Consider the following 57,671-nt stretch of genomic DNA (forward strand, 5'->3'; position numbering starts at 1 on the left):
CTAACCAGTACTAATGAACCGTGAGGCTTAACCTTACAACGCCGAAGATGTTTTGGCGAAGAGAGACGATTTTCAGCTCAGATTCAGAGTCCGAAGGATTTTGCGCTGAGACAAGGCGGCAAATGAAGCGAAGGAAGGAGCATACTGAGGTATGTGACTGACTTTCGCGAATGCAGCCAACGCAGTATCAGCACAAAAGACACAGGACAGAGCACAGAATTTGCCTGGCGGCAGTAGCGCGGTGGTCCCACCTGACCCCATGCCGAACTCAGAAGTGAAACGCCGTAGCGCCGATGGTAGTGTGGGGTCTCCCCATGCGAGAGTAGGGAACTGCCAGGCATCAAATTAAGAAGTATGGCACTGACCTTTGAGGCAGTTCGCTACTCGATAAGAGAGTAGGCCAAAAGCGAAAGCTTTTGAACGTTGCGAAGCAACGGCCCGAAGAGTGAATCACAAAGTGATTCATAAACTGCCAGGCATCAAATTTAGTGTGCTGATATGGCTCAGTTGGTAGAGCGCACCCTTGGTAAGGGTGAGGTCCCCAGTTCGACTCTGGGTATCAGCACCAGTTTTTTCGGTTAAAGTTCGGCAGATTTAGAAAAGAATTTGTCTGGCGGCAGTAGCGCGGTGGTCCCACCTGAACCCATGCCGAACTCAGAAGTGAAACGCCGTAGCGCCGATGGTAGTGTGGGGTCTCCCCATGCGAGAGTAGGGAACTGCCAGACATCAAATAAAGCAAAAGGCCATCCGAAAGGATGGCCTTTTTGCGTTCCTGGGTTGGTATAACACAATTCAGCCGGACAAAGGCTATGCCTTACCCGGCCAAAAAATATCAACTAATGAATTACCTGCGATAAAAATGCCCGTGTGCGTTCCGATTTGGGATGTGCAAAAAACTCATCCGGCGCGGCCTGCTCAACAATCTCTCCACGATCCATAAATATCACACGATCAGCGACGGTACGCGCGAACCCCATCTCATGCGTGACACACAGCATTGTCATACCCGACTGCGCCAGCCCAATCATCGTATCCAGCACCTCTTTAACCATCTCTGGATCGAGCGCCGATGTCGGTTCATCAAACAGCATAATCTTGGGCTTCATGCACAGAGAACGGGCAATCGCGACACGTTGCTGCTGCCCGCCGGAAATTTGCCCGGGAAACTTATGTGCATGCTCGGCAATTCTCACACGTTCAAGGTAATGCATCGCCAGCGCTTCTGCCTCTTTCTTTGGCATTTTATGCACCCAAATGGGGGCCAGCGTACAGTTTTGCAGAACGCTCAGATGTGGGAATAAATTAAAGTGCTGGAACACCATGCCCACTTCCTGGCGTACTTTCTCGATATTACGCAGATCGTCATTCAGCTCGATCCCATCGACAATAATTCGCCCCTGTTGATGTTCCTCCAGGTGGTTGATACAGCGAATGGTGGTGGATTTCCCTGAACCCGAAGGCCCACACAAGACAATACGCTCACCCGGCCTCACTTTCAGGTTAATGTCTTTTAAAACATGAAATTGCCCGTACCATTTATTCACACTTTCCAGCGTAATCATCGCGTCAGCGGGTTGCATTAAAATTTGGCTCATAGTTACCTCAGTGCGGTGTACGCCCGGTGTGGAAGCGCTTTTCCAGATACTGGCTGTAGCGCGACATGCTAAAACAGAAGATCCAGTAGATCAGCGCAGCGAAGACATATCCTTCCGTCGACATCCCCAGCCAGGCAGGATCGACGGTCGCTTGTTGCACGCTGCTGAAGAGATCAAACAGACCGATGATGATCACCAGACTGGTATCCTTGAACAGCGCAATAATGGTGTTTACCAGACCTGGAATCACCAGTTTCAGCGCCTGTGGAAGAATCACCAGTCCCTGCATCCTCCAGTAGCCCAGCGCCAGCGACTCCGCGGCTTCATATTGCCCCTTTGGCAGCGCCTGAAGCCCGCCGCGCACCACTTCCGCGACGTAGGCTGACTGGAACAGGATCACACCGACCAACGCGCGAATCAGCTTATCAATACTGGTGCCTTCCGCCATAAACAGCGGCAGCATGACAGAAGACATAAACAGCACCGTAATGAGCGGTACACCGCGCCAGAACTCGATAAAAATGACCGACAGAATTCGCACCACTGGCATGGTTGAACGTCGTCCTAACGCGAGCAGGATCCCAAGTGGTAGTGCCCCCGCGATACCAACAGCGGCGATAATCAGCGTCAGCGTCAACCCGCCCCACTGGCGCGTCTCGACGCGATCCAGTCCGAAAATCCCACCGTAGAGTAGTCCCCAAACAATCAGCGGGTAGATAACCGCCCAGCCAGCTATGTAGCGTCCACGCTGTGGCAGGTTGCGCCAGAACATCAGCGCAATGGAGAACAGGCCAATCAGCAGCGCCAGATTAATTCGCCAGCGCTGATCGTGTGGGTAGAGGCCATACATAAACTGGCCAAAACGTTGATGGATAAAGACCCAGCACGCTCCGGCTTTCGTACAATCAGCGCGCGTTGTGCCAACCCAGTTGGCCTGCAAAAATGCCCAGTTCAGCAGCGGCGGAATTAACTGCCACATCAACCACAGGCAGAACAAGGTGAGCAGGCTATTCAGCCAGCTGGAAAACAGGTTTTTGCGCATCCAGACAAGCGGTCGCCAGGACGAAGCTGGCGTGGGCGGGATCGGATGCGATAACAGTGCTTTTGTCATCATGGCTCCTTAACGCTCGACCAGGGCGATGCGGCGGTTATAGAGGTTCATCAGCAGGGAAATTGTCAGGCTGATAATCAGGTAAACCGACATGGTTATGGCGATAGTTTCAATCGCTTGTCCGGTCTGGTTGAGTACCGTTCCGGCAAACAGTGACACCATATCGGGATAACCAATCGCTGCCGCTAAAGAGGAGTTCTTCACAATATTCAGATACTGACTGGTAAGCGGTGGAATGATGACCCGAAGCGCCTGAGGAATGATCACCTGGCGCAGCGTGACAGGATTTGGCAGCCCCAGAGAACGCGCCGCTTCATGCTGGCCATATGGCACCGCCTGAATACCTGCACGAATAATTTCCGCGATAAATGCCGACGTATAAACGGAGAGCGCCAGGGTGAGCGCTGCCAGTTCAGGGATAAGCGCCATGCCGCCGCGGAAGTTAAACCCCCGCAGTTCCGGCACATCCCAGTGCAATGCCGCGCCAAAGAGCCCGTGAGCCAGAAGTGGTAAGCCGACAATGAGTGCCAGTGCCGCAGGCCAGGTACGACGAAGTTGCCCCGTTTTTATCTGACGTAGTGTGTTGTAGCGATAAAGCCCGATCGAGACGGCGATGGCGACAATAATGGCCGCCAGAAACGCCAGCAGCCCTTCTCCTAACTGCGGAGCAGGAATATAGAGCCCACGATTGCTGAGAAAAAGCAGGTCAAAGGCATTAACCGCCTGACGTGGGCCTGGCAGATTACGCAGTACAGCAAAGTACCAGAAGAAGATTTGCAGCAGCGGAGGAATATTACGGAACGTCTCAATGTAAATCGTTGAGAGTTTGCGCAGCAACCAGTTATCTGACAAGCGTGCCAGCCCAAGGAAAAAGCCGAGAATCGAAGCGAAAACAATACAGAGGGCCGAAACCAACAGCGTATTCAGCAGCCCGACCAGAAACACCCGGCCATAAGTATCACCCTGTTGATAATCAATCAGGTGCTGGACGATACCGAACCCGGCGCTGCGATCGAGAAAAGCGAAGCCTGAGGTGATACCTCGGTTATTCAGATTGGTAATCGTGTTGTGTATCAAATAGATGGCAATAGCGACAAGCGTCACTACAGCGATAATTTGAAACAGCCAGGCACGAACCGTGGGATTAGAAAAGGAGAGAGCTCCCTTTACGGTTGGGTGACGATGGCGCATAAAAAACCTCAGAACCAGAACGAAAATGTGGGCGCCGCAGTGCAGCGCCCGTTACTGCCGTGCTTAGCGTACTGGCGGAGCGTATTGGATCCCGCCATTGTTCCAGAGGTTGTTTTGCCCGCGTTTGATCTTCAGCGGGCTTTCCGATCCCACATTGCGCTCGAAGATCTCGCCGTAGTTGCCGACCTGCTTCACAATGTTGTAAGCCCATTTGTTATCGAGCTTAAGATCCTTACCGTAATCACCTTCTTTGCCTAACAGGTGAGCCATATCTGGCGTGGCTGGGTTGGCGGCTTTCTCGTCGACGTTTTTCGAGTTGATGCCCATCTCTTCGGCGTTCAGCATGGCGAAAAGCGTCCAGCGAACGACGGAGAACCATTCATCATCGCCACGTCGCACCACCGGCCCGAGCGGCTCTTTGGAGATAACTTCAGGCAGTACAATCCACTCCGCCGGGTTGCCAAGTTTGATGCGCAGGGCATACAGCTGTGACTGGTCAGAGGCCAGCGTATCGCAGCGTCCTGACTCCAGTGCTTTAGCCGATTCGTCAGAGCGGTCGAAAGTTACCGGCGTGTACTTCATGTTATTGGCTTTGAAGTAGTCCGCTACGTTCAGTTCTGTATCCGTGCCCGCCTGAATACAAACCGTTGCACCATCCAGTTCTTTCGCGCTTTTTAGATCGGCTTTGTTATGGGTCAGGAAGCCGATACCATCGTAATAGGTCACGCCAGTGAACGACATCCCCATGCCGGTATCGCGCGAAGAGGTCCAGGTGGTATTACGGGAGAGCAGGTCTACCTCACCCGATTGCAGCGCAGTGAAGCGCTCTTTGGCGGTGAGCGGGGTATATTTTACTTTGCTGGCATCGCCAAAGACGGCAGCGGCGACCCCGCGACAGACATCGACGTCAATCCCGCTAAATTTGCCATCGGCATCGGCGTATGAGAAACCGGGCAGGCCGTCACTTATCCCACACTGGACGAACCCTTTTTTCTTCACGGCATCAAATGTGGTACCTGCATGTGCCTGATTCACAACCGCAAACAGCGCGCCGGCAGCGGCGAGGCTGGCTATCATTATCTTTTTCATAATGCATCCTGTGTGGCGGAAAATTATCTTTATAAGTGACGTTTGGGAAACGCCTGAACCTGTCTTTCGTAGAGGCTCTACGTTTTACTAAGCAAAGGTAGTGCCAGGTTTGCGCAAGGTAATTAAGCGCAATATGTCTGAGTGTAGACAGGAAAAAATAAAATCAGCGCCCTGAAATAGTGCGAAATTACAACGTAAGCCACATTTTGGCGCAAAATATTTTCTTTTTAATGGCAACAGTTCGCTAACAGTTTTGCCCGTGAATATAAGCAAACTGTAGGATGAAATGAAGTTGTGAAAAGCAACACGAATAATTGCAACGCGGCAATATTTAAGAAAGCAGGATGTGATTAAGTTCTATATCTATTTATTTATATAACGTTGGAAGCGTAAAAATTGCACCACCGAAAGGCAAACGCGCGGCAGGGCCGCGCGCGGAGAGTATTATTTGGACAGGGCGATGATCCCCATCGTCAGGCCCGCTACAGCGGCAGTCCCTACAGCGACGGCGCCCGCAGTCTCCCAGTTATCCTGAGTAGTGCCTTTCATACAGGTATTGGTATGAACCAGACGTCCCTGATCATCATAGACCGGTACGCAGGGAGAATCGTGAGCACAACCTGCCAGCAGTGCGGTAAGCAGTGCGACAGAAATTAATCTTTTCATGGTGTTACCTCAATAATCACGCCTTCGTTTAATAAGCTAAGTCTCTTATTAACGAGCTCGGGCCTATTTTATCACTGGCGATAAAAAGACTGTCGTGCGGAATAATGTCAATTCATGTGAATTGTAAAAATAATGAAGAAAAGAGAGTTTTATAGATTAGGTTTAAGAAAGAACGAATCACTATCTTATTCATTTTTATAGCCATCAAACTGCATAAAAAAGGCGCCCGAAGACGCCTTTATGTTTCAGCCTTATTCGCTTTTGCCTTTGAAGCGACGACGAATGACCACAAAGAAGACGGGTACGAAGAAAATGGCTAACAATGTCGCGGAAACCATTCCGCCCATAACGCCAATACCCACCGCATTTTGTGCGCCACTCCCGGCACCGTTGCTGATAGCCAGCGGTAATACACCGAGGATAAAAGCAAGCGATGTCATCAGGATAGGGCGCAAACGCATTCGCACCGACATCAACGTTGCTTCGATGATGCCTTTGCCCTCTTTCTCCATCAGATCTTTGGCAAACTCTACGATCAGAATGGCGTTCTTAGCCGAAAGCCCGATGGTGGTGAGCAGGCCAACCATAAAGTAGACGTCATTTTTCTGACCAAAGAGCGTGGCGGCTAACAGCACGCCGACGATCCCCAGCGGTACGACCAGCATCACGGAGAACGGAATCGACCAACTCTCATAAAGCGCAGCCAGACAGAGGAAGACGATGACGAAGGAAACCCCGATCAGGGCTGGCGCCTGGTTACCTGACAGCCGTTCTTGATAGGACATCCCCGTCCAGTCGTAGCCAATACCCGCAGGCAGCGTCGAGGCCAGATGCTCCATTAGCGCCATCGCTTCACCGGTGCTTTTACCCGGGGCTGACTCGCCCTGAATTTCCATCGACGGCAACCCGTTGTAACGTTCCAGACGTGGGGAGCCGTGAGACCAGTGCGCGGTGCTAAAGGTGGAGAACGGTACCATTTCGCCATTGGCGCTGCGTACGTACAGACTATTGATATCTTCCGGCAGCATGCGGTACTTCGCGTCGGCCTGCACGTAAACTTTTTTCACGCGACCACGGTCGATAAAATCATTAACGTAAGCGCCGCCCAGCGAGGCTGAAATGGTCTCGTTGATGTCCGAAAGCGACACGCCCAGCGCCTGCGCTTTTTCCTGATCGACATCGAGCTTAAACTGCACCGTATCTTCCAGGCCATTAGGTCGTACACCTTCCAGAACATCCGGGTGTTGCATCGCCTTGCCCAACAGTTCGTTACGCGCGGCGGTCAGTGCCCGATGACCCAGCCCGCCCTGGTCGATAAGTTCGAAGTCGAAACCGGTCGCGGTGCCCAGTTCGAGAATCGGTGGCATATTAAAACCGCGCACAAAGCCATCCGTAATCTGAGCAAATGCAGCATTGGCACGGGCTAAAATGGCGGTAACTTTCGATTCTTTCCCTTCTCGCTGATCCCAGGGTTTCAGGCTGACAAACGCCATGCCGGCGTTCTGCGCCTGGCCGCTAAAGCTAAAGCCGTTAACGGTAAAGACACTTTCCACGTCCGCTTTTTCGTTATTCAGGTAATAATGCGTTACCTGATCGAGCACCTTCTGCGTGCGTTCCTGCGTCGCCCCTGCAGGAAGCTGAACGAGGGTCATGAAGACACCCTGATCTTCGTCTGGCAGGAAAGAGGAGGGCAGCCGCAATGCAAGTATCACCATCCCGACCACAATCAGAACAAAGATCAGCAGGTAACGACCCGTTGAACCCAGAATCCGACTCACACTATCGGTGTAATGCCCCACGCTCCGTTCGAATAGATTGTTAAACCAGCCAAAGAAACCGCCTTTATGGGCATGCTGCTCGGACGATATCGGTTTCAAAATGGTGGCGCACAGCGCCGGGGTGAGAATTAACGCAACCAACACTGATAGCGCCATTGCCGACACGATGGTGATAGAGAACTGGCGATAAATCGCCCCGGTCGAACCTCCAAAGAAGGCCATCGGAATAAACACCGCCGACAGTACCATGGCGATACCGACCAGCGCGCCCTGAATTTGCGACATCGATTTTTCTGTCGCTTCCTTTGGTGGCAGATGTTCTTCAGCCATTACGCGCTCGACGTTCTCCACCACTACGATGGCGTCATCGACCAGCAGGCCGATGGCGAGCACCATCCCGAACATCGTCAGGGTGTTAATGGAGTAGCCGAAAGCCGACAGAATGGCGAAAGTCCCCAGTAGCACGACCGGCACCGCAATCGTCGGGATAAGCGTCGCGCGGATGTTCTGTAAGAACAGATACATCACGAGGAAGACCAGCACGATCGCTTCGAACAGGGTTTTTACCACCTCGTTGATGGAGATTTTCACAAACGGCGTGGTGTCGTAGGGATACACCACTTTCATCCCCTGCGGGAAGAAAGGCTGTAGCTCCGCCAGCTTCTCTTTGATGGCTTTTGCGGTATCAAGGGCGTTGGCACCGGTCGCCAGCTTGATGCCCAGGCCCGATGCCGGATTACCGTTAATTCGCGCCACGACGTTATAGTTCTCACCGCCAAGCTCAATGCGTGCGACATCTTTCAGATGCACCACGGAGCCGTCAGTGTTAACACGCAGCGTAACGTTCCCGAACTCAACCGGATCTTTCAGGCGCGTTTGCGCAATGATGGAGGCGTTAAGCTGTTGCCCCGGCAGCGCAGGCGTTCCGCCAAGCTGACCTGCGGCAATCTGGTCATTCTGTACTTTCAGTTGATTAATGACATCAACCGGGGTGAGGCGATATTTGTTCAGCAGGTTAGCATCCAGCCAGATTCGCATTGCGTATTGCGCACCGAACAGCTGCACATCGCCCACGCCGTTAAGGCGGCTGATGGAGTCTTTAATGTTAGACGCCACGTAATCAGAAATATCATCCTGGGTGGTCGACGGGTTATCGGAGACAAAGCCGGCCACCATGAGGAAGCTGCTGCTCGATTTCTCGACGCTGATCCCTTGTTGCTGTACTTCCTGGGGCAGTAGCGGCGTGGCAAGCTGAAGCTTGTTCTGCACCTGTACCTGCGCGATATCCGGATCGGTGCCCGACTGGAAGGTCAGGGTAATTGTCACGCTTCCTGCAGAGTCGCTGGTGGAGGACATGTACATCAGGTTATCGATACCGTTCATGTTCTGCTCGATAACCTGTGTGACGGTGTCCTGCACCGTTTGTGCATCGGCCCCCGGATAATTCGCGGAAACAGAGACTGCCGGTGGCGCGATGGTGGGATACTGTGCAACCGGCAGTTGCATAATCGCCAGCACGCCAGCCATCATCAAAATGATAGCCAGCACCCAGGCGAAAATCGGACGCTTGATAAAAAAGTTAGCCATTTCGTAGGGATACCTTACTGCGCCGTAGTCGGAGTGGATTCATCGCTAACGGCGATAACCTTCGCACCGGGGTGTGCTTTCTGTAAGCCGCTGACAATCACCTTCTCGCCCGTCTTCAGCCCTTCGCTAATCAACCATTGGTCGCCAATGGCCTGCGTAGCGACAACGTTGCGCATTTCGACGGTGCTATCGTTATTCACTACCATTACGGTGGCATCACCGCGCGGCGTACGTGTTACGCCCTGCTGCGGCACCAGAATGGCGCCTGGCTGAACGCCTTCATCGATGCGGGCCCGCACAAACATCCCCGGCAGCAAGGTGTGCTGCGGGTTAGGGAAGACGGCGCGCAGGGTGATGGAGCCGGTGCTTTCATCGACAGTGACGTCGGAAAACTGCAATGTGCCTTTCAGGGGATAAGGCTGACCGTTTTCCATCAGCAGCGCCACATTGCTGGCGGCGGCCTCTTTTTGCAGATTCCCCTGCTCGACGGACTGCTTCAGGCGCATGAAGTCGCTGCTGGACTGCGTTACATCGACATAGATAGGGTCCAATTGCTGTACGGTTGCCAGCTCGGTGGTTTGCCCATTGGTCACCAGCGCGCCTTCCGTCACATTGGATTTCCCAATACGCCCGCTAATGGGTGACGTCACTTTGGTATAAGCCAGATTGATACGCGCACTCTCCACCGAGGCTTTAGCGGCAACGACCATCGCATCTGCCTGACGCGCATCAGCAATAGCCTGGTCATACTCTTGCTGGCTGATGTATTGGGTTCCTACCAGCGGCACATAGCGTTTTACCGTCAGGTGCGCTATCTGCGCGGCGGCTTCACTTTTCCCCAGTTCGGCCTTCGCGCTGTCGTAATCGGCCTGATAGGTTGCCGGATCAATCTGATACAGCGACTGTCCTGCTTCGACGTCGCTGCCCTCAGTAAAGTGGCGCTGTAAAATGATACCGCTAACCTGTGGGCGTACCTGGGCGATGCGGAATGCAGATGTGCGGCCTGGCAGCTCTGTGGTCACAGCCAGCGGCGCTGTTTTCACAATGTGAACCGTCACCTGAGGTTGCAGAGGATGAACTGGCTTCTCATCCTGATCGTTACAACCGGCAAGTAACGTAGCCGAAATGATGATGAAGGTGGGCAGGAGTGAAAACCTGGCGTATTTCGTCATTGCAGTTCCTTATAAACCGAAGCTCGCTATTTACCGTCGCAGGTAATAGAGAAAACAGAAGCCGAGAAAATAAATAGTTTGCTATCCTACAAATAATAAGGTGGCTATGTAAGCAATAGTTATTTATTCACCATTCGAAAGGCACGCAAACATAAAAGGGAGATAAGATAAGTGTGTTTTTTATTGGCGGACTGTTTCTAAATATAACGTTATGCCGTGGGCTGTAATTACATATGGCTGATGAATATAATAATATCAATTTATTTATTGTGATTATATTTGTTGTTTCGACGGTTTTTAATTCTTCGGGATGAATTAAAGATAAAATAGTGTCATTATCGTCGTCTCTATTTTCTCCTCCATGCAGGGTTACGCCATGGTGAAAAAAACCAAAGCAGAGGCGCTTAAAACACGCCAGCTACTGATTGACACGGCGATCGCGCAGTTTGCTGCGCGCGGCGTGACAAATACTACGCTGAACGACATTGCCGATGCCGCTCAGGTCACACGTGGCGCCATCTACTGGCACTTTGAGAACAAAATACAACTGTTCAATGAAATCTGGCGTCAGCAACCAGCACTGAGTGAATTGATCACCATTGACCTTACCGCGGAGTGGCAGAACAATCCGCTCAGGTTGATGCGTGAAAAACTTATACTCGGGCTACAATATATTGCAACCAATCCACGCCAACGCGCATTAATGCAAATTTTGTATCATAAATGTGAATTTCACGAAGAGATGCTTTCGGAACAATATATTCGTGAGAAGATTGGATTTAGTCATCCGCAGATGCGGAGTTTATTGATTCAGGCTATCGCGCGCGGGCAACTCTCGCCCAGTCTGGACTTAGACGTAATATTAATTATTCTGCATGGTTGTTTTAGCGGTATTGTTAAAAACTGGTTGATGAATCAGGCACAGTACGATTTATTCTCACAAGCCCCCGCGCTGGTGGATAATACATTACGTATGCTGGTCAATAATTATAATTTTGATGAATGTGTCATGGCAGAAGGGATTGCAGGATAATACCGATCTAAGCGCTCATCCTGCAGGCTATTTATGCGCAGGTTTATTCCAGTTCGCTACAGTTTACCAGTTTTAACGGATTGACCGAGTCCATGTTTCTGCACTTGTCCGTTTCTGTCGCCAGCAGCTCTATCCACTGCATCAACACCGCATCAAAGAAGAACATAAACAGCGCGAAAACGACAAGCCAACCGTATTTGCGAATCATGAGCCAACCCTGGTATTGATAACATGAATGGCAGCAATATACACGAAAATGAAGGGCGGGAAAGTGGAGAAAGCGCGGTTTTACAGACAATAAAAAAGGCGCGTCCCCATGCCGAGTAGCGCCTTTTTATCCGTCATGAACGAAACTTAGTTCATGCCGTATTTTTTCAGTTTTTTACGCAGCGTACCGCGGTTGATCCCCATCATGAGAGCAGCACGGGTTTGGTTACCGCGGGTGTATTGCATCACCATGTCCAACAGGGGCTGTTCTACTTCAGCCAGTACCAGCTCATACAGATCATTAACATCCTGACCATTCAGTTGAGCAAAATAGTTCTTCAGTGCCTGTTTAACCGAGTCACGCAGGGGCTTTTGAGTTACCTGGTCCTGAGAGTTAACGGTTGAAACGGTCAGTACGTCAGAATTTACGCGTTGTTCGAACATAGTTCTGTCAGCTCTTTATTTCTATTACGCAAAATTTTCGAAGTATGCCTCCAACGCCTCCAGCTGTTCGCTGGCATCCTCAATGGCGTTGAATGTGCGCCGAAACTGGTCATCTGGAGCGTGCTCCTGGAGATACCAGGAGACGTGCTTACGTGCAATTCGGTACCCTTTTGCCTGACCATAAAAGTCGTGCAACTCCCGAACATGCGCGCAAAGTAAGCGCTTAACCTCTGCCAGAGGCAGAGGGGGCAGCAGCTCCCCAGTGTCCAGATAATGCTGGATTTCCCGAAAGATCCAGGGTCTTCCCTGAGCTGCGCGGCCTATCATCAGGGCATCAGCCCCCGTATAGTCCAGTACAGCTCTGGCTTTAAGCGGGTCAGTAATGTCGCCATTCGCGATAATCGGAATGGAAACTTTCTGCTTAACTGCCCGAATACTGTCGTACTCAGCTTCACCATTAAACAAACAGGCGCGTGTGCGTCCGTGAATCGTCAGGGCCTGAATGCCACAGTCTTCAGCCAGTTGGGCAATTTCTTCACAGTTACGGTGCTCAGGAGCCCAGCCAGTGCGAATTTTGAGTGTTACGGGAACGTCCACTGCCTTCACGACCGCGGTCAGGATAGACTGCACCTGGTCCGGATACTGCAGTAGGGCTGAGCCCGCGAGCTTGCGATTCACTTTCTTTGCTGGACAGCCCATATTGATATCAATAATTTGGGCGCCGCTTTCCACATTAATGCGTGCGGCCCATGCCATCTCTTCAGGATCGCTACCGGCGATTTGCACGGTTCGAATACCTGGTTCATCAACGTGCACCATCCGTAAGCGAGACTTATCACTCTCCCATACCTGCGGGTTAGAGGACATCATCTCGGAAACGGTTAAACCTGCCCCCATCTCATAGCACAGCGTCCGGAATGGTCTGTCAGTGATGCCAGCCATTGGCGCTGCGATCAGGCGATTTCTGAGCTGATAGTGTCCGATGCGCATGAGTTAAGAAATGACCATACTGTGACTGCAAGGCGGCGTATATTACGCATTTTTTGGACGAGATGAAAGGCCAAACTTTGAGCAATCAGATGTTGTAGATCAATGAATCGCAGCTCAAAGGATAGTCAAAAAATAAATATCTTTAATAATCATGAGATTAATTCGATATGGATATTTTGTGTGCAGCGATAAAAAGGTAAAACTTCTCGTTTTTTCTTACTTCTCATCGCGTAATCACGACATAAAACGCTGTTTTTATGAACAAAAAGAGGGCGCTATAGTGCGATCTGGATCGCATTTATTGCCATTGCCAGCAGGAACGAGAGGAAGCAGGCGGCCCGGACAGGCCGCCTGAAGGCTTACTTCTTACGACCCGTGATGCGACACCACTCTTCTTTCTCAACAACCGCGTCGAGTTCGAAAAGCTCAGCGTAAGCTTCACATACACTTTCTGCCTGGCTGGCCAGTATACCGGAAAGCCCCAGCAGACCGCCTGAAACGGGCAGCACGCTGATTAATGGAGCCAGCTCGCGTAATGGGCCTGCGAGGATGTTGGCGACCACCACGTCGGCGCTCATGGCGTCTGGCTGCTCCTGCGGCAGATAGAGTTCCAGACGCTCGGAGACGCCGTTACGTTCGGCGTTATCGCGGCTGGCCTGAATCGCCTGCGGGTCGATATCAATACCGATGGCTTTAGCCGCGCCGAGCTTCAACGCCGCGATGGCCAGAATACCGGAGCCACAGCCGAAATCGATAACGGTTTTACCCGCCAGATCGAGCCCGTCAAGCCACTGCAGGCACAGGGAGGTCGTCGGGTGTGTCCCGGTGCCAAACGCCAGTCCCGGGTCAAGCATCACGTTAACCGCGTTGGCATCCGGCACATCGCGCCAGCTTGGGCAAATCCACAGACGCTCACCGAAACGCATCGGGTGGAAGTTATCCATCCACTCGCGTTCCCAGTCTTTATCTTCCAGCTGCTCGATTTTATGGGCAAAACCAGCACCCAGTAGCGGATGCAGTTCCAGGGCGGCAACGACCGCTTTCATGTCGGTCTCTGCATCGAACAGGCCGATAACGTCCGTATCGCCCCACAGGCGGGTTTCACCTGGCAGCGGCTCAAACACCGGCGTATCGTGCGTATCCTGGAAGGTGATGGAGACGGCGCCCGTTTCCATTAGCGCATCGCTTAAGTCCTCAGCGTTCGCGCCGCTGGTATTCAGTTTCAGTTGGATCCATGGCATGGCAAAAACTCTTTATTTATCAGTAGACAGTACGACAGTTTGTGGTGCGGAAGAACCGAAACGGTTCCCGACCAGAAACGCCAGTAAACTCAGCAGTAACGAAGGCACAATCGGATGGAAGCCCAGGTACTGAATATTAAACGTCGCGAGTACGGCATAGAGCACGCCACCCACGATCATCGCGCTCAGCGCACCTGCGGCGTTCGCGCGTTCCCAGTAAAGCCCCAGCACCAGCGGCCACAGGAACACCGCTTCCAGGCCACCAAAGGCCAGCAGATTCAGCCAGATGATCATCTCTGGCGGACGCCATGCCGCCAGTAGCAGCAGCGCACCCAGAATCAGGGTAATGGCCGCTGACATTCGCTTCAGGCGTCGCTCGTTTTGCAGCTGCTCCGGGCGCAGGTTCAGGTAGAGATCTTTAATGATCGTAGCGGAACTTTGCAGCAACTGTGCATTGATCGTCGACATAATGGCGGCCATCGGCGCGGCGAGGAAGATCCCGGCGGCGAATGGCGGTAACACCTTAACCATCAGCGTGGGGATAACCAGATCCGGCACGGTTAAATCCGGGATCACCGCACGCCCCAGCGCGCCAGCCAGGTGCATACCGAACATCAGGATAGCGACAACGATGGTGCCGATAATAATCCCACGGTGCACGGCCTTGCTGTCTTTATAGGAGATACAGCGCACCGCCGTGTGCGGTAGGCCAATTACCCCGAAGCACACCAGTACCCAGAATGATGTCATAAAGGTGGGCGAGAGAATATCTTCGGCACCTTCCGGGCTGACCAGTTTAGGGTCAATGGTTTGCAATGTTTCAACAGCATGGCTCAGGCCGCCCGCCGCGTGTACGATACCGACCAACAGTACGATGGTGCCAATCAGCATCACCAGCCCCTGCATCGTGTCGTTGAGTACGCTGGCGCGAAATCCGCCAAACGCGGTATAGAGCGCAATACTGATGCCGAAAATCAGCAAACCGGTTTCATAAGGAATACCCGCCGCCGTTTCCAGCAGGCGCGCGCCGCCGATGAACTGTACGGTCATCGCGCCGATGAACGCGATAAGCAGGCTCAGGCTTGCCAGCCACACCAGCAGGCGGCTCTGATAGCGGGCAAACAGCATATCGTTCAAGGTGACGGCGTTATAGCGTCGCGCGAGAATGGCAAATTTTTTGCCCAGTATTCCCAGCGACAGCCAGACAGCAGGCAACTGAATCATCGCCAGTAGTACCCAGCCGAGACCGTATTTATACGCCGCACCCGGCCCGCCAATAAACGAGCTGGCGCTGATATAGGTGGCCGTCAGCGTCATTGCCAGCACAATTCCGCCCATCGAGCGGCTACCGAGGAAGTATTCATTCAGGAACGAACCTGTTGCTCGTTTGCGCATTGCATAAACCGAGAGGCCAAACACCACCACCAGGTAAGCGACAAGCGGAAGAATCACTTCAAGCTGCATCGTCATCCTCCAGCGGAATGTCGCGGTAAATCCGTTTTACCATTGCCCAGCACAGTACAATAAAGATCAGCGGCACCAGCAAGCATGCCATCTCGAACCAGTGAGGCAGGCCGGTAACACCGATCGCAGAATCAGGTAAGTAAGCAGCCACTAACCATGCGACAAGATAAAGAAGGGTCAGCCACAGCGCCCAGCGCGCCTCTTTATGGGCCTGAACAAAACGCTTGTCCATTTTTTGTCCCTTGTGGATGAAGAAAGCGGGGATTGTACATGAGGGCGAGCGGGAGGGAAAAAACAAAAGGCCGGAATCTCCGGCCTTTTGCAATCAACGCGGGCTGATTAATCCTGAAGACCGAGTTTTTTCTCCAGATAGTGGATGTTAGTACCACCATGCTGGAAGTTCTCGTCATTCATGATGCGGATCTGCAAATCAACGTTGGTTTTGATGCCGTCGATGATCAGTTCCTGCAATGCGTTTTTCATACGGGAAATCGCAACGTCGCGAGTTTCACCGTAGCAAATCAGTTTGCCGATCATTGAGTCATAGTACGGCGGTACTGTGTAGCCCGCGTAGATATGAGATTCCCAACGAACGCCAAAACCGCCCGGCGCGTGGAAGCGCGTGATTTTACCCGGGCTTGGCAGGAAGGTGTCCGGGTCTTCGGCGTTGATACGGCATTCCACCGCATGGCCGCGAACCTGTACTTCGTCCTGCTTGATAGAGAGCGGTTGGCCTGCGGCGATGCGCAGCTGCTCTTTAATCAGGTCAACGCCGGTGATCATTTCGGTAACCGGGTGTTCTACCTGAATACGGGTGTTCATCTCGATGAAGTAGAACTCGCCGTTTTCGAACAGGAATTCGAAAGTACCCGCCCCGCGATAGCCGATATCCACACAGGCTTTAGCGCAACGTTCGCCGATGTAGCGGCGCAGCTCTGGCGTAATGCCCGGTGCTGGCGCTTCTTCGACCACTTTCTGGTGACGACGCTGCATAGAGCAGTCACGTTCTGCCAGATAGATTGCGTTCCCCTGACCATCAGCCAGTACCTGGATTTCCACGTGGCGTGGGTTTTCCAGATATTTTTCCATGTACACCATGTCGTTGTTGAAAGCCGCTTTGGCTTCCGCTTTCGTCATAGAGATGGACTGCGCCAGGTCGGCGTCGTTGCGCACAACGCGCATACCACGACCGCCGCCGCCGCCGGAGGCTTTGATGATAACCGGGTAGCCGATACGTTTTGCATGGGCGCGGTTAGCGTCCATATCGTCGCCCAGCGGGCCATCGGAACCTGGTACGGTCGGAACGCCGGCTTTCTTCATTGCGGTGATAGCAGACACTTTATCGCCCATCAGGCGAATAGTGTCGGCTTTCGGGCCGATAAAGATAAAGCCAGAACGTTCAACCTGCTCAGCAAAGTTGGCGTTCTCGGAGAGGAAGCCATAACCTGGGTGAATTGCTACTGCGCCAGTGATCTCAGCTGCGCTGATGATCGCCGGAATGTTCAGGTAGCTTTTTACGGACGGAGCCGGGCCGATACAGACCGTCTCATCCGCCAGCAATACGTGTTTTAAATCGCGATCCGCAGTGGAGTGCACAGCGACGGTCTTGATGCCCAGCTCTTTACAGGCACGAAGAATACGCAGTGCGATCTCGCCACGGTTAGCGATGACAATTTTATCCAGCATCTTCGCCTCGTTACTCGATGATGACCAGCGGCTCGTCAAATTCAACCGGTTGCCCGCTTTCGACCAGAACGGCTTTCACTACGCCCGCTTTATCAGCTTCGATCTGGTTCATCATTTTCATCGCTTCTACGATGCACAGGGTGTCGCCCACGTTAACTTTCTGACCCACTTCCACGAAAGCTTTCGCTTCCGGGCCTGGTGTACGGTAGAAAGTACCGACCATCGGGGAACGTACGATGTGACCACTGATTTCAGCTTTAGCCGGAGCGGATTCTGCTGCTGCCGGAGCGGCAACTGGCGCTGGCTGAGCCTGAGCGGCCGGCGCGGCATAAGCCTGCTGCATTACCGGGAAGCTAGCTGGCGCGGTTGCGCGGCTGATGCGTACTGACTCTTCGCCTTCAGAAATTTCCAGTTCAGAAATGCCAGACTCTTCGACCAGCTCGATCAGTTTTTTAATCTTACGAATATCCATGAGTGGGTTCCGTACTCTTTGTTTAGTGTGATTGTGACAGGCGTTTTACCGCCGTCTGTAACGCGTATGAATAACCATCTGCGCCTAACCCGCAAATAACGCCAGCGGAGACATCAGACAGATACGAATGATGGCGAAACGGTTCGCGCGCATGCACATTGCTGAGGTGAATCTCGATAAACGGGATACTCACCGCCAGCAGCGCATCTCGAAGGGCAACGCTTGTATGCGTAAACGCGGCCGGATTGATCAGGATATAGTCGACAGAGTCTTTAGCCTGATGAATTCGGTCGATGAGTGCGTACTCCGCGTTGGATTGCAGATGATCCAGCTCAACGTTCAGTGCCTCCGCTTCATGTTGCAAACCGTTTACGATTTGCGCAAGCGTCAGCGTTCCGTACTTCTCGGGTTCACGGGTACCGAGCATGTTAAGGTTCGGGCCGTTTAAAAGCAAAATGCGAAACTTGTCTGCCATTGTGCTGCTATCTCCTGCAATTCTCCGGTAAAAAACAAAATATACCTTCGATGCGCGATTGTCACCTTTTCAGGGGGACAAAACCCCTGTCAGGAAAACTGAAGTCGCACATTATAACTATTTCGTAGCATTTGGCAGCTAAATACTGGTCTTATCAGGGAAGATTATCAACCGCATTCGTGTAAAGTCAGGACGGAGTTCAGTAATTTGCGGTAAACCGCACATATCTCGCAACTAGCGCCACCACTGGCGGAACTTCTTGTAACGCCATGCTAAAAGCGCGACTGCGCACACAGCATAAAGCAGCGGCTGCGGCGATAAAATTTTTACCGACCACAGGTAGTGAACCGGCGCGAGGATCGCTACCAGATAGACGAAGTTATGCAATAACTGCCAGCGTCGGCCCAGTTTTCGCTGCATCCACTGGGTAGAGGTCACCGCCAGCGCCAATAAGATCAGCCAACTGGCAAAACCGAGCAGCAAATAGGGGCGCATCACCAGTTCCTGTCCCAATAGCGACAAGTTGTTGATACCCAATTCCAGCAGGGCATAGCTACATAAATGCAACGTGGCCCACGAAAAACACCATAACCCCAACAGGCGGCGAGTGCGTATCAATAATGGCTGTTTAGCGTAGCGCGCCAGCGGAGAAACCAACAAGGTCGCCAGCAGTAATTTCAGAGCCATCCTACCGGTGAAGTGCTGAATATCTTTTGCCGGGTCGGCGCTGAGTTGCCCGGAGGATGCGGCCCAAAAGAGCCAGACTAACGGTAAAAATGCCGCAAGATGCAGGCAAAGTTTCAGCCAGCGAATGTGTGTAACGGTTAAGCGCATTAAAAATTCTCCCGCAAATCCAGCCCGCGATAGAGCGAAGCGACCTGGTCGGCATAGCCATTAAACAGCAGCGTCGGCTGACGTTTTACATCCAGGATCCCGCCGGAACCAATAAAGCGTTCGCTCGCCTGCGACCAGCGGGGATGGTCGACGTGCGGGTTCACGTTGGCATAAAACCCGTATTCATCAGCTGCGGCGAGGTTCCATGTGGTTGGCGGGCGTTCGCGGGTGAGCTTAATCGAGACAATCGACTTGATGCCCTTAAAACCATATTTCCACGGCACGGTGAGGCGAATGGGCGCGCCGTTTTGCGGCGGCAGCGCTTTGCCATACACGCCGACGGTCAGCATAGTGAGCGGGTGCATCGCTTCGTCCAGTCGTAACCCTTCGACATAGGGATATTTCAGCCCGCCGCCGATAAAGCGGTCTTTTTGTCCGGGCATCACGTCGGGCGCGTACAGCGTCTGGAAAGCCACGTATTTTGCATTGCTGGTGGGCTCAACCAGCGATAAAAGTTTATGTAAAGGAAAGCCTACCCACGGCACGACCATCGACCAGGCTTCTACGCAGCGCATCCGATAAATACGCTCTTCCAGTGGAAAACGGCGGGTGAGGTCATCGTGATCGAGCGTCAGCGGTTTTGCCACTTCGCCATCAATCGTCAGTTTCCAGGGATCGGTCGGCAAACTGCCTGCGTTAGCTGCCGGGTCAGCTTTATCGAGGCCGAACTCATAAAAGTTGTTGTAACCGGTGACTTTATCTTCCGGTGTTAATGTGAGTTTGTTTTGCCATTCGGCGGGTTTGCTGAAATCGAGCGGTTTACCGGAAGGCGCGGGCGGGCGATCGTTGCCCTTAAACCAATCGCTAAGGCCAGCCTGAGCAGGAAGCGCCATGGCAGCCGTACTGATTCCTAACATCTTCAGCACCTGGCGGCGCTGCATCATAAAGACGGACTCTGCGGTCACGTCGGCTTCGGTTAATTTTTTCACGCTATTTCACCTCTCCGTCATTTTTACTAAGCATGACGGAGAGGCGTTATTCGCGCGAATATGTCACGAAAATTTGAAGATTAGGCGATTTTTACCAGCGTACGGCCCTGCGCCTGATTGTTGATAATCGCTTCGGCAAACTGCGGTGCTTTATCGAGGGTGATTTCCGTAGCGCTTTGCGCGTAGAAAGGCGCCGGCAGATCGTTCACCAAACGCTCCCATGCGGCAGTGCGGCGCGCAATCGGGGTCATTACTGAATCGACACCCTGCAAACGGACGTTACGCAGGATAAATGGCATTACGGTTGTCGGCAGCGCGAAACCGCCCGCCAGGCCGCAGGCCGCCACGCAGCCGCCGTAGTTCATTTGCGCCAGCACTTTCGCCAGCACTTTGTCGCCGACGGTATCGATAGCCCCGGCCCAAACCTGTTTTTCCAGTGGGCGCGTTTCTGCGAACTCATCACGGGCCAGAATACGATTAGCCCCTAATTGACGCAGATAATCGTGGGTGCTTTCGCGACCAGAAACAGCGGCCACCTGATAACCCAGTTTATGCAGCAGTGCGACCGCGGTGCTGCCTACGCCGCCGCTGGCACCGGTTACCACGATTTCACCATCTTGCGGACGCACGCCCGCGTCTTCCAGCGCCATTACGCACAGCATGGCAGTAAAACCGGCGGTACCAATAATCATCGCTTTACGGCCATCGAGTCCATTTGGCATCGGCACCAGCCAGTCGCCCTTCACCCGGGCGCGCTCAGATAAACCGCCCCAGTGATTTTCCCCTACGCCCCAACCGGTGAGCAGTACCTGCTGACCGGGCTGGAAGCGCGCGTCGTCGCTGGCGTGTACCGTACCGGCGAAATCAATGCCGGGCACCATAGGGAAATTACGGATAATTTTGCCTTTCCCGGTGATTGCCAGCGCGTCTTTATAGTTCATGCTGGACCACTGAATATCCACGGTGACATTCCCTTGCGGCAACAGGCTATCGTCGATGCGCTGTACCGATGCAAGGGTTTTTCCGTCCTGCTGTTCTAAGATTAATGCCTGCATAACCCGTCCTCAATGGCTCGATGTTTGGTAAAATTACTCTCAGAACTATACTCGCTACACACAATTCTATGTCGATTTGGCGCAATAAATTGCCAGAAACCCCTGATTTGGTAGTATGCCGGGTTCATTTGATATGTTAGTGCTCACTTTTGACGGAGCGGGCAGCCGGGGCCGGGCGATTTGTCGGGTGACGATTAACCAACGGAGTTAAATCAGGGATGCGATTAACGACGAAATTTTCCGCTTTTTTTACACTGCTGACCGGGTTAACTATCCTGGCGACATTGATTGGCTCGTCGCTGAGTTTTTATAACGGCATTCAATATAAAGTGAAGGGCCGCGTAGAGGCGGTCGCTACGGTGTTGGATAACCGCCTGTTAACCCACTCCTTCGAGCAGTTGGCGCCTCAGCTTGATGAAATGTTTGCTCCGGTGGATGTGGTAAGCGTCGATTTCCTCCAGGATGGAAAAAAGGTATACCACTACGCGCGCAAAAGCAGCTACCGGCCGGTGGGCAGCTATTATCGTTATCGCGAACTGCTCATTGACTCTGTTAAGCATCCCGGCATGCAAATTAAGCTGGAATATCAGGATCCGATGGCGAACTACTTCCGTTCGTTGATGACCACACTGCCGCTGACCCTGACCATCGCTTTTATGGTCATGATGGTGTTTATCGCGGTGCGCTGGCTGCGTCGCCAACTGGCGGGGCAGGAACTGCTGGAGTCACGGGCGATTCGCATCCTGAACGGCGAGCGTGGCGCGAAAGTTAAAGGCAACGTCCACGAATGGCCCGCCCGCACCAGTAGCGCGATGGACGTCCTGCTGTCAGAAATTCAGTTTGCCGCTGAGCAGCGTAGCCGAATGGACACGCTGATCCGTGCCTACGCCGCGCAGGATAATAAAACGGGCCTCAGCAACCGTCTCTTCTTTGATAACCAACTGGCGACGCTACTGGACGATCAGGAAAACGTTGGCGCGCACGGTATCGTGATGATGATTCGTCTGCCGGATCTCGATTTGCTGCGCGATAGCTGGGGCAATGAAGCGGCAGAAGAGCATCTCTTCATGCTCATCAACCTGCTTTCTACCTTTATGATGCGTTATCCAGGCGCCTTACTGGCGCGATATCACCGTAGCGACTTTACTGTATTGTTGCCTCATCGCACCTTAAAGGAAGCGGACAGTATCGCCGGGCAATTGCTCAAGGCCGTCGATGCGCTGCCGATAACTAAAATTCTTGACCGTGATGACATGATGCATATTGGTATCTGCGCCTGGCGTAGCGGGCAGACCAGCCAGCAGGTGATGGAACATGCGGAATCTGCGGTACGTAACGCGGTGTTGCAGGGCAGTAACAGTTGGGCGATTTACGATGATTCACTGCCGGAGAAAGGGCGAGGCAATGTGCGCTGGCGTACGCTTATCGAACAGATGCTGCGACGTGGCGGCCCGCGTTTATACCAGAAACCGGCGATAACGCTTGATGGGCATGTCCACCATCGGGAACTGACCTGCCGTATTTATGACGGTAATGAAGAGGTGATTGCAGCAGAGTACCTGCCGATGGTGCTTGAGTTCGGTCTGATGGAAGAGTATGACCGTTTGCAAATTACCCGCGTATTGCCGTTTTTAAATTTCTGGCCAGAAGAAAATCTCGCCTTACAGGTTTCTGTCGAGTCGCTCATCCGCCCGCGTTTTCAGCGCTGGCTGCGTGATACCTTAATGCAATGCGAAAAATCGCAACGCAAACGGATTATTTTTGAACTTGCAGAGGCAGATGTTTGTCAACATATCAGCCGTTTGCAGCCCGTCGTGCGTTTAATTAACGCCTTAGGGGCCAGGATCGCCGTTATTCAGGCGGGTTTAACCCTGGTGAGCACCAGTTGGATCAAGCAGCTTGAGGTTGAACTCATCAAGCTTGACCCCGGCCTGGTGCGCAATATTGAGAAGCGGAGTCAAAACCAGTTGCTGGTGCAGAGCCTGGTTGAAGCCACGAAAGGCACAACCATGCGGGTTTTTGCGCCGGGCATCCGGAGCCGTAGTGAATGGCAGGTACTGACAGAGTGTGGCGTTTCCGGCGGGCAGGGTGATTTTTTTGCCGCCTCACAACCACTTGACACGAATGTGAAAAAATATTCGCAAAGATACTCTGTTTGACCTGCTGTTTAACGTGTTTATCACGTAGAATAATGCGCGCGGTTTATTCGGGGGTGTGCGTGTCTGCTCGCCGGGTATATGTCGCATCATGCAAGTCGACGACCTTTGAAACAGGTTGCAAGTCCAGATTGGGATACGGTAATGACTCCCGACGCTGATGGAGCCAGGTTGGATTTGTAACAGAGGAAACGAACTGCACTAATTTTCACCGTTGCAGATGATTTTTGCGCCTTGTCGCTGCTGCGTGTGGTTGGTAAAGTAAGCGGATTTTGTTTTCCGCCCCAGCTTTCAGGATTATCCCTTAGTATGTTGAAAAAATTTCGTGGCATGTTTTCCAATGACCTGTCCATTGACCTGGGTACTGCGAATACCCTGATTTACGTAAAAGGACAAGGCATCGTATTGAATGAGCCTTCCGTGGTGGCCATTCGTCAGGATCGTGCTGGTTCTCCGAAAAGCGTCGCTGCCGTCGGTCATGACGCCAAACAGATGCTGGGTCGTACGCCTGGCAATATCGCGGCTATTCGTCCGATGAAAGACGGCGTTATCGCCGACTTCTTCGTGACCGAAAAAATGTTGCAGCACTTTATTAAACAGGTGCATAGCAACAGCTTCATGCGTCCGAGCCCGCGCGTACTGGTTTGTGTGCCGGTGGGCGCAACGCAGGTTGAGCGTCGTGCGATTCGTGAATCCGCTCAAGGCGCAGGCGCGCGTGAAGTGTTCCTGATTGAAGAACCGATGGCTGCGGCAATCGGCGCAGGCCTGCCGGTTTCCGAAGCGACCGGTTCTATGGTGGTTGATATCGGTGGTGGTACCACTGAAGTGGCGGTTATCTCCCTGAACGGCGTGGTTTACTCCTCTTCCGTACGTATCGGCGGCGACCGTTTCGATGAAGCTATCATTAACTACGTGCGTCGTAACTACGGCTCTCTGATCGGTGAAGCCACCGCAGAGCGCATCAAGCACGAAATCGGCTCCGCTTACCCGGGTGACGAAGTGCGTGAAATCGAAGTCCGTGGCCGTAACCTGGCTGAAGGCGTACCGCGCGGTTTCACCCTGAACTCCAACGAAATCCTCGAAGCGCTGCAGGAGCCGCTGACCGGTATCGTAAGTGCCGTTATGGTTGCACTGGAACAGTGTCCGCCGGAACTGGCGTCCGACATCTCCGAACGCGGTATGGTTCTGACCGGTGGTGGTGCGCTGCTGCGTAACCTTGACCGCCTGTTAATGGAAGAGACGGGCATTCCTGTCGTTGTTGCTGAAGATCCGCTGACCTGTGTGGCGCGCGGTGGCGGCAAAGCGCTGGAAATGATCGATATGCACGGCGGCGACTTGTTTAGCGAAGAGTAGTCAGCCTGAGTCCGGGGTAGCTTTCGGGCTACCCTTGATTTTACTGACACGAGAATACGCATAGCCTATGAAGCCCATTTTTAGCCGTGGCCCGTCGCTACAGATTCGCCTTATTCTGGCGGTTCTGATCGCGCTTGGCGTTATCATCGCCGACAGCCGCCTTGGTATGTTCAGTCAGATCCGAACATACATGGATACCGCCGTCAGTCCTTTCTATTTTGTCTCCAATGGTCCCCGTGAATTACTCGACAGCGTGTCACAAACGCTGGCCTCGCGTGACCAACTCGAACTCGAAAACCGGGCACTTCGCCAGGAACTGCTGCTGAAAAACAGCGACCTGCTGATGCTGGGTCAGTACAAACAAGAGAACGCCCGTTTACGTGAACTGCTGGGTTCGCCGCTGCGTCAGGATGAGCAGAAAATGGTGACGCAGGTGATCTCCACCGTTAACGATCCTTACAGCGATCAGGTAGTTATCGACAAAGGTAGCGTCAATGGCGTCTATGAAGGCCAGCCGGTCATCAGCGACAAAGGCGTTGTCGGCCAGGTGGTGGCCGTCGCCAAACTGACCAGCCGTGTCCTGTTAATTTGCGATGCCACGCATGCGCTACCGATTCAGGTGCTGCGTAACGACATCCGCGTGATTGCCGCCGGCAACGGCTGCACCGACGATCTCCAGCTTGAACACCTGCCTGCCAACACGGATATCCGCGTCGGAGATGTGCTGGTGACGTCTGGCCTGGGCGGTCGTTTCCCGGAAGGGTATCCGGTTGCGGTGGTCTCCTCCGTGAAGCTCGATACCCAGCGCGCGTATACCGTGATTCAGGCGCGTCCAACCGCGGGCTTACAGCGTCTGCGTTATCTGCTGCTGCTGTGGGGCGCCGATCGTAATGGCGCGAACCCGATGACGCCGGAAGATGTGCACCGCGTGGCCAACGAACGTTTGATGCAGATGATGCCGCAGGTGTTGCCATCCCCGGATGCCATGGGGCCGCCAACGCCAGTACCGGCACCTGCCACGGGGCTTGCAACCTCGCCCACGGAAACCCAGCCGACTGAACTCTCCCCTCAGGGAGGGCCATAGTGGCAAGTTACCGTAGCCAGGGACGCTGGGTAATCTGGCTCTCGTTTCTTATCGCACTGCTGCTGCAAGTGATGCCCTGGCCGGACAACATCATCGTTTTCCGGCCAAACTGGGTTCTGCTTATCCTGCTTTACTGGTCACTGGCGCTGCCGCATCGGGTGAATGTCGGTACCGGTTTTGTGATGGGCGCGATTCTGGATCTCATTAGCGGCTCAACGCTCGGCGTGCGCGCGTTGTCGTTGAGTATTGTGGCGTATCTGGTGGTGCTCAAGTATCAGCTGTTTCGTAATCTGGCGCTCTGGCAGCAGGCGCTGGTGGTCATTCTGTTGTCGCTTTCCACGGATATTATTGTTTTCTGGTCAGAGTTTTTAGTGATCAACGTCTCTTTCCGACCGGAAGTGTTCTGGAGTAGTGTAGTCAATGGCGTACTCTGGCCGTGGATCTTCCTCCTGATGCGCAAAGTTCGTCAGCAATTCGCCGTGCAATAAAGGTCGTTATGAAAATTTATCTCGCTTCAGGCTCCCCGCGTCGCCAGGAACTACTCACCCAACTGGGTGTGGCGTTTGAGAAAATCGTTCCAGGTATTGAAGAGCAGCGCCGTCCACAGGAAAGTGCGCAGCAGTACGTGACGCGACTGGCGCGAGAAAAAGCGCAGGCCGGAGTGGCAATGGTTGATCAAGACCTCCCGGTTCTGGGTGCGGATACTATAGTTATCCTCAATGGCGAAGTGCTTGAGAAACCGCGTGATGCCGCCCATGCGGCAGAGATGCTGGGTAAGCTTTCAGGGGAAACGCATCAGGTAATGACCGCCGTCGCGCTGGCAGACCGCCAGATTACGCTCGACGCGCTGGTGGTCACCGATGTGACGTTCAGAGTACTTTCCGAACACGATATCGCAGGCTACGTTGCCAGCGGTGAACCTTTAGATAAAGCAGGTGCATACGGTATTCAAGGGTTGGGTGGCTGTTTTGTCAGGAAGATAAATGGCAGCTATCACGCCGTAGTCGGCTTACCGCTGGTGGAAACGTATGAGTTGCTCAGTAACTTTAACTCACTACGTGAGGAAAGGGATAAACATGACGGCTGAATTATTAGTGAATGTGACGCCATCCGAAACGCGTGTGGCGTATATCGATGGCGGCATTTTGCAGGAAATTCATATTGAGCGTGAAGCGCGACGCGGAATCGTAGGCAATATCTACAAAGGTCGTGTCAGTCGTGTATTGCCAGGGATGCAGGCGGCTTTTGTAGATATTGGCCTGGAGAAGGCCGCATTCCTTCACGCCTCCGATATTATGCCGCACACCGAGTGCGTGGCGGGTGAGGAACAAAAACAGTTCACCGTACGCGATATCTCTGAGTTGGTGCGTCAGGGGCAGGATCTCATGGTGCAGGTGGTGAAAGATCCGCTCGGCACCAAAGGCGCGCGTCTGACGACTGATATTACGCTCCCTTCACGTTACCTCGTTTTTATGCCCGGCGCGTCCCACGTCGGCGTTTCCCAACGTATTGAAAGCGAAGCCGAACGCGAACGCCTGAAGAAGGTGGTAGCGGAATATTGCGACGAGCAAGGCGGATTTATCATTCGTACAGCGGCAGAAGGCGTGTGCGAAGAGGATTTAGCCTCTGACGCCGCGTACCTCAAACGCGTGTGGACCAAAGTGATGGAGCGTAAAAAACGCCATCAAACACGTTATCAGCTTTACGGCGAGCTGGCGCTGGCGCAACGCGTGCTGCGTGATTTCGCGGATGCCCAGCTTGACCGCATTCGCGTTGACTCGCGTCTGACTTATGAAGCGCTGCTGGAGTTCACCGCGGAATACATCCCGGAAATGACCAGTAAGCTGGAGCACTACACCGGCCATCAGCCCATTTTCGATCTCTTTGACGTCGAAAATGAAATTCAGCGCGCGCTGGAACGTAAAGTAGAACTGAAATCGGGTGGCTACCTGATTATCGATCAGACCGAAGCGATGACCACGGTGGATATCAACACCGGAGCGTTTGTCGGCCACCGTAATCTCGACGACACGATATTCAATACCAACATAGAAGCGACCCAGGCTATCGCGCGTCAGCTCCGCTTGCGTAATCTGGGCGGCATTATCATCATCGATTTTATCGATATGAATAATGAAGATCACCGCCGCCGCGTGCTGCACTCGCTGGAGCAGGCCCTGAGCAAAGATCGCGTGAAAACCAGCATCAACGGCTTCTCTCAGCTTGGGCTGGTGGAGATGACCCGTAAACGTACCCGTGAAAGCGTGGAGCATGTGCTGTGCAATCAATGCCCGACCTGCCATGGGCGCGGCACGGTGAAAACCGTCGAGACGGTATGCTATGAAATCATGCGCGAAATTGTGCGCGTGCATCATGCGTATGATTCCGACCGCTTCCTCGTGTATGCATCACCGTCGGTGGCGGAAACCCTGAAAGGCGATGAATCCCATGCGCTGGCGGAAGTCGAAATCTTCGTTGGCAAGCAGGTAAAAGTACAAATCGAACCGCTCTATAACCCAGAGCAGTTTGATGTGGTCATGATGTAAAGCAGCCTGCCGGGCACAAGGAGAGAAGCGTGAGGCGATTGCCGGGGATATTACTGCTCACCGTGGCAACATTGATTGTCATTGCTGCGTTGTTGGTGAGCGGCTTGCGCCTTGTGCTGCCGCATCTGAATGAGTGGCGCCCGCAAATCCTCGCAAAAATCTCTTCGGCGGTGGGGCAACCGGTGGAAGCCTCGAAAATTCAGGCCAGCTGGGAAAATTTCGGCCCCACGCTTGATGTGCGCGATATTAAAGCTGGTCTGGATAACGAGGGCGGCGAGATGTCGATTAAACGCGTCTCGCTGGCACTCGATGTATGGCAAAGCCTGCTGCATATGCGCTGGCAATTTCGCGATCTCACCTTCTGGCAGCTCAACATACATACCAATACACCGCTGCAAAGCAATGACAGCAGCGACAGTATGGAAGGCGATCGCATCGGCGACCTCTTCCTGCGCCAGTTTGATCAGTTCACCCTGCGCGACAGCCACCTGAGCTTCCTGACTCTTTCCGGTCAGCGAGCCGAACTGGCGATCCCGCAGCTCACCTGGCTCAACGGTAAAAACCGTCACCGTGCGGAAGGCGAGCTAAGCCTGACCAGCCTTACCGGGCAGCACGGGGTGATGAAAGTGCGTATGGATCTGCGGGATGAAAATGGCCTGCTGAATAAAGGCAAGCTGTGGCTTCAGGCGGATGATATCGACGTCAAACCCTGGCTTGGTAAATGGATGCAGGACAACATTGCGCTCACCAGTGCGCGCTTTAGTCTGGAAGCCTGGGCTTCGCTCGATAAGGGCGAAATCTCGAGCGGTGATGTCTGGCTGAAAAAGGGCGGCGCGACGTGGAAGGGTGATAAAGACGATCATCAGCTCTCCGTAGATAACCTGACGGCGCACCTCTCACGTGAAAAAGCGGGATGGGAATTCCGCATCCCTGATACGCGTATCACCATGGATGGCACACCGTGGCCGCGCGGTGCGCTGGCGCTGGCGTGGATCCCGGCGCAGGAAGTGGGCGGAAATAACAGCGTACGCAGCGATGAACTTCGCATTCGCGCCAGCCATCTTTCTCTTGCCGGGCTCAATGGTCTGCTACCGATAGCCGACAAGCTCTCCCCAACGCTTGGCGAAATCTGGCGTACCACGCAGCCGAACGGTACGATTGAGTCGTTGGGGCTCGATATTCCGCTCAAGGCGACGGAGCAAACCCGTTTTCAGGCCGCGTGGAACGATCTGGCGTGGAAGCAGTGGAAGCTACTGCCCGGTGCGGAAAACGTCTCTGGCGAGTTGTCCGGCAGCGTTGCAAACGGCGCATTGAAAGTGAATATGCAGCAGGCGACGATGCCATATGAGACGGTGTTCCGCGCGCCGCTGGAAATTGCCAAAGGCACCGCCACGCTCAACTGGCTGAAGAACGACAAAGGCTTCATGCTCGATGGGCGTAATATTGATGTTGAGGCTAAAGCCGTCCGCGCCGTAGGTGGTTTCCGTTACCTGCAGCCAAAGGATGACCAGCCCTGGCTGGGCATTCTGGCGGGTATCAGCACCGATGATGGCGGCCAGGCCTGGCGCTATTTCCCGGAAAATCTGATGGGTAAAGAGCTGGTCGATTACCTGAGCGGGGCGATTAAAGGCGGCCAGGCTGATAACGCCACGCTGGTGTATGGCGGCAATCCGCATCTCTTCCCGTACAAGCATAACGAAGGGCAGTTTGAAGTTTCGGTGCCGCTGCGTAACGCCACCTTCGCCTTCCAGCCCGATTGGCCCGCGCTGACCGACCTCGACATTCATCTCGACTTCCTCAACGATGGCCTGTGGATGAAAGCGGACAAAGTGGCGCTGGGCGGTGTGACCGCCACCAATCTTAACGCCATGATCCCGGATTACGCCAAAGAGAAGCTGCTGATTGATGCGGATATCAACGGACCAGGAAAAGCGGTTGGGCCATATTTCAATGACACACCGCTCAAAGAATCGTTAGGCGCGACGCTGGATGAACTCCAGCTTGATGGGGATGTGAGTGCTCGCTTACAACTTGATATCCCGCTCAACGGCGATCTGGTTCATGCGACCGGCGATGTGGCGCTCAATAATAACAGTCTGTTTATCAAACCGCTCGACAGTACGCTGCACAACCTGAACGGCAAATTCAGCTTCTCTAACGGCGATTTGCAGAGCCAGCCGATGACCGCGACCTGGTTTAATCAGCCGCTGAAGGTTGATTTCAACACGCGTGAAGGTGAGAAATCGTACCAGGTTGGCGTCAACATGGACGCCAACTGGCAACCGACGCGCACGGGCGTGCTGCCGAAAGCTATCAATGACGAAATCAGTGGCAGCGTGCCGTGGCAGGGGAAAGTTGCTATCGAGCTGCCGTATCGCGGCAGTCCAACGTACAAAGTCGGCGTCACCGCCGACCTGAAGAATGTGAGCAGTCACTTACCTGCACCGGTAGACAAAGCCGCCGGTGAGCCGCTCCCGGTGAAAATTGACGTTGATGGCAACCTGAAACGTTTCGATTTAACCGGCAAAGTGGGAAGTAATCATCATCTCAATAGCCGTTGGTTGCTCAACCAAAAACTGACGCTGGATCGCGCGATTTGGGCAAGCGACAGCCGCACTATCCCGCCGCTGCCGCAGCAGCCGGGCGTTGAGCTTAATCTCCCGCCGATGGATGGCGCGCAGTGGCTGGCCCTGTTCCAGCAGGGCGCGGCCAGTGATGCCAGCTCTGCCGCCGTCTTCCCGAAACAGGTCACCCTGCGCACGCCGTCGCTGACCTTAGGTGGGCAGCAGTGGAATAACCTGAGCATCGTTTCACAGCCGTCGGCACAGGGCACCAAAGTTGATGCGCAGGGACGTGAAGTGAATGCCACGCTGACCATGCACGACAATGCGCCGTGGCAGGCGGCGATTCGCTATCTCTATTACAACCCATCCTCGACGCCGCTGACGCAGGCCTCGGCCGCTTCAACAGGCCCGCTTAGCCGTAATCGCATCGATTTCAGTGGCTGGCCAGATCTTCAGCTTCGTTGTGCAGAGTGCTGGCTGTGGGGGCAGAAATATGGCCGTATCGACGGTGATTTCGCGATTAAAGGCGACACGCTGACCCTGCGTAATGGGCTGGTGGATACCGGTTTCGCACGACTGACCAGCGACGGCGAGTGGGTGAATGGCCTGAACGGGCAGCGTACATCGTTGAAAGGTAAACTGCGCGGCAAGAAAATAGATGATGCGGTGGCGTTTTTCGGTATTGCTACGCCAATTCGTGACTCCTCAGTCGACCTGGATTACGACTTACACTGGCGCGCCAGCCCGTGGCAGCCAGATGTTGCGTCGCTGAACGGTATTCTGAAAACGCGTATTGGCAAAGGGCAGTTTACTGATTTGAGCACCGGTCACGCGGGCCAGTTGTTGCGCCTGCTGAGCGTCGATGCGCTACTGCGCAAACTGCGCTTTGATTTCAGCGATACCTTCACGGAAGGCTTCTATTTTGATTCCATCCGCAGTACTGCCTGGATTAAAGACGGCGTGCTGAACACGGATGATACGCTGGTTGATGGCCTGGAAGCGGACATTGCCATGAAAGGTTCCGTTGATCTGGTGCGTCGTCAGCTGGCGATGGAGGCCATTGTTGCGCCTGAGATTTCTGCAACCGTCGGTGTGGCGGCGGCGTTCGCCATTAACCCGATTGTCGGCGCCGCTGTCTTCGCGGCCAGTAAAGTTCTGGGGCCGCTGTGGAGCAAGGTGTCGATTCTGCGTTATCGCATCACCGGGCCAATTGATTCACCGCAAATCAATGAAGTTCTGCGCCAGGCGCGCAGTGATACGAAGCAATGATTTGACGCAGTCGCACAATTGCCTCACTCTTTTAACATGGGCATCTTAGCGGTAACTAACGAGTAGCGAATAATGAGTCTAAACCTGGTAAGTGAACAATTGCTGGCAGCGAACGGCCTGAATCATCAGCGCCTGTTTGACATTCTTGGTCAACTCGCCGAGCGCCGTCTCGATTATGGCGATCTTTATTTCCAGTCGAGCTATCACGAATCCTGGGTTTTAGAAGACAGCATCATCAAAGATGGTTCTTACAATATTGACCAGGGCGTTGGTGTGCGCGCGATTAGCGGTGAAAAAACCGGCTTTGCCTACGCCGACCAGATTAGTCTGCTGGCGCTGGAACAGAGCGCGCAGGCGGCGCGGACGATTGTACGTGATGCGGGTGATGGCAAGGTGCACACGCTGGGCGCGGTAGACCACGCTCCGCTCTATACGTCGCTCGATCCACTGCAAAGCATGAGCCGTGAAGAAAAACTCGACATTCTGCGTCGCGTGGATAAAGTCGCGCGTGCGGCAGATAAGCGTGTGCAGGAGGTTTCCGCCAGCCTGACGGGGGTGTATGAACTGATCCTGGTGGCGGCAACGGATGGCACGCTGGCGGCGGATGTTCGCCCGCTGGTGCGTCTGTCGGTCAGCGTGCAGGTGGACGATAACGGCAAACGCGAGCGCGGTGCCAGCGGCGGTGGCGGCCGTTTTGGTTATGATTACTTCCTGGCGGATCTCGACGGTGAAGTGCGCGCGGATGCGTGGGCAAAAGAAGCGGTGCGTATGGCGCTGGTGAATCTCTCGGCGGTCGCGGCACCTGCCGGCACCTTGCCAGTGGTACTGGGTGCTGGCTGGCCGGGCGTACTGCTGCACGAAGCGGTCGGCCATGGTCTGGAAGGCGACTTTAACCGTCGCGGCACCTCCGTTTTCAGCGGTCATATGGGCGAGCTGGTGGCTTCCGAACTGTGTACGGTTGTTGATGATGGCACCATGCAGGATCGCCGTGGTTCCGTGGCTATCGATGATGAAGGGACGCCGGGTCAGTACAATGTGTTGATCGAAAATGGCATTCTGAAAGGCTACATGCAGGACAAACTCAACGCGCGTCTGATGGGCGTTGCGCCGACCGGTAACGGTCGCCGTGAATCCTATGCGCATCTGCCGATGCCGCGTATGACCAATACCTACATGCTGGCCGGGAAATCGACGCCGCAGGAGATTATCGAATCCGTTGAGTACGGCATCTACGCGCCGAACTTTGGCGGCGGCCAGGTGGATATCACCTCCGGGAAATTCGTCTTCTCGACCTCGGAAGCGTATCTGATTGAAAACGGTAAAGTCACCAAACCGGTGAAAGGTGCAACCCTGATTGGTTCCGGAATCGAAACCATGCAGCAGATTTCCATGGTTGGTAACGACCTCAAGCTCGATAACGGCGTGGGCGTTTGCGGAAAAGAAGGGCAGAGCCTGCCGGTTGGCGTCGGTCAACCGACGCTGAAGGTCGATAACCTGACAGTGGGTGGCACCGCGTAATTTTGCCTTGCCGGATGGCGGCTTTGCCTTATAAGGCCTACCGATCGAGTAGGCCTGATAAGCGTAGCGCCATCAGGCAAAATGTTTCACCGCTCCCCCACTTCATCTTTACCCCGCATCCCCTGGTATAACCGGGCGACCTCGACAAAATAATCGGTCAGGTAATTAATACATACCTGCACTTTTAGCGGCAGCTTATCTTTTTCGGTATAAAGTGCGTAAACCGGACGCGGATCGGACTGGTAGCGCGGCAGTAAAATTTCCACTTCGCCGCGGTTAATCTCTTCTATTACCCACATCAACGGCACGTACGCGATACCTGCCCCCACAGAGAGCCAGCGGCTCAGCGTCATCGGATCGTTCGTCACAAATCGTCCCTCTGGAATCAGGCGGGTGGTCAGCCCTTCCGGGGCGATCAGCTCAAATTCATTATCCGGGCGCACACTGTATTCCAGCCATGAATGGTTGGCGAGGTCGGCCGGTTTCTCGGGAATGCCTGCGTGCTGTAGATAACTTTTGGCCGCGCAGATAACCATTGGCATCGAGCCTAACCGGCGCGAGAAGAGGCTGGAATCCTGTAACGCACCGACGCGGATCACCACATCAAGGCCATCGGCAATCAGATCCGGTGCCGGAATACCCGTAACCAGATTAACGGTCAGCCCGGTGTACTCCTTTAACATCTCCGCAGTGATCCGCGCGAGGACATTTTGTGCCATAGTTGAAGAACATCCGATCCGCAGCGTGCCGATTGGCGTATTGTTAAACGCGTAGAGCTGTTCATGGACATCTTGTGCTTCAAACAGCATTCGTCGACAGCCCTGGTAATATATTTTGCCGGCTTCTGTGAGGCCTATACTACGCGTGCTGCGGTTTAACAGCTTAACTTGTAACTCATCTTCCAGCTTTGATACAGTCTGGCTGATGGAAGAGACGCTCATCTGAAGCTGTTTGGCGGCGGCGGTGAACGAGCCTTGCTCGACCACTTTCGCAAACACGGACATTCGTTTTAGTCGTTCCATTATTCACTCTGGCTTAAAAGTGATTTAGATCACACAATATAGATAACGGCATAACAGTTACGTTAATATACTGTTAGCTGAATAATTAAAGCGCACTCTCACCTGCACGCTAGTCTAAACCAAGGTCAACATGAGTCTGTTTCCTGTCATTGTGATTTTCGGCCTGTCATTCCCGCCGATCTTCTTTGAGTTGCTATTGTCGCTCGCCATCTTCTGGGGGGTGAGGCGACTGCTTATTCCAACCGGTATCTATGACTTTGTCTGGCACCCTGCGCTGTTCAATACGGCATTGTATTGCTGTCTTTTTTATCTGATATCACGTTTGTTCGTTTGAGGTAGATGTGAAAACGCTAATAAGAAAAATCTCCCGTACAGCCATCACACTGATACTGGTTATTCTGGCTTTTATCGCCATTTTCCGCGCCTGGGTGTACTACACCGAGTCGCCGTGGACGCGTGACGCGCGTTTCAGCGCCGACGTGGTCGCCATCGCGCCCGATGTCTCCGGGTTGATTACGCAGGTAAATGTCAAGGATAACCAACTGGTTAATAAAGACCAGGTATTGTTCACGATTGACCAGCCACGTTATCAGAAAGCGCTGGAAGAAGCTGAAGCAGATGTGTCGTATTACAAAGCACTCGCTAGCGAGAAGCGCCGCGAAGCCGGACGTCGTAACCAGTTAGGCATTCAGGCGATGTCGCGTGAGGAGATCGACCAGGCCAACAACGTCCTGCAAACCGTTGAGCATCAGTTAGCCAAGGCACAGGCGACACGCGACCTTGCGCGCCTCGACCTTGACCGCACCGTTATTCGCGCACCGGCGGCGGGCTGGGTAACTAACCTCAACGTCTTCAACGGCGAATTTATTACCCGTGGCTCCACGGCGGTCGCACTGGTGAAAAAGAATTCGTTCTACGTGCTGGCCTACCTGGAAGAAACCAAGCTGGAAGGCGTGCGTAAAGGCTATCGTGCGGAAGTCACCCCGCTTGGCAGCAACCGTATTATCAAAGGCACCGTCGATAGTATCGCGGCGGGCGTAACCAACGCCAGCAGCAGCAATGACGCGAAAGGCATGGCGACCATTGATTCCAACCTTGAATGGGTGCGTCTGGCGCAGCGTGTGCCGGTACGCATTCATCTTGATGAGCAGCAGGATAACATCTGGCCTGCCGGGACAACCGCAACGGTGGTGATTACCGGTGAAAAAGACCGGGACGCGCAGAACATGACCTTCTTCCAGAAACTGGCGCTGCGTCTGCGTGAGTTCGGTTAATCGTTATGGGTATTTTTAGCATTGCCAATCAGCACATTCGCTTTGCCATTAAACTGGCATGCGCGATTGTGCTGGCGCTGTTTGTCGGTTTCCACTTTGAGCTGGAAACGCCGCGCTGGGCGGTTCTGACGGCGGCGATCGTCGCGGCAGGGCCAGCATTTGCCGCCGGTGGCGAGCCCTATTCCGGCGCTATCCGCTACCGCGGGATGCTGCGTATTATCGGAACCTTTATCGGCTGTATCGCGGCGTTAACCATCATTATCGTGATGATCCGCGCGCCGCTCCTGATGATTCTGGTGTGCTGCATCTGGGCCGGTTTTTGTACCTGGCTCTCCTCGCTGGTACGCGTCGAAAACTCCTACGCGTGGGGACTGGCGGGCTATACAGCGCTGATTATTGTTATCACTATTCAGACCGAACCACTCCTCACGCCGCAATTTGCGGTCGAGCGCTGTAGTGAGATCGTCATTGGTATCGTCTGCGCGATCATGGCCGATCTGCTTTTCTCGCCGCGATCGATCAAAAAAGAGATCGACCTTGAACTGGATAACCTACTTATCGATCAATATCGCCTGATGCAGTTGTGTATTAAGCACGGCGACAGTGAAGAAGTTGACCGCGCCTGGAGCGGGCTGGTGCGCCGCACGGCGGCTTTGGGGGGGATGCGCAGCAACCTGAGCATGGAATCTTCCCGCTGGTCTCGTGCGAATCGCCGTTTAAAGGCGCTGAACACGGTTTCCCTGACCATGATTACCCAGGCTTGCGAAACCTACATTATTCAGAACACGCGCCCGGAAACGGTTACTGATGACTATCGCGAGCTCTTCGCCGAGCCGGTGGAGACCGTACAGGATGTACATCGTCAGTTAAAACGCATGCGTCGTGTGATGGCCTGGACAGGTGAACACGGTACGCCGGTAACGATTTATGGTTGGGTAGGCACGGCGACGCGCTACCTGCTGCTAAAGCGCGGCGTAATTGGCAATACCAAAATCAGCGCCCGCGAAGAAGAAATTCTTCAGGACGAAGTGGTGGTGAAAGCCGAGTCAGCCGAACGCCATCATGCGATGGTTAACTTCTGGCGTACGACGGTCTCCTGCGTGCTGGGCACGCTCTTCTGGCTGTGGACAGGCTGGACATCCGGCAGCGGGGCGATGGTGATGATTGCGGTGGTCACCTCGCTGGCGATGCGTTTACCAAACCCTCGCATGGTCGCTGTCGACTTCCTTTACGGCACGCTGCTGGCGCTGCCGCTGGGAACGCTCTTCTTCCTGGTGATCATTCCCTCCACGCAGCAAAGCATGTTATTACTCTGTATCAGTCTTGCGGTGCTGGCGTTCTTTATTGGTATCGAGGTGCAGAAACGGCGGCTGGGGTCGCTGGGTGCGCTGGCGAGTACCATTAACATTATCGTGCTCGATAACCCGATGACGTTTGAGTTCAGTAAGTTTCTCGACAGCGCCCTTGGCCAGTTGGTGGGCTGTTTCCTGGCGCTGATGGTGATTATGCTGATTCGCGATAATTCGCGTGAACGCACGGGCCGCGTGCTGCTGAACCAGTTTGTGTCGGCTGCGGTTTCTGCAATGACGACTAACTCTGCGCGTCGTAAAGAGAACCATCTGCCGGCGCTCTATCAGCAACTCTTCCTGTTGCTGAATAAATTCCCTGACGATATCGCTAAATTCCGCCTGGCGTTGTCGCTGATTATTGCGCACCAGCGTCTGCGTGATGCGCCAGTGCCAGTGAATCAGGATCTCTCTGAGTTTCACCGCCAGCTCAGACGCACGGCGGACAGCGTGATCTCCGCAGGCAGCGATGATAAGCGTCGCCGCTATTTTCTGCGTTTATTGGAAGAGTTAGATATTTATCAGGAAAAACTACGTATCTGGGATGCCTCGCCGCAGGTCACCGAACCGGTTGGGCGTCTGGTGGCGATGCTGCATAAGTATCAGAGCGCACTGACGAACAGCTAACAATCCCCAATCACATTTATCTTCCAGTCAAAGCCGACGCCCTCAGCGTCGGTTTTTTTATCGCTATACTTAGAGGCGGATAACAGCGGCGGGAAAATGGAGGGCGGGTGATGGAAATCTATTCTTTTGATTTTGATGAAATAGAGAATCAGGGTGATTTTTACCGGGAGTTCACACGCCTCTTCACACTCAAGAGCGGGCTGGTTCACGATCTCGATTCATTGTGGGATGTGGTGACCGGCAGCCAGCTCCCGCTGCCCCTGGAGATAGAGTTCCTGCATCTCGATGAGAAGCAGAAGCGGCGCTACGGTGCGCTGATACTGCTATTTGATGAAGCTGAGGAAGAGCTGGAAGGGATGCTGCGCTTTAACCTTTCGCGGACATAAAAAAGCCCCCGCGTAATGGCGGGGGCAAGTCGTCGGACAAGACGACGAGGGTTTATTTGTACAGTTCTGCTGTGGCGTGCCAGGTATTACCGGAACGCGCTTCAATAATGCGGTAGCCGCTTGCACCTTCTTTCGCCGCTTTTGCTGATAATGCGCTATTCATATCCATCGGAGAACTCCCGACCTGGGATACGGAAACGGTGCCCATAGATTGCAGGCTCTGTGCTTGCTCTGCACTAATTTGCTCAGCTGCGCTGGCACCAAAAGAGAGAACAGAAGCCAGACCCAAAGAAGCGATGATCATTGCGTTTTTCATAATTTTTACTCCACCATGTGCGACAGCGGTGAGAGGAGAAAACATGGCTTCCTGGACCGCTGTAGAAAATATTTTTACCTAAATCTTACTCACTCACTAAATCGAACTTATTTGTACAGTTCAGCCGTTGCGTGCCAGTGGTCACCGGTACGTGCTTCGATGATGCGGTAAGAAGAGGCACCCTGTTCTTCCGCTTTCTTGTTCAGCATCTCATGCATATCCATCGGAGAAGAACCGACTGCACCGACGGAAATCGTGCCGATAGCCTGGCGATTTTGCGCTTGATCGCTGTTGATAGAGTCAGCGGCGAAGGCGCCAAAAGAGATAACGGAAAGGATGCTCAGAGCGGCTACAGTTGTTTTGATTTTCATGATCTACACCTCGTCGAATTATTTAAAGGGTCTTTTTTTTGTGACCCTCATCACGAAATTAAGTATACACTAATCACATCTAAAATTAATACCAGACTAATGGTTTCAAGCGTAAATCTGTTCTAAAGGATTTATTTTTTATGACTAAATGAAATAAAAAATGGTGTAATAGTGCTATTTCCTTAGATGTATTCTAAGAAAATCATATGGATAGCGTGATTTGATTTTTCGTGCGATTTTGCATGGATGCATTCACTGGAACTATGTGTTTAATCGATTTTTAGCACTTAATGCAAAATAGGGATTGGCAGAACATCGGGGAAACGAAGCGGCAGAAAAGAATTATCCTCTGGTCAGCGACCAGAGGAAAGGGGGATTACAGCTCTTGCTCGAACAGAACCAGAATGGCTTCGTACAGGTCTTTAACCGTAAAGCCACGGGCTGGAGTGGTAAAGATGGTATCGTCACCGGCGATGCTGCCGAGGATCCCTTCCGCTTTACCCAGAGAGTCAAGCAGGCGGGCAATCAACTGTGCGGCACCAGGGCTTGTATGGATAACGACAACCGCATCGTTATAGTCGATATCCAGCACCAGATTTTTCAGCGGGCTGGACGTTGTCGGTACGCCGAGTTCAGCTGGCAGGCAGTAAACCATCTCCATCTTGGCGTTGCGGGTACGAACCGCGCCAAACTTGGTTAGCATGCGGGAGACTTTGGATTGATTAATATTCTCGAATCCTTCCTCCTGCAGCGCCTGGACGATCTCTCCCTGAGAGCTAAACTTTTCTTCCTTTAACAGCGCTTTAAACGCTTTCACTAATTCTTCTTGTTTGGTCGAACTTCGCATAAGTCACCCGTATATGGTGATGAAATTAACATTATTATGCACATAAATGAATTTTTATGCAAATAATCTGCAAAAAAGGCGGATAATAATCGCGAGAAGGGGCGGATCTTAGCAAAATTTACTATTAATAAACATGCCTATATCACGCCCTGCAAATAAGGTTAAAAGTAAATTAAATGTTATGAAAATGATGTTGTTTTAACCAGATCACTGGTTATAGTTTAAGGGATAGTTGATGTGGATTTGGTTACGTGAAAAAGGCCTTTCCCGGTAAACGAATGAGCAATTTTGTAGCAAGGCTGCTAAATACCCCTCATTCTGTAAGCAATTAGATTGTAATTATTTACACCGTGAATTAAGGTCGCCGCAACGGAGTATAACAGGCAGTGCCCTGCGTCGGTTTTGCGGTACATGACAGGTCACCCTGAATGACATTAACCATAATAAGGAGTTTCGGATGAAAGTTGCAGTCCTTGGTGCCGCCGGCGGTATCGGTCAGGCACTTGCCCTACTACTTAAGACCCAACTACCTTCAGGCTCAGAACTCACTCTCTATGATATCGCCCCTGTTACGCCAGGCGTGGCAGTCGATCTCAGTCATATCCCGACCGATGTGAAGATCACAGGCTTCTCAGGTGAAGATGCTTCTCCGGCGCTGGAAGGTGCGGATGTGGTACTGATCTCTGCGGGCGTCGCGCGCAAACCGGGTATGGATCGCTCCGATCTGTTTAACGTCAATGCCGGGATCGTGAAGAACCTGGTGCAGCAGGTGGCGAAAACCGCACCAAAAGCTTGCATTGGTATCATTACTAACCCGGTCAACACGACCGTTGCCATTGCGGCAGAAGTGCTGAAAAAAGCGGGCGTTTACGATAAGAACAAACTGTTCGGCGTGACCACGCTGGATATCATCCGCTCAAATACGTTTGTGGCGGAGCTGAAAGGTAAAAAAGCGACGGAAGTGGAAGTGCCGGTGATTGGCGGCCACTCTGGTGTGACCATTCTGCCGTTGCTGTCGCAAATCCCTGGCGTTTCCTTTAGCGATCAGGAAGTGGCCGACCTTACCAAACGTATCCAGAATGCGGGTACGGAAGTGGTCGAAGCCAAAGCCGGTGGCGGCTCTGCAACTCTGTCGATGGGGCAGGCGGCTGCGCGTTTAGGTCTTTCTCTGGTTCGTGCCCTGCAGGGCGAGAAAGGCATCGTTGAATGCGCCTATGTTGAAGGCGATGGTCAGTACGCGCGTTTCTTCTCCCAGCCGCTGCTGCTGGGCAAAAACGGTGTGGAAGAGCGTCAGTCCATTGGCAAGCTGAGCGCGTTTGAACAACAGGCGCTGGAAGGTATGCTGGATACGCTGAGAAAAGACATTACGCTTGGCGAAGAGTTTGTGAATAAGTGATGTAAAGCATGAAAAAAAGGGCCGCGAGGCCCTTTTTTGTGTCTGTCAGTTCGACGCCGGATACTCCTGAATCATTACCTTCAGCGTGAGTTTTTTATCGTCGCGCATCACTTCAACCGGGATTTCCGAACCAGGGCGGATTTCAGCCACCTGATCCATGGTTTCCAGCGCGGAGAGTGCCGGTTTGCCGTTCACCGACGTGATTACGTCATTTACCTGAATGCCGGCTTGCGCGGCCGGGCCGCCTGCGGTGACTTCGTTTACCACGATCCCCTGGATCTGATCCATACCGCCGCCCTGTGCATGCAGCGGGGCGATCTCACGTCCGCCGATCCCAATATAACCACGGATCACGCGGCCATCGCGGATCAGTTTATCCATGATTTTAGTTGCCAGCTGGAACGGGATGGCGAAGCTTAAGCCTTCCGGCGTTTCGCCATCGTTACTCTTATCGAACGAGAGGGTATTGATACCCATCAGTTCGCCCAGCGAGTTAATCAGCGCGCCACCGGAGTTACCGTGGTTAATAGAGGCATCTGTTTGCAGGAAATTCTGTCGTCCGGTCGGGTTCAGGCCGATACGCCCGGTGGCGCTGATGATGCCCTGCGTAATGGTCTGCCCCAGGTTGTAAGGGTTACCTATCGCCAGCACCACATCGCCAATGTGCGGCACACGCTTCGGGTTGATGGGGATAACCGGCAGGCCCCCGGTGGCGTTAATTTTCAGCACCGCGAGGTCGGTAAGCGTATCGGAGCCAACCAGTAGCGCTTCGAATACACGGCCATCCTGCAACGCGACGATGATTTGATCGGCATCGTTGATGACATGCTTGTTGGTCACGATGTACCCGCGCTCATCCATAATTACCCCGGAGCCGAGTGTGCGGATCTCCAGTTGATTCTGCCCGGTGCTGTTCAGACCACGGTTATAGACGTTAACGACCGCAGGCGCGGCACGGCGCACGGCCTGATTGTAGCTCGCCGGAGATTCATCCGAGCTGGTGAGGGTGGTGGTTGCGGTTGTCCACTTGCGTAACGAGGGCATTGCGGCCAGCAAAATGCCACCGACAATAAATCCAATTGCGACAGAACGTAAAAGCTTTGCAAGCATGATCAGGTATCGTTGATGAATAAACGTTCGCAGCATACCACGACTTCGCTGGACATCACACGCTGCGCGATGTCCAGCGTAAGACGGTTAACGCAGTAAGAGGTAAATGTTCTCTTCGCCGCGCATCACGTTCAGGGCAATCACCGACGGTTTCGTCTCCAGCACTTTGCGCATATCCGCGATGGACTGCGTGCGCTGACGGTTAATACCGATGATGACATCATCTTTATGCAGGCCAACCTGCGCCGCTGCGCTGCCTTTTTCCACGTCGCTGATGACGATGCCTTTGGTGCCGTCTTTCAACTGACCGTCGCTCAATGACGCCCCCTGTAGCTGCGGGGCGATCATTTCCGCGCTGGCGGTCGCTGAGGTGCTTTTATCCAGTGTGACTTCGACTTCCAGCGGTTTGCCATCGCGCAGCAGCCCCAGCTTCACTTTTGAGCCGGGTTCGGTGGTAGCAATGCGTGAGCGCAGTTCAGCAAAGCTGCTCAGCGCTTTGCCATTCAGGCTAACAATCACGTCGCCTGATTTCACGCCCGCTTTCGCCGAGCCGGAGTTTGGCAAGACTTCGCTGACAAATGCCCCGCGCTGCACATTGAGGTTAAACGCTTTGGCAATATCGGCGCTCATTTCCATGCCGCGAATACCGAGAAGCCCGCGTTTGATTTCGCCAAACTGAATCAGCTGTTTCGCCAGTATTTGTGCCATATTGCTGGGGATGGCGAAGCCAATCCCGACGCTGCCGCCGCCAGGGGCGAGAATCGCGGTGTTAATGCCGATCAGCTCGCCGTTGAGGTTCAGCAATGCGCCGCCGGAGTTCCCACGGTTAATTGAGGCATCGGTCTGAATAAAGTTTTCCAGCCCTTCGAGGTTCAGCCCGCTCCGCCCTAACGCTGAAACAATTCCGGAAGTAGCGGTTTGCCCTAGCCCGAAAGGGTTGCCGACGGCGACGGCGAAATCGCCGACGCGCAGTTTATCGGAGTCGGCAATAGCGATTTGTGTGAGTTTACTGCCGCCCTGAATTTGTAGCAGGGCGATGTCGCTCTGATCGTCGCTGCCAATCAGTTTGGCATCGAACTCGCGGCCATCATTGAGCTGGATGCTGATTTTTTGCGCCTGGCTGATGACGTGGTTGTTGGTTAAGACGTAGCCTTTCGCCGCATCAATGATGACACCAGACCCTAAGCCTTCGAACGGTTGCGCCGGTTCGTTGCCGCCTTCTTCACCGAAGAATTTTTTTAGCTCTTCCGGCACGCGCTGACTCGGCGTAGCGGTACCTTCCACCTGCACGCTGACTACCGCGGGCAGCACTTTTTCCAGCATCGGTGCGAGGCTTGGCAGTGCGCCCTGGCCAGGTACCTGAGTGGGAATCGACGCGCTGGCCACCTGAGGCACGGCAAAGGACAGGCCGACACTTAACGCTAACGCACTCAACAGCAAAGTTTTTTTATTCATTGGTGCTGGCTCTCATAACCTGAGGTGTAAGGACAATGCTTCCCGAAACAGACTGATGTTATTGAATTTTTATCGGGGGAACAATGTGGATATTGACTAAATATAGTCGGAGGGGGAGAGAAGTGACGGGCGCAACGCGTACGCCCGTAAAATAAAAACGTCGTCAGCGGGTTAGTCGCGTTTTGCACCGCTACGCAGCAGGCCGGAAGCACCTTCTGAGTAGTCACGCGGCATTTGTACCGGCGCCTGGTCGTTACCGGCTTCAGATTCAGCCAGACGATTGCGGAACGGATTAGACTCTGCGCTCATTTCAGGCAGCAGGCTGCTTGAGCTTTTCGCCATGTGCTGATAGAGCTGACGATAGTCGTCCGCCATGTTGTTCAGCAATTCCGCACTGCGCGCAAAATGGCTGACTAACTCTTCGCGATACTCTTCCAGTTCGGCTTTATTTTTTTCCAGCTCGTACTGCAGGGCCTGTTGTTGACGCAATTTGCGATTACCGAAACGCATGGCCACAGCACCGATAATAATGCCGACAACGAGCCCAATTAGCGCATATTCCCAGGTCATGAACATCTCCCATTGTTTTGTGGTTCCGTAGGGTATTGGTGACCAGGCGCTCCTTGCCTGTACCAGATACTGCCACTATAACCGCTTATTCCGCAGAAGTGGAATCCTGGCGTATCATCGCGTAGTGTAGAACGGCACTTTTTTCACCAATCGTGAAGTAAGACATACCGGTTTTCAAAGGAATAACAATTAGATCATGCAAAGCCTGTCCCCCACATCGCGTTATCTTCAGGCCCTCGCAGAGGGCACCCATCAGCCTGATGATGTCCAGCGTGAGGCGGTAAATCGCCTCGATACCATCTACCAGGAACTGCTTGTCAATCGTGCGCAGCCAGCCCAAAGCGGCGGTGGCCTGATGGCAAAATTCGGAAAATTTCTTGGTAAACGAGAGGCGGGTACGAGCACGCCGGTTCGCGGCTTGTATATGTGGGGCGGGGTTGGCCGGGGGAAAACCTGGCTGATGGACATGTTCTATCACAGCCTGCCGGGCGAACGTAAACAGCGTCTGCACTTTCACCGCTTTATGCTGCGAGTGCATGAAGAACTGACGCAGCTTCAGGGGCATAGCGACCCGCTGGAAATCGTCGCCGAACGTTTTAAAGCGGAAACGGATGTACTCTGCTTTGACGAGTTTTTTGTCTCGGATATCACGGACGCCATGCTGCTTGGCGGCCTGATGAAAGCGCTGTTCTCGCGCGGCATTACGCTGGTTGCGACGTCGAATATCCCGCCGGACGAGCTTTACCGCAACGGCTTGCAGCGCGCGCGCTTCCTGCCGGCCATCGACGCCATCAAAGCGCACTGCGACATTATGAACGTCGACGCGGGGGTAGATTACCGTCTGCGCACGTTAACACAGGCGCATCTGTGGCTCTCGCCGCTGAACGACGAAACGCGCGTCGAGATGGATAAACTGTGGCTGGCACTGGCAGGTGCCAGGCGCGAGCATGCGCCAGAGCTTGAGATTAACCACCGGCCATTGCCAACGCTGGGTGTTGAGAATCAAACGCTGGCGGTTTCCTTTACGACGTTGTGTGTTGATGCGCGCAGCCAGCACGACTACATCGCGCTTTCGCGCCTGTTCCATACGGTAATGCTTTTTGATGTGCCCGTTATGACGTCAATGCAGGAGAGCGAAGCACGTCGTTTTATTGCGCTGGTGGATGAGTTTTATGAGCGACACGTGAAGCTGGTGGTGAGCGCGGAAGTACCGCTGTACGACATTTATCAGGGCGAACGCTTAAAGTTTGAGTTCCAGCGCTGTTTGTCGCGCTTACAGGAAATGCAGAGCGAAGAGTATTTAAAACGGCCTCATATGCCATAAATGCTCCCCTCTCCCCGTGGGAGAGGGGAGGGATTGTGCCCAGAGGTTACGTGAGTGAGGTTTTCTCCCTCTCCCTGTGGGAGAGGGCCGGGGTGAGGGCATCAGGCCGCACCCCCCCTATTAAAACCTCCCCATCAAAATCACAAATAAGGGTCGATCTTTAACCCCGACTTCTCTATAATCTTGCGACCCCACGTTACAAGAAGGTTTTTTTCCCAAAACTTTCTCTGCGCCGGCATAGGCTATTCGAAGGGGTAGGTTTGCTGGACAATGTCGTGTGAACCTCAACTGACAAAACGTTTGGGTGTTCACCAACGTGTAACTTATTTATTTGGGTAAGCTTTTAATGAAAACTTTTACAGCTAAACCAGAAACCGTTCAACGTGACTGGTATGTTGTTGACGCGACCGGTAAAACTCTGGGCCGTCTGGCTACTGAACTGGCTCGTCGCCTGCGCGGTAAGCATAAAGCGGAATACACTCCGCACGTAGATACCGGTGATTACATCATCGTTCTGAACGCTGACAAAGTTGCTGTAACCGGCAACAAGCGTACTGACAAAATGTACTATCACCACACCGGCCACATCGGTGGTATCAAAGAAGCGACCTTTGAAGAGATGATTGCCCGCCGTCCTGAGCGTGTGATTGAAATCGCGGTTAAAGGCATGCTGCCAAAAGGCCCGCTGGGTCGTGCTATGTTCCGTAAACTGAAAGTTTACGCGGGTACCGAGCACAACCACGCGGCACAGCAACCGCAAGTTCTTGACATCTAATCGGGATTATAGGCAATGGCTGAAAATCAATACTACGGCACTGGTCGCCGCAAAAGTTCCGCAGCTCGCGTTTTCATCAAACCGGGCAACGGCAAAATCGTTATCAACCAACGTTCTCTGGAACAGTACTTCGGTCGTGAAACTGCTCGCATGGTAGTTCGTCAGCCGCTGGAACTGGTCGACATGGTTGAGAAACTGGATCTGTACATCACCGTTAAAGGTGGTGGTATCTCTGGTCAGGCTGGTGCGATCCGTCACGGTATCACCCGCGCTCTGATGGAGTATGATGAGTCCCTGCGTAGCGAACTGCGTAAAGCTGGCTTCGTTACCCGTGATGCTCGTCAGGTTGAACGTAAGAAAGTCGGCCTGCGTAAAGCACGTCGTCGTCCTCAGTTCTCCAAACGTTAATTGGTTTCTGCTTACGCAGACAACAATTTGCGCAAAAACCCGCTTCGGCGGGTTTTTTTATGCCTGAACAGTTACGCTACACGCGTATTTATAGGGTGGAAAAGCTATGGCCAACGCCAATCTCACGGCTCTTTTTCCGGATTTCCAGAATCGACTCACCACAAGCCGTGCAAAATCTGGTAAACTATTCTCCAATTTTCTGCCCAAATGCGGGTGATTGTTCAATTTTTGTTTGGTTTGCAAGCAGGAATGCCACTCAACGCAGGATGGGGACACACTTCTGGCTAGCCACCGTGTGGCTGGTAGCAGTAAAAATTCTGAATATACCTGGAGGTTTTCATGGCTGTCGCTGCCAACAAACGTTCGGTAATGACGCTGTTTTCTGGTCCTACTGACATTTATAGCCATCAGGTCCGCATCGTGCTGGCTGAAAAAGGTGTCAGCTTTGAGATAGAGCACGTGGAAAAGGACAATCCACCGCAGGATCTGATTGACCTCAACCCGAATCAAAGCGTTCCGACACTGGTAGATCGCGAACTGACTCTGTGGGAATCCCGCATCATTATGGAATACCTGGATGAGCGTTTCCCGCATCCACCGCTGATGCCGGTTTACCCGGTTGCTCGCGGTGAGAGCCGTCTGTACATGCAACGTATCGAGAAAGACTGGTACACGCTGATGAACGTCGTGATGACGGGCTCTGCGGCTCAGGCTGACGCTGCGCGTAAACAGCTGCGTGAAGAGCTGCTGGCGATTGCGCCGGTCTTCACCCAGAAGCCGTACTTCCTGAGCGATGAGTTCAGTCTGGTCGACTGCTACCTGGCGCCGCTGCTGTGGCGTCTGCCGGTGATGGGCATTGAAATGGTCGGTGCGGGTGCGAAAGAGCTGAAAGGCTATATGACCCGCGTCTTCGAACGTGATTCTTTCCTTGCCTCCTTAACGGAAGCCGAGCGCGAAATGCGCCTTGGCCGGGGTTAATTGAATGGATGTGTCACAGCTTTCTCCGCGCCGCCCGTATCTGCTTCGTGCGTTTTACGAGTGGCTGCTGGACAACCAGCTTACGCCGCATTTGGTCGTTGATGTCATGCAACCAGGCGTTCAGGTGCCAATGGAGTACGCCCGTGACGGCCAGATCGTCCTGAACATCGCGCCACGCGCGGTGGGCAACCTGGAGCTGGCGAACGATGAAGTTCGCTTCAACGCCCGCTTCGGCGGCGTTCCGCGCAATGTTTCCGTGCCGCTGGCCGCCGTGCTGGCTATTTACGCACGTGAAAACGGTGCAGGCACCATGTTCGAACCGGAAACGGCCTACGACGAAGATGCGGAAGGCTACAACGACGACCTCGAAGTGGTTGAAAATGAAACGGTGATGTCGGTCATCGACGGTGATAAGCCAGATCACGATGACGACACCGATCCGGACGATACCCCGCCGCCGCGCGGTGGCCGCCCGGCGCTTCGCGTCGTGAAGTAACCCCCTAAAAACAGATCCGCACGGATCTGTTTTTTTTCATCCACCGTCCATCCCTCTGTGCTCATTTCAGCCTCACATTTTGTGATATGATGAAAATTCAGTGAAATTTCCTCATCTTTCCAGGTTAAACGGTACCTATGAGCGCATTTGACTCTAACTCAGAAGACACCATCGGCAACAGCCTGCGCCGCCGCCCGCTGGCGCGTAAAAAACTGTCTGAGATGGTGGAAGAAGAGCTGGAACAGATGATCCGCCGTCGTGAGTTTGGCGAGGGGGAACAGTTACCGTCTGAGCGCGAACTGATGGCATTCTTCAACGTTGGTCGCCCCTCGGTGCGGGAAGCGCTGGCTGCGCTGAAACGCAAAGGGCTGGTGCAGATTAACAACGGTGAGCGCGCGCGCGTATCGCGCCCGTCGGCGGACACCATCATTGGCGAGCTCTCCGGCATGGCGAAAGATTTTCTCTCGCATCCTGGCGGTATCGCACACTTCGAACAACTTCGTCTGTTCTTTGAATCAAGCCTGGTGCGCTATGCCGCCGAACACGCCACCGATGAGCAAATTGCGCTGCTGGTGAAAGCGCTGGAGATCAACAGCCAGGCGCTGGATGATAATGCGCAGTTTATCCGCTCGGACGTCGACTTCCATCGCGTGCTGGCGGAAATTCCCGGCAACCCTATCTTTATGGCAATCCACGTCGCGCTTCTCGACTGGCTGATTGCCGCCCGCCCGAAAGTCGCGGATCAGGAACTCCACGAGCACAACAGCGTGAGCTATCAACAGCATATCGCCATTGTTGACGCCATTCGCGCCCACGATCCGGATGAAGCAGATCGTGCTTTGCAAACCCACCTCAACAGCGTCTCTGCCACCTGGCACGCCTTCGGCAAAGCTAAAAAATCCCGTAAGTGATCCCATGCTGGCGATCGATTTAGTGAAGTCAATCGCACAATAAGCTTTCCGTATTACGCTGCTGCAAAAGTGATCTGGTATAACAGGTATAAAGGTACACAGTTAATCCGATTAAACATCACTACGAGGTATGTATGGCTAGCAACTTACGGGGCGTAATGCCCGCGCTTCTCACTCCTTTCGACGCCCAGCAAAAGATTGATAAAGAGAGCCTGCGTCGGCTGGTACGTTTTAACATCGAGCAGGGTGTTGATGGCGTTTATGTAGGTGGGTCTACCGGGGAAGCGTTTATCCAGAGCCTGGCCGAGCGTGAGGAAGTGCTTGAAATCGTGGCGGAAGAGGGGAAAGGGAAAATCACTCTGATTGCTCATGTTGGCTGCGTTAGCACGGCGGAAAGCCAGCAACTGGCGGCTGCGGCAAAACGGTATGGTTTCGATGCGGTATCTGCAGTGACGCCGTTCTACTACCCGTTTAGTTTTGAAGAACACTGCGATCACTATCGCGCAATTATCGACTCGGCTGATGGATTACCGATGGTGGTCTACAACATTCCGGTGCTGAGTGGTGTAAAACTGACGCTGGATCAAATCAACACGCTGGTGACGTTACCGGGCGTCGGCGCGCTGAAACAAACCTCAGGCGATCTATATCAGATGGAACAGATCCGCCGCGCGCATCCGGAGCTGGTGCTCTACAACGGCTACGACGAGATCTTTGCCTCTGGCCTGCTGGCGGGAGCCGACGGTGGGATCGGCAGCACCTACAACATCATGGGCTGGCGCTACATGGGGATCGCGCAGGCGCTAAAAGAGGGCGACATCGCAAAGGCACAGCAATTGCAGCGCGAATGCAACAAGGTCATTGACCTGCTGATCAAAGTGGGTGTCTTCCGCGGGCTGAAAACGGTTCTGCATTACATGGATGTGGTCGCTGTACCGCTGTGCCGCAAACCGTTCGCCCCGGTGGACGAGAAATACCTGCCGGAGCTGAAATCGCTGGCGCAGAAGCTGATGCAGGAGCGGGGCTGAGTTATTGGCCGCTCCCCTCACCCTAACCCTCTCCCTCAAGGGAGAGGGGACGGTATGTACCCAGCTTTAAGAACTGCGCAGGTTTTCTCCCTCCCCCTGAGGGAGAGGGCCGGGGTGAGGCGGGAACCGCATGCATCCAAACACATTCATACCAAAGCGCGTGGGCATAAGCCCACCGCGGGAGAATCACCATGAGTACAACAACCCAGAATATCCCGTGGTATCGCCATCTCAATCGGGCACAATGGCGGGCTTTTTCCGCCGCCTGGTTGGGGTATTTGCTTGATGGTTTTGATTTTGTCTTAATCGCCCTGGTGTTAACCGAAGTGCAGGGTGAATTCGGTTTAACCACCGTACAGGCGGCAAGTTTGATTTCCGCCGCCTTTATCTCACGTTGGTTCGGTGGTCTGATGCTGGGCGCAATGGGTGACCGCTATGGCCGCCGCCTGGCGATGGTCACCAGCATTATTCTTTTCTCGGCGGGCACGCTCGCCTGCGGCTTTGCTCCGGGCTACACCTCGCTGTTTATCGCCCGTCTGGTGATCGGCATGGGGATGGCGGGGGAATACGGTTCCAGCGCGACCTATGTGATTGAAAGCTGGCCGAAACAGCTACGCAATAAAGCCAGCGGCTTCCTGATTTCTGGCTTCTCTGTCGGTGCCGTCGTTGCCGCACAAGTCTACAGCCTGGTGGTACCCGTCTGGGGCTGGCGCGCGCTGTTTTTCATCGGCATCGTACCTATTGTCTTTGCGCTCTGGCTGCGTAAAAACATCCCGGAAGCGGAAGATTGGAAAGCGAAACACGAAGGCAAAGCTCCGGTACGCACGATGGTCGATATCCTCTATCGCGGCCAGTACCGGGTCATGAATATCATCATGACCTGTGTTGCAGGGGCGTCGCTGTGGTACTGCTTTGCGGGTGAAGCGCGTATTGCCGGGCTGGTGGCGCTGCTGGGTCTGGTCTGCGCCATTATCTTTATCAGCTTTATGGTGCAAAGCAGCGGTAAACGCTGGCCGACTGGTGTCATGCTGATGGTGGTTGTGCTGTTTGCGTTCCTCTACTCCTGGCCGATTCAGGCACTGCTGCCGACCTATCTGAAAACCGAGCTGGCCTATGATCCGCATACGGTGGCGAACGTCCTGTTCTTCAGTGGATTTGGCGCGGCGGTAGGCTGCTGCGTGGGCGGGTTCCTCGGTGACTGGTTGGGTACCCGTAAAGCGTACGTCTGTAGCCTGCTGGCTTCGCAGTTGCTGATCATTCCAGTGTTTGCGATTGGCGGCTCCAGCGTGTGGGTGCTCGGTTTTCTGCTCTTTTTCCAGCAAATGCTGGGGCAGGGGATCTCGGGGATCTTACCGAAACTGATTGGTGGGTATTTCGAAACAGATCAACGTGCGGCAGGGCTCGGCTTTACTTACAACGTCGGGGCGTTAGGCGGCGCGCTGGCACCGATCCTCGGGGCGTTGATCGCCCAACGGCTGGATCTGGGTACTGCGCTGGGCTCGCTCTCCTTTAGCCTGACGTTTGTGGTGATCCTGTTGATCGGTCTTGATATGCCCACGCGCGTTCAGCGTTGGATCCGCCCGGAAGCGCTACGTACTCATGATGCCATCGACGGAAAACCGTTCAGCGGTGCCGTACCGTTTGGCGCGAATAAAAGCGGGTTAGTAAAAAGTAAAAGTTAACCAGGGAGCCCGGCGCATGCCGGGCGTTTTACCGAGGATATGATGATGTCTTTACTTGAACAACTGAATAACAGTATTGCGCAATCCGGCGGACTGATTGTCTCCTGCCAGCCGGTACCCAATAGCCCGCTCGATAAACCCGACATCGTTGCCGCGATGGCGCTGGCGGCGGAGCAGGCGGGGGCCGTCGCGTTGCGTATTGAAGGTGTGGCGAATTTACGTACCACCCGTCCGCTCGTGTCGATCCCGATTATCGGCATTCTCAAACGCGATCTGGATAATTCCCCGGTGCGTATTACCCCGTTCCCTGAAGACGTCGATGCGCTGGCGCAGGCTGGAGCTAACATTATCGCCGTGGATGGTACCGACCGTGTACGCCCGGCGAGTGTAGAGGCACTGTTGGCGCAGATTCACCAGCACGGTTTGCTGGCGATGGCCGACTGCTCAACATTTGAAGACGGCATGGCCTGTCAGCAATGGGGGGCAGATATTATCGGCAGCACGCTTTCGGGTTACACGACGCCTGAAACGCCAGAAGAACCTGACTTTGCGCTGGTAAAAACATTAAGCGACGCCGGTTGCCGGGTGATAGCTGAAGGGCGCTACAACACGCCTGCACAGGCGGCAGAAGCGATGCGTCACGGCGCGTGGGCGGTCACGGTCGGCTCCGCGATTACGCGGCTGGAACACATCTGCCAGTGGTATAACACGGCGTTAAAAAAGGCGGTGCTATGACCACGCTGGCAATTGATATTGGTGGCACCAAGCTGGCCGCCGCGCTGGTTGATGACGCGCTGAACCTGCTTGAACGTCGCGAACTCCCCACACCCGCCAGCAAAACGCCCGATGCGCTACGGGCAGCGTTGCAGGCGCTGGTAGAACCCCTTTTCCACCGTGCCACGCGGGTGGCCATCGCCTCAACCGGTATTATTCGGGATGGCTTACTGCTGGCGATTAACCCGCTTAATCTGGGCGGCTTGCTGAATTTCCCGCTCACGAAAACGTTGGAATCGATAACCGGATTGCCGACGCTGGCGGTGAATGATGCACAGGCGGCGGCATGGGCGGAATATCATGCCCTGCATGGCAATTATCGTGACATGGTTTTCCTCACCGTCTCCACGGGGGTGGGAGGCGGTGTGATAAGCAACGGCAAACTGATCGCCGGAACGGGCGGTCTGGCCGGGCATTTGGGTCATACGCTGGCCGATCCTAACGGGCCGATGTGCGGCTGTGGTCGTCGGGGCTGCGTAGAAGCCATTGCTTCAGGGCGCGGGATTGCGGCTGCGGCAGAAGGTGAACTCGCAGGATGCGATGCCAAAGCAATTTTCACTCGCGCGGGACAGGGCGATAAGCAGGCGCTACAGCTCATTCACCGCTCGGCACAGACACTGGCGAGATTAATCGCTGATGTAAAAGCCACAACCGATTGCCAGTGTGTGGTCATTGGCGGCAGCGTTGGGCTAGCGGAAAGGTATCTGGCGCAGGTGGAGGGCTGTCTGGCACAGGAGCCTGCCGTTTATCAGGTTACCTTACAATCCGCGCACTATCGGCATGACGCGGGACTACTGGGAGCCGCGCTGTTGGCCCAGGGAGAAAAAAATGGTAACAGGTGAAATTCAGTCGCTGGACTCTGCGGGGTTACACCCCGTTTTGGTTGAGGCGTTAGCATTGGCGTTAACTGCCCGCCCGCAAGAGAAATCGCCAGGGCGTTATGAGCTGCGCGGTGATGACATCTTTATGAATGTGATGGCATTCCCCACACAGCCAGCCACAAGCAAAAAAGCGGAGCTGCATGTGCAGTATGTGGATATCCAGCTTTTGCTGAGTGGAGAAGAACGGATCCTGTTCGGTGTGGCAGGAACAGCACGACAGTGCGAAGAGCTACATGCTGATGAGGATTACCAGCTTTGTTCTGCCATTGAGAATGAGCAAACGGTGACCTTAAAACCGGGAATGTTCGCCGTGTTTATGCCGGGAGAGCCGCATAAACCGGGGTGTAACGTGGCGCTATCGCGAGATATCAAAAAAACGGTGGTTAAAGTCCGCGCCAGCTTGCTCGCGTGATAAAAAAAGCCGGATGGCGCTGGCGCTTATCCGGCCTACAAGTTTTCTGCAATGTATTGAATCTGGAGTGTTTTGTAGGCCGGATAAGGCGGTTACGCCGCATCCGGCAAAAACAAAGTGCACTTTTTCAGCTATCTGATTTGGCAGACTCTGTCTGCCAAATTTCCTGTTGCCGCCTCCCTTTCCAGGCAAGCGGCGCTGAGGCAGGATTTACACTTCCAACCAGTTCATGATCCCTTCAGCCGCTTTACGGCCTTCGGCGATGGCGGTCACCACCAGATCTGAACCACGCACGATGTCGCCACCGGCGAAGATTTTCGGGTTACTGGTCTGGAAGGCGTTCTCGTTGCCTTCCGGGGCGATGATACGGCCCTGAGAATCCAGTTCGACGCTGTGTTTTGCCAGCCATTCCATGCTGTGTGGGCGGAAACCAAACGCCATTACTACAGCATCTGCCGGAACTACGTGCTCGGAGCCCGGGACGATTTCCGCACGACGGCGACCTTTATCATCCGGTTGGCCCATTTCGGTACGCGCCATTTTCACGCCGCTCACCTTGCCGTTAGCATTCACTTCAATGCCCAACGGCTGTACGTTGAACTGGAACTCTACGCCCTCTTCACGCGCGTTTTTCACTTCGCGGCGTGAGCCTGGCATGTTCTCTTCATCACGACGATAAGCACAGGTAACATGCGTTGCGCCCTGACGTACGGAGGTACGTACGCAGTCCATCGCGGTATCGCCACCGCCAAGCACCACCACGCGTTTACCTTCCATGTTGATGTAAGGCTCATCTTTATTCTCACCAAAGCCCATGATCTGGCGGGTATTGGCAATCAGGAACGGCAGCGCATCAAACACGCCAGAAGCGTCTTCGTTCTCCAGCCCGCCACGCATCGACTGATACGTGCCGACGCCGAGGAACACCGCGTCGTAGTCGCTCAGCAGGGTCTCAAGCTGGACGTCACGGCCTACTTCGGTATTCAGTTTGAACTCAATGCCCATACCGGTGAAGATTTCGCGGCGACGGGTCATCACCTCTTTTTCAAGCTTAAAAGCCGGAATACCAAAGGTCAGCAGGCCGCCGATCTCCGGATGACGGTCGAACACAACCGCTTTGACACCGTTGCGCGTTAGCACATCAGCACACGCCAGGCCCGCCGGGCCCGCGCCGATAATCGCGACTTTCTTGCCAGTCTGCTTCACGCCGGTCAGGTCAGGGCGCCAGCCCATTTCGAACGCTTTATCGTTGATATAGCGCTCAATGTTGCCGATGGTGACCGCGCCGAACTCGTCGTTCAGAGTACAAGAACCTTCGCACAGACGATCCTGCGGGCAAACGCGCCCACACACTTCCGGCAGAGTGTTGGTTTGATGCGACAGTTCTGCCGCTTCAAAAATACGCCCCTCGTTGGCAAGCTTCAGCCAGTTCGGGATGTAGTTATGTACCGGGCATTTCCATTCGCAGTACGGGTTGCCGCAGGAGAGGCAGCGATCTGCCTGCGCCTTGGCCTGCCCTTCTGAAAATGGCTCGTAAATTTCAACAAACTCAATCTTGCGGATCTTTAACGCTTTCTTAGCGGGATCAACGCGTTGCAGGTCGATAAATTGATAAACGTTCTGACTCATGATGACCCCTTACTGCGCCTGCACACGCAGCTCTGCTGCGCTACGACTACGGTGACCCAACAGTGCTTTGACATCGCTGGACTTCGGCTTAACCAGTGCAAACTTCGCGGAGAACGCCGGCCAGTTCGCCAGGATCTCTTCACCGCGCTGTGAACCGGTCAACTGGACATGTTCGGTAATCAGTCCGCGCAAGTGCTCTTCATGGATTGCCAGAGAGTCAACGTCCAGCACTTCCACCAGTTCCGGGTTAACGCGTTTGCGGAAATCGCCGCTTTCATCCAGAACGTAGGCGAAGCCGCCGGTCATACCCGCACCAAAGTTAACGCCGGTTTTACCCAGAATGCAGACGATGCCGCCGGTCATGTACTCACAACCGTTGTCGCCTATGCCTTCTACGACGGTGATTGCCCCGGAGTTACGCACCGCAAAACGTTCACCCGCGCGCCCAGCAGCGTACAGACGACCGCCGGTCGCGCCGTACAGGCAGGTGTTACCGATGATGCTCGCTTCGTGGCTACGGAAGGCGGAACCCACCGGAGGACGAATCGCAATCAGACCGCCCGCCATGCCTTTACCGACATAGTCGTTGGCATCGCCGGTCAGGTACAGCTCTACGCCGCCCGCGTTCCAGACGCCGAAGCTCTGGCCTGCGGTGCCGCTGAAGTGCGCTTTAATCGGATCGGCCGCCAGACCCTGGTCGCCGTGCGTTTGCGCGATATAGCCGGAGAGCGACGCGCCCACGGAGCGATCGGTATTGCGAATATCGAACCAGAAAGTTTTGCTCTGGCGCTCATCGACAAACGGTTTTGCCTGTTGCAGCAGTTGCGCGTTCAGCACACCGTTATCGAACGGCGGGTTATTCTCAGTGCAGTAGAGCGCCTTGCCAGGATGTGGCTCGGCGGTCTCCAGCAGTCGAGACAACTCCAGCTTCTGCTGTTTGGCGGTGAAACCGTCCAGCTCTTTAAGCAGGTCGGTGCGGCCAATCAGATCCACCAGACGTGTCACGCCAAGCTGCGCCATCAGCTCGCGGGTTTCACGGGCGATAAATTCAAAGTAGTTGGTCACTTTGAACGGCAGGCCGTGATAGTGGTTCTTACGCAGTTTGTCATCCTGAGTTGCAACACCCGTCGCGCAATTGTTCAGGTGGCAAATTCGCAGGTATTTACAACCGAGCGCCACCATCGGGCCGGTGCCGAAGCCGAAGCTTTCCGCGCCGAGAATCGCCGCTTTGATAATATCGACGCCAGTTTTCAGGCCACCATCGACCTGCAAACGAATTTTATGACGTAAGCCGTTGGCAACCAGCGCCTGCTGGGTTTCCACCAGGCCGAGTTCCCACGGGCACCCTGCATATTTTACCGACGACAGCGGGCTTGCCCCCGTACCACCGTCATAACCGGCGATGGTGATCAGGTCTGCATAGGCTTTTGCCACACCCGTAGCGATGGTGCCGACGCCCGGTTCGGAAACCAGCTTCACGGAGATCATCGCTTTCGGGTTGACCTGTTTCAGGTCGAAAATAAGCTGTGCTAAATCCTCGATAGAGTAGATATCGTGGTGCGGCGGTGGCGAGATTAACGTCACGCCCGGCACCGAATAGCGCAGTTTGGCGATGTATGGAGTGACCTTATCGCCCGGTAACTGACCACCTTCGCCCGGCTTCGCGCCCTGAGCGACTTTAATCTGAATGACGTCGGCATTGACCAGGTACGCCGGCGTGACGCCGAAGCGGCCGGAAGCCACCTGCTTGATGCGCGACACTTTATTCGTGCCGTAACGCGCCGGGTCTTCACCGCCTTCACCGGAGTTAGAGTTGCCGCCGATACTGTTCATCGCTTCCGCCAGCGCCTCGTGCGCTTCCGGGCTTAATGCACCGATAGACATCGCCGCGGTATCGAAGCGTTTGAACAGCTCAGTTGCCGGTTCGACCTCATCAATACTGACGGCGTCGCTACCCGGCGTGATAGCCAGCAGATCGCGCAGCGTTGCCGCCGGACGCTCGTTGACCAGCTTCGCGTATTCCTGATAGTCGCTGTATTCGCCGCTTTGAACCGCTTGTTGCAGCGTGCGCACCACGTCCGGGT

Annotated in this window: 52 protein-coding genes, 1 tRNA gene, 2 rRNA genes and 1 pseudogene (1 of these 56 running past the window's edge); 28 read left to right on the top strand and 28 right to left on the bottom strand. The window is 54.0% G+C overall.

The genetic code is table 11. The features are described from left to right. Positions 1–223: 223 nt before the first annotated feature. From rrf (DBY68_RS04055) to rrf (DBY68_RS04065), 3 genes are all read left to right on the top strand, one after another. Positions 224–339 (top strand): 5S ribosomal RNA (gene rrf, locus DBY68_RS04055). A gap of 153 nt (positions 340–492) precedes the next feature. Beyond that, positions 493–568, top strand: a tRNA-Thr gene (locus DBY68_RS04060). A 41-nt stretch (positions 569–609) separates the two neighbouring features. Next, positions 610–725: ribosomal RNA gene (rrf, locus tag DBY68_RS04065) — 5S ribosomal RNA — on the top strand. A gap of 111 nt (positions 726–836) precedes the next feature. Here the strand turns inward: rrf (DBY68_RS04065) and DBY68_RS04070 are convergent. From DBY68_RS04070 to DBY68_RS04100, 7 genes are all read right to left on the bottom strand, one after another. Next, a complete protein-coding gene (locus tag DBY68_RS04070; RefSeq protein WP_108474903.1) occupies positions 837–1,595 on the bottom strand; it encodes an amino acid ABC transporter ATP-binding protein in 759 nt (252 codons plus the stop codon). Positions 1,596–1,602: 7 nt separating this feature from the next. Beyond that, positions 1,603–2,706, bottom strand: a complete 1,104-nt coding sequence (locus DBY68_RS04075) for an amino acid ABC transporter permease (RefSeq protein ID WP_108474904.1) — start codon at positions 2,704–2,706, stop codon at positions 1,603–1,605. Positions 2,707–2,715: 9 nt separating this feature from the next. Next, positions 2,716–3,897, bottom strand: a complete 1,182-nt coding sequence (locus tag DBY68_RS04080) for an amino acid ABC transporter permease (protein ID WP_108474905.1) — start codon at positions 3,895–3,897, stop codon at positions 2,716–2,718. Between the two features lie 63 nt (positions 3,898–3,960). After that, a complete protein-coding gene (locus DBY68_RS04085; protein WP_108474906.1) occupies positions 3,961–4,986 on the bottom strand; it encodes an amino acid ABC transporter substrate-binding protein in 1,026 nt (341 codons plus the stop codon). 444 nt (positions 4,987–5,430) lie between these two features. After that, positions 5,431–5,652 (bottom strand): lipoprotein, encoded by a 222-nt coding sequence (locus DBY68_RS04090; RefSeq protein ID WP_015962767.1) that lies wholly within the window; start codon positions 5,650–5,652, stop codon positions 5,431–5,433. Between the two features lie 251 nt (positions 5,653–5,903). Continuing rightward, a complete protein-coding gene (locus tag DBY68_RS04095) occupies positions 5,904–9,017 on the bottom strand; it encodes an efflux RND transporter permease subunit (protein ID WP_108474907.1) in 3,114 nt (1,037 codons plus the stop codon). A 14-nt stretch (positions 9,018–9,031) separates the two neighbouring features. Continuing rightward, a complete protein-coding gene (locus DBY68_RS04100) occupies positions 9,032–10,189 on the bottom strand; it encodes an efflux RND transporter periplasmic adaptor subunit (RefSeq protein WP_108474908.1) in 1,158 nt (385 codons plus the stop codon). A 376-nt stretch (positions 10,190–10,565) separates the two neighbouring features. Here DBY68_RS04100 and envR point away from each other — a divergent pair, with 376 nt between their 5' ends. Next, positions 10,566–11,222 (top strand): acrEF/envCD operon transcriptional regulator, encoded by a 657-nt coding sequence (envR, locus tag DBY68_RS04105; RefSeq protein WP_108474909.1) that lies wholly within the window; start codon positions 10,566–10,568, stop codon positions 11,220–11,222. Between the two features lie 43 nt (positions 11,223–11,265). On the opposite strand, the gene DBY68_RS04110 is transcribed toward envR, so the two are convergent. From DBY68_RS04110 to DBY68_RS04170, 12 genes and pseudogenes are all read right to left on the bottom strand, one after another. After that, complete coding sequence (locus tag DBY68_RS04110) at positions 11,266–11,430, bottom strand: DUF2556 family protein (RefSeq protein ID WP_108474910.1); 165 nt, start codon at positions 11,428–11,430, stop codon at positions 11,266–11,268. A gap of 146 nt (positions 11,431–11,576) precedes the next feature. Then, positions 11,577–11,873 (bottom strand): DNA-binding transcriptional regulator Fis, encoded by a 297-nt coding sequence (gene fis / locus DBY68_RS04115; protein WP_000462905.1) that lies wholly within the window; start codon positions 11,871–11,873, stop codon positions 11,577–11,579. Further along, positions 11,855–12,863: pseudogene (dusB, locus tag DBY68_RS04120) on the bottom strand (tRNA dihydrouridine synthase DusB). The gene fis and the pseudogene dusB overlap by 19 nt, the downstream one beginning before the upstream one ends. Before the next feature lie 359 nt (positions 12,864–13,222). Beyond that, positions 13,223–14,104 carry a 50S ribosomal protein L11 methyltransferase gene (prmA, locus tag DBY68_RS04125; RefSeq protein ID WP_108474912.1) on the bottom strand — a complete coding sequence of 294 codons (882 nt, stop codon included), beginning with the start codon at positions 14,102–14,104 and terminating at the stop codon, positions 13,223–13,225. 12 nt (positions 14,105–14,116) lie between these two features. After that, the gene (gene panF, locus DBY68_RS04130) at positions 14,117–15,568 is read right to left on the bottom strand and encodes a sodium/pantothenate symporter (protein ID WP_108474913.1); all 1,452 of its coding nucleotides are present in this window, start codon (positions 15,566–15,568) and stop codon (positions 14,117–14,119) included. Beyond that, entirely contained in the window at positions 15,558–15,800 is a 243-nt protein-coding gene (locus DBY68_RS04135) for a YhdT family protein (protein ID WP_108474914.1), read from the bottom strand. The genes panF and DBY68_RS04135 overlap by 11 nt, the downstream gene beginning before the upstream one ends. A gap of 107 nt (positions 15,801–15,907) precedes the next feature. Further along, positions 15,908–17,254, bottom strand: coding sequence for an acetyl-CoA carboxylase biotin carboxylase subunit (gene accC, locus DBY68_RS04140; protein WP_108474915.1), 1,347 nt, complete (start codon positions 17,252–17,254; stop codon positions 15,908–15,910). Between the two features lie 10 nt (positions 17,255–17,264). Further along, positions 17,265–17,726: an acetyl-CoA carboxylase biotin carboxyl carrier protein gene (gene accB, locus DBY68_RS04145; RefSeq protein ID WP_108474916.1), complete on the bottom strand. Its 462-nt coding sequence runs from the start codon at positions 17,724–17,726 to the stop codon at positions 17,265–17,267. Between the two features lie 22 nt (positions 17,727–17,748). Further along, the gene (gene aroQ, locus DBY68_RS04155) at positions 17,749–18,201 is read right to left on the bottom strand and encodes a type II 3-dehydroquinate dehydratase (RefSeq protein WP_108474917.1); all 453 of its coding nucleotides are present in this window, start codon (positions 18,199–18,201) and stop codon (positions 17,749–17,751) included. Between the two features lie 234 nt (positions 18,202–18,435). Then, the gene (gene msrQ / locus DBY68_RS04160; RefSeq protein ID WP_108474918.1) at positions 18,436–19,035 is read right to left on the bottom strand and encodes a protein-methionine-sulfoxide reductase heme-binding subunit MsrQ; all 600 of its coding nucleotides are present in this window, start codon (positions 19,033–19,035) and stop codon (positions 18,436–18,438) included. After that, positions 19,035–19,979: a protein-methionine-sulfoxide reductase catalytic subunit MsrP gene (gene msrP, locus DBY68_RS04165; RefSeq protein ID WP_229837724.1), complete on the bottom strand. Its 945-nt coding sequence runs from the start codon at positions 19,977–19,979 to the stop codon at positions 19,035–19,037. The genes msrQ and msrP overlap by 1 nt, the downstream gene beginning before the upstream one ends. A gap of 125 nt (positions 19,980–20,104) precedes the next feature. Beyond that, entirely contained in the window at positions 20,105–21,079 is a 975-nt protein-coding gene (locus DBY68_RS04170; RefSeq protein ID WP_108474920.1) for an MDR family oxidoreductase, read from the bottom strand. Between the two features lie 218 nt (positions 21,080–21,297). Here DBY68_RS04170 and csrD point away from each other — a divergent pair, with 218 nt between their 5' ends. The 8 genes from csrD to tldD all read left to right on the top strand — a co-directional run bounded on the left by csrD (position 21,298) and on the right by tldD (position 33,569). Continuing rightward, positions 21,298–23,238 carry an RNase E specificity factor CsrD gene (gene csrD, locus DBY68_RS04175; protein ID WP_108474921.1) on the top strand — a complete coding sequence of 647 codons (1,941 nt, stop codon included), beginning with the start codon at positions 21,298–21,300 and terminating at the stop codon, positions 23,236–23,238. A gap of 306 nt (positions 23,239–23,544) precedes the next feature. Next, complete coding sequence (gene mreB, locus DBY68_RS04185; RefSeq protein ID WP_000913396.1) at positions 23,545–24,588, top strand: rod shape-determining protein MreB; 1,044 nt, start codon at positions 23,545–23,547, stop codon at positions 24,586–24,588. 67 nt (positions 24,589–24,655) lie between these two features. Continuing rightward, complete coding sequence (mreC, locus tag DBY68_RS04190) at positions 24,656–25,672, top strand: rod shape-determining protein MreC (protein WP_108474923.1); 1,017 nt, start codon at positions 24,656–24,658, stop codon at positions 25,670–25,672. After that, positions 25,672–26,160 carry a rod shape-determining protein MreD gene (gene mreD, locus DBY68_RS04195; RefSeq protein WP_108474924.1) on the top strand — a complete coding sequence of 163 codons (489 nt, stop codon included), beginning with the start codon at positions 25,672–25,674 and terminating at the stop codon, positions 26,158–26,160. Before mreC ends, mreD begins: the two co-directional genes overlap by 1 nt. An 8-nt stretch (positions 26,161–26,168) precedes the next feature. Beyond that, positions 26,169–26,759, top strand: coding sequence for a nucleoside triphosphate pyrophosphatase (locus tag DBY68_RS04200; protein WP_108474925.1), 591 nt, complete (start codon positions 26,169–26,171; stop codon positions 26,757–26,759). Next, positions 26,749–28,218: a ribonuclease G gene (rng, locus tag DBY68_RS04205; protein WP_108474926.1), complete on the top strand. Its 1,470-nt coding sequence runs from the start codon at positions 26,749–26,751 to the stop codon at positions 28,216–28,218. The genes DBY68_RS04200 and rng overlap by 11 nt, the downstream gene beginning before the upstream one ends. 29 nt (positions 28,219–28,247) lie before the next feature. Continuing rightward, positions 28,248–32,051 (top strand): AsmA2 domain-containing protein YhdP, encoded by a 3,804-nt coding sequence (yhdP, locus tag DBY68_RS04210; RefSeq protein WP_108474927.1) that lies wholly within the window; start codon positions 28,248–28,250, stop codon positions 32,049–32,051. A gap of 72 nt (positions 32,052–32,123) precedes the next feature. Further along, positions 32,124–33,569 (top strand): metalloprotease TldD, encoded by a 1,446-nt coding sequence (gene tldD / locus DBY68_RS04215; protein ID WP_108474928.1) that lies wholly within the window; start codon positions 32,124–32,126, stop codon positions 33,567–33,569. 86 nt (positions 33,570–33,655) lie between these two features. Here the strand turns inward: tldD and aaeR are convergent, their stop codons facing one another. Beyond that, positions 33,656–34,591: an HTH-type transcriptional activator AaeR gene (gene aaeR / locus DBY68_RS04220; RefSeq protein ID WP_108474929.1), complete on the bottom strand. Its 936-nt coding sequence runs from the start codon at positions 34,589–34,591 to the stop codon at positions 33,656–33,658. A 130-nt stretch (positions 34,592–34,721) separates the two neighbouring features. On the opposite strand from aaeR, the gene aaeX reads away from it, so the two are divergent. The 4 genes from aaeX to DBY68_RS04240 all read left to right on the top strand — a co-directional run bounded on the left by aaeX (position 34,722) and on the right by DBY68_RS04240 (position 38,224). Beyond that, positions 34,722–34,925, top strand: coding sequence for a p-hydroxybenzoic acid efflux pump operon protein AaeX (gene aaeX / locus DBY68_RS04225; RefSeq protein ID WP_015962790.1), 204 nt, complete (start codon positions 34,722–34,724; stop codon positions 34,923–34,925). A 7-nt stretch (positions 34,926–34,932) separates the two neighbouring features. Then, positions 34,933–35,865 carry a p-hydroxybenzoic acid efflux pump subunit AaeA gene (gene aaeA / locus DBY68_RS04230; protein WP_108474930.1) on the top strand — a complete coding sequence of 311 codons (933 nt, stop codon included), beginning with the start codon at positions 34,933–34,935 and terminating at the stop codon, positions 35,863–35,865. Between the two features lie 5 nt (positions 35,866–35,870). Next, a complete protein-coding gene (gene aaeB, locus DBY68_RS04235) occupies positions 35,871–37,838 on the top strand; it encodes a p-hydroxybenzoic acid efflux pump subunit AaeB (RefSeq protein ID WP_108474931.1) in 1,968 nt (655 codons plus the stop codon). Positions 37,839–37,948: 110 nt separating this feature from the next. Continuing rightward, the gene (locus DBY68_RS04240; RefSeq protein WP_108474932.1) at positions 37,949–38,224 is read left to right on the top strand and encodes a barstar family protein; all 276 of its coding nucleotides are present in this window, start codon (positions 37,949–37,951) and stop codon (positions 38,222–38,224) included. Between the two features lie 52 nt (positions 38,225–38,276). Here DBY68_RS04240 and yhcN (DBY68_RS04245) read toward each other — a convergent pair whose 3' ends face one another. From yhcN (DBY68_RS04245) to argR, 3 genes are all read right to left on the bottom strand, one after another. Next, entirely contained in the window at positions 38,277–38,540 is a 264-nt protein-coding gene (gene yhcN, locus DBY68_RS04245) for a peroxide/acid stress response protein YhcN (protein WP_015962794.1), read from the bottom strand. 107 nt (positions 38,541–38,647) lie between these two features. After that, complete coding sequence (gene yhcN, locus DBY68_RS04250; RefSeq protein ID WP_108474933.1) at positions 38,648–38,911, bottom strand: peroxide/acid stress response protein YhcN; 264 nt, start codon at positions 38,909–38,911, stop codon at positions 38,648–38,650. Positions 38,912–39,287: 376 nt separating this feature from the next. Beyond that, positions 39,288–39,758: a transcriptional regulator ArgR gene (gene argR / locus DBY68_RS04255; protein WP_015962796.1), complete on the bottom strand. Its 471-nt coding sequence runs from the start codon at positions 39,756–39,758 to the stop codon at positions 39,288–39,290. A gap of 457 nt (positions 39,759–40,215) precedes the next feature. Between argR and mdh the strand changes: the two genes are divergently transcribed. After that, the gene (gene mdh, locus DBY68_RS04260; protein ID WP_108474934.1) at positions 40,216–41,154 is read left to right on the top strand and encodes a malate dehydrogenase; all 939 of its coding nucleotides are present in this window, start codon (positions 40,216–40,218) and stop codon (positions 41,152–41,154) included. A 45-nt stretch (positions 41,155–41,199) separates the two neighbouring features. On the opposite strand, the gene degS is transcribed toward mdh, so the two are convergent. The 3 genes from degS to zapG all read right to left on the bottom strand — a co-directional run bounded on the left by degS (position 41,200) and on the right by zapG (position 44,289). Continuing rightward, complete coding sequence (degS, locus tag DBY68_RS04265) at positions 41,200–42,264, bottom strand: outer membrane-stress sensor serine endopeptidase DegS (RefSeq protein ID WP_108475142.1); 1,065 nt, start codon at positions 42,262–42,264, stop codon at positions 41,200–41,202. An 87-nt stretch (positions 42,265–42,351) separates the two neighbouring features. Beyond that, positions 42,352–43,719 (bottom strand): serine endoprotease DegQ, encoded by a 1,368-nt coding sequence (gene degQ, locus DBY68_RS04270; protein ID WP_108474935.1) that lies wholly within the window; start codon positions 43,717–43,719, stop codon positions 42,352–42,354. A 171-nt stretch (positions 43,720–43,890) separates the two neighbouring features. Beyond that, positions 43,891–44,289, bottom strand: coding sequence for a Z-ring associated protein ZapG (gene zapG, locus DBY68_RS04275; RefSeq protein WP_015962802.1), 399 nt, complete (start codon positions 44,287–44,289; stop codon positions 43,891–43,893). 196 nt (positions 44,290–44,485) lie between these two features. Here zapG and zapE point away from each other — a divergent pair, with 196 nt between their 5' ends. From zapE to nanQ, 11 genes are all read left to right on the top strand, one after another. Beyond that, complete coding sequence (zapE, locus tag DBY68_RS04280) at positions 44,486–45,613, top strand: cell division protein ZapE (protein WP_108474936.1); 1,128 nt, start codon at positions 44,486–44,488, stop codon at positions 45,611–45,613. Between the two features lie 346 nt (positions 45,614–45,959). Beyond that, a complete protein-coding gene (gene rplM / locus DBY68_RS04285) occupies positions 45,960–46,388 on the top strand; it encodes a 50S ribosomal protein L13 (protein WP_015962804.1) in 429 nt (142 codons plus the stop codon). Positions 46,389–46,403: 15 nt separating this feature from the next. Then, on the top strand, positions 46,404–46,796 hold the full coding sequence (gene rpsI, locus DBY68_RS04290; protein ID WP_000829818.1) for a 30S ribosomal protein S9: 393 nt from the start codon (positions 46,404–46,406) through the stop codon (positions 46,794–46,796). A 339-nt stretch (positions 46,797–47,135) separates the two neighbouring features. Further along, positions 47,136–47,774, top strand: a complete 639-nt coding sequence (gene sspA / locus DBY68_RS04300; protein WP_108474938.1) for a stringent starvation protein SspA — start codon at positions 47,136–47,138, stop codon at positions 47,772–47,774. 4 nt (positions 47,775–47,778) lie between these two features. Beyond that, entirely contained in the window at positions 47,779–48,270 is a 492-nt protein-coding gene (gene sspB / locus DBY68_RS04305) for a ClpXP protease specificity-enhancing factor (RefSeq protein ID WP_015962806.1), read from the top strand. Between the two features lie 137 nt (positions 48,271–48,407). Then, entirely contained in the window at positions 48,408–49,181 is a 774-nt protein-coding gene (gene nanR / locus DBY68_RS04310; protein WP_108474939.1) for a transcriptional regulator NanR, read from the top strand. 134 nt (positions 49,182–49,315) lie between these two features. After that, entirely contained in the window at positions 49,316–50,209 is an 894-nt protein-coding gene (gene nanA / locus DBY68_RS04315; RefSeq protein WP_108474940.1) for an N-acetylneuraminate lyase, read from the top strand. Between the two features lie 191 nt (positions 50,210–50,400). Next, positions 50,401–51,891, top strand: a complete 1,491-nt coding sequence (locus DBY68_RS04320; RefSeq protein ID WP_108474941.1) for an MFS transporter — start codon at positions 50,401–50,403, stop codon at positions 51,889–51,891. A gap of 45 nt (positions 51,892–51,936) precedes the next feature. Further along, entirely contained in the window at positions 51,937–52,626 is a 690-nt protein-coding gene (locus DBY68_RS04325) for an N-acetylmannosamine-6-phosphate 2-epimerase (protein ID WP_108474942.1), read from the top strand. Then, positions 52,623–53,507 (top strand): N-acetylmannosamine kinase, encoded by an 885-nt coding sequence (locus tag DBY68_RS04330; RefSeq protein WP_108474943.1) that lies wholly within the window; start codon positions 52,623–52,625, stop codon positions 53,505–53,507. The genes DBY68_RS04325 and DBY68_RS04330 overlap by 4 nt, the downstream gene beginning before the upstream one ends. Then, entirely contained in the window at positions 53,494–53,958 is a 465-nt protein-coding gene (nanQ, locus tag DBY68_RS04335; RefSeq protein WP_108474944.1) for an N-acetylneuraminate anomerase, read from the top strand. The genes DBY68_RS04330 and nanQ overlap by 14 nt, the downstream gene beginning before the upstream one ends. Before the next feature lie 210 nt (positions 53,959–54,168). Here the strand turns inward: nanQ and DBY68_RS04345 are convergent, their stop codons facing one another. Both DBY68_RS04345 and gltB read right to left on the bottom strand, forming a co-directional pair. Further along, a complete protein-coding gene (locus DBY68_RS04345) occupies positions 54,169–55,587 on the bottom strand; it encodes a glutamate synthase small subunit (protein WP_108474946.1) in 1,419 nt (472 codons plus the stop codon). 9 nt (positions 55,588–55,596) lie between these two features. Beyond that, positions 55,597–57,671: the final stretch of a glutamate synthase large subunit gene (gene gltB, locus DBY68_RS04350; protein ID WP_108474947.1), read on the bottom strand. Its footprint extends 2,386 nt past the window's final position; only the last 2,075 of its 4,461 coding nucleotides appear in the window; the start codon falls outside the window, past its right edge; the stop codon is at positions 55,597–55,599.

It is taken from the genome of Pseudocitrobacter sp. RIT415, from assembly GCF_003057695.2.
GTDB lineage: Bacteria > Pseudomonadota > Gammaproteobacteria > Enterobacterales > Enterobacteriaceae > Pseudocitrobacter > Pseudocitrobacter faecalis.

What these genes read in the sequence shown, in the direction of transcription:
- DBY68_RS04070 (WP_108474903.1), bottom strand. Translation starts at nt 1,595, where the DNA reads ATGAGCCAAATTTTAATGCAACCCGCTGACGCGATGATTACGCTGGAA.
- DBY68_RS04075 (WP_108474904.1), bottom strand. Translation starts at nt 2,706, where the DNA reads ATGACAAAAGCACTGTTATCGCATCCGATCCCGCCCACGCCAGCTTCG.
- DBY68_RS04080 (WP_108474905.1), bottom strand. Translation starts at nt 3,897, where the DNA reads ATGCGCCATCGTCACCCAACCGTAAAGGGAGCTCTCTCCTTTTCTAAT.
- DBY68_RS04085 (WP_108474906.1), bottom strand. Translation starts at nt 4,986, where the DNA reads ATGAAAAAGATAATGATAGCCAGCCTCGCCGCTGCCGGCGCGCTGTTT.
- DBY68_RS04090 (WP_015962767.1), bottom strand. Translation starts at nt 5,652, where the DNA reads ATGAAAAGATTAATTTCTGTCGCACTGCTTACCGCACTGCTGGCAGGT.
- DBY68_RS04095 (WP_108474907.1), bottom strand. Translation starts at nt 9,017, where the DNA reads ATGGCTAACTTTTTTATCAAGCGTCCGATTTTCGCCTGGGTGCTGGCT.
- DBY68_RS04100 (WP_108474908.1), bottom strand. Translation starts at nt 10,189, where the DNA reads ATGACGAAATACGCCAGGTTTTCACTCCTGCCCACCTTCATCATCATT.
- envR (WP_108474909.1), top strand. Translation starts at nt 10,566, where the DNA reads ATGGTGAAAAAAACCAAAGCAGAGGCGCTTAAAACACGCCAGCTACTG.
- DBY68_RS04110 (WP_108474910.1), bottom strand. Translation starts at nt 11,430, where the DNA reads ATGATTCGCAAATACGGTTGGCTTGTCGTTTTCGCGCTGTTTATGTTC.
- fis (WP_000462905.1), bottom strand. Translation starts at nt 11,873, where the DNA reads ATGTTCGAACAACGCGTAAATTCTGACGTACTGACCGTTTCAACCGTT.
- prmA (WP_108474912.1), bottom strand. Translation starts at nt 14,104, where the DNA reads ATGCCATGGATCCAACTGAAACTGAATACCAGCGGCGCGAACGCTGAG.
- panF (WP_108474913.1), bottom strand. Translation starts at nt 15,568, where the DNA reads ATGCAGCTTGAAGTGATTCTTCCGCTTGTCGCTTACCTGGTGGTGGTG.
- DBY68_RS04135 (WP_108474914.1), bottom strand. Translation starts at nt 15,800, where the DNA reads ATGGACAAGCGTTTTGTTCAGGCCCATAAAGAGGCGCGCTGGGCGCTG.
- accC (WP_108474915.1), bottom strand. Translation starts at nt 17,254, where the DNA reads ATGCTGGATAAAATTGTCATCGCTAACCGTGGCGAGATCGCACTGCGT.
- accB (WP_108474916.1), bottom strand. Translation starts at nt 17,726, where the DNA reads ATGGATATTCGTAAGATTAAAAAACTGATCGAGCTGGTCGAAGAGTCT.
- aroQ (WP_108474917.1), bottom strand. Translation starts at nt 18,201, where the DNA reads ATGGCAGACAAGTTTCGCATTTTGCTTTTAAACGGCCCGAACCTTAAC.
- msrQ (WP_108474918.1), bottom strand. Translation starts at nt 19,035, where the DNA reads ATGCGCTTAACCGTTACACACATTCGCTGGCTGAAACTTTGCCTGCAT.
- msrP (WP_229837724.1), bottom strand. Translation starts at nt 19,979, where the DNA reads ATGATGCAGCGCCGCCAGGTGCTGAAGATGTTAGGAATCAGTACGGCT.
- DBY68_RS04170 (WP_108474920.1), bottom strand. Translation starts at nt 21,079, where the DNA reads ATGCAGGCATTAATCTTAGAACAGCAGGACGGAAAAACCCTTGCATCG.
- csrD (WP_108474921.1), top strand. Translation starts at nt 21,298, where the DNA reads ATGCGATTAACGACGAAATTTTCCGCTTTTTTTACACTGCTGACCGGG.
- mreB (WP_000913396.1), top strand. Translation starts at nt 23,545, where the DNA reads ATGTTGAAAAAATTTCGTGGCATGTTTTCCAATGACCTGTCCATTGAC.
- mreC (WP_108474923.1), top strand. Translation starts at nt 24,656, where the DNA reads ATGAAGCCCATTTTTAGCCGTGGCCCGTCGCTACAGATTCGCCTTATT.
- DBY68_RS04200 (WP_108474925.1), top strand. Translation starts at nt 26,169, where the DNA reads ATGAAAATTTATCTCGCTTCAGGCTCCCCGCGTCGCCAGGAACTACTC.
- rng (WP_108474926.1), top strand. Translation starts at nt 26,749, where the DNA reads ATGACGGCTGAATTATTAGTGAATGTGACGCCATCCGAAACGCGTGTG.
- tldD (WP_108474928.1), top strand. Translation starts at nt 32,124, where the DNA reads ATGAGTCTAAACCTGGTAAGTGAACAATTGCTGGCAGCGAACGGCCTG.
- aaeR (WP_108474929.1), bottom strand. Translation starts at nt 34,591, where the DNA reads ATGGAACGACTAAAACGAATGTCCGTGTTTGCGAAAGTGGTCGAGCAA.
- aaeX (WP_015962790.1), top strand. Translation starts at nt 34,722, where the DNA reads ATGAGTCTGTTTCCTGTCATTGTGATTTTCGGCCTGTCATTCCCGCCG.
- aaeB (WP_108474931.1), top strand. Translation starts at nt 35,871, where the DNA reads ATGGGTATTTTTAGCATTGCCAATCAGCACATTCGCTTTGCCATTAAA.
- DBY68_RS04240 (WP_108474932.1), top strand. Translation starts at nt 37,949, where the DNA reads ATGGAAATCTATTCTTTTGATTTTGATGAAATAGAGAATCAGGGTGAT.
- yhcN (WP_015962794.1), bottom strand. Translation starts at nt 38,540, where the DNA reads ATGAAAAACGCAATGATCATCGCTTCTTTGGGTCTGGCTTCTGTTCTC.
- yhcN (WP_108474933.1), bottom strand. Translation starts at nt 38,911, where the DNA reads ATGAAAATCAAAACAACTGTAGCCGCTCTGAGCATCCTTTCCGTTATC.
- argR (WP_015962796.1), bottom strand. Translation starts at nt 39,758, where the DNA reads ATGCGAAGTTCGACCAAACAAGAAGAATTAGTGAAAGCGTTTAAAGCG.
- mdh (WP_108474934.1), top strand. Translation starts at nt 40,216, where the DNA reads ATGAAAGTTGCAGTCCTTGGTGCCGCCGGCGGTATCGGTCAGGCACTT.
- degS (WP_108475142.1), bottom strand. Translation starts at nt 42,264, where the DNA reads ATGCTTGCAAAGCTTTTACGTTCTGTCGCAATTGGATTTATTGTCGGT.
- degQ (WP_108474935.1), bottom strand. Translation starts at nt 43,719, where the DNA reads ATGAATAAAAAAACTTTGCTGTTGAGTGCGTTAGCGTTAAGTGTCGGC.
- zapG (WP_015962802.1), bottom strand. Translation starts at nt 44,289, where the DNA reads ATGACCTGGGAATATGCGCTAATTGGGCTCGTTGTCGGCATTATTATC.
- zapE (WP_108474936.1), top strand. Translation starts at nt 44,486, where the DNA reads ATGCAAAGCCTGTCCCCCACATCGCGTTATCTTCAGGCCCTCGCAGAG.
- rplM (WP_015962804.1), top strand. Translation starts at nt 45,960, where the DNA reads ATGAAAACTTTTACAGCTAAACCAGAAACCGTTCAACGTGACTGGTAT.
- rpsI (WP_000829818.1), top strand. Translation starts at nt 46,404, where the DNA reads ATGGCTGAAAATCAATACTACGGCACTGGTCGCCGCAAAAGTTCCGCA.
- sspA (WP_108474938.1), top strand. Translation starts at nt 47,136, where the DNA reads ATGGCTGTCGCTGCCAACAAACGTTCGGTAATGACGCTGTTTTCTGGT.
- sspB (WP_015962806.1), top strand. Translation starts at nt 47,779, where the DNA reads ATGGATGTGTCACAGCTTTCTCCGCGCCGCCCGTATCTGCTTCGTGCG.
- nanR (WP_108474939.1), top strand. Translation starts at nt 48,408, where the DNA reads ATGAGCGCATTTGACTCTAACTCAGAAGACACCATCGGCAACAGCCTG.
- nanA (WP_108474940.1), top strand. Translation starts at nt 49,316, where the DNA reads ATGGCTAGCAACTTACGGGGCGTAATGCCCGCGCTTCTCACTCCTTTC.
- DBY68_RS04320 (WP_108474941.1), top strand. Translation starts at nt 50,401, where the DNA reads ATGAGTACAACAACCCAGAATATCCCGTGGTATCGCCATCTCAATCGG.
- DBY68_RS04325 (WP_108474942.1), top strand. Translation starts at nt 51,937, where the DNA reads ATGTCTTTACTTGAACAACTGAATAACAGTATTGCGCAATCCGGCGGA.
- DBY68_RS04330 (WP_108474943.1), top strand. Translation starts at nt 52,623, where the DNA reads ATGACCACGCTGGCAATTGATATTGGTGGCACCAAGCTGGCCGCCGCG.
- nanQ (WP_108474944.1), top strand. Translation starts at nt 53,494, where the DNA reads ATGGTAACAGGTGAAATTCAGTCGCTGGACTCTGCGGGGTTACACCCC.
- DBY68_RS04345 (WP_108474946.1), bottom strand. Translation starts at nt 55,587, where the DNA reads ATGAGTCAGAACGTTTATCAATTTATCGACCTGCAACGCGTTGATCCC.